The following is a 56,317-nucleotide window of genomic DNA, read 5'->3' on the forward strand; positions in this document are numbered from 1 at the left end:
TGGTCAGCGCCAGCGCGGGCGATCCGGTCATCGGCGGCTGGACCACGGCCAGCCTGCGCCAGGGCCGCCTGATCAACCCGACGCCGAAGTCCGACGCCGACGTCTCGAAGGAAGGCGGCGCCTGGGTCCAGGTATCGCGCCTGGGCATGCCGCTGGTGAACGAAGTCGTCATCGGCCTGAAGGACAAGGACCGCTTCAACCACAGCAAGCCATCGGCCGACGGCCAGTTCGCCGACTACGTCACCAATCCGACCCTGCCTGCGCTGGTCGAAATCCTGTACGGCAGCGCCGGCGCCAAGGCCCCGACCAACTTCCCGCGGGCCGACCTGGTCGCCACCTTCCTCACCGGGATCAAGGGCGTGAACCAGCCGAAGACCGTCACCGCCTCGGAAATGCTGCGCCTGAACACCTCGATCGCACCGACCGCCCCGGGCGCGCAAAAACGCCTCGGCGTAATTGAAGGCGACAACGCGGGCTTTCCGAACGGCCGCCGTCCGGGCGACGATGTGGTCGACGTGGCGCTGCGCGTCGTCATGGGCAAGCTGTGCACCATCAATATCGGCTGCGCACCTGCCGATGCACCGGCCGGCGCACTGCGCTTCACCGACGGCGCGTATCTGGACGAGAGCATGGTCAACGCCAGCTTCCCGTACCTCAAATCGCCGATTCCGGGTTCCCCACAGAAGTAATGGCCGCCGCAATCACATGAACCGGAGAGCACCATGAAAAAACTGAGCCTGATCTGTGCCTTGCTGCTGCTGACGGCGTGCGGCAGCGATACCCGCACCTCGTCCCCGCCGGAAGTGCCGACGCCACCGCCGCCGCCACCCACGGGGCCGGTCGCCGATGCCTTCTACAACTCGGTGAAGACCACCGTGGCGGCCATGCCCGACGATAGCGAGGCGACCAGCATCGACGCCATCGCCAGCACCGCGCCAGAAGACGCGGAACCGTCGGCGTTGTAAGCACCTGTAGTCAATCCGGCCGGGAGGCGTGCTTCCCGGCCGGTGCCGTACCCAAAAAAACAGAAAACCTTCTCACGCACTGAGAACACATCATGCCGAATCGATTCGCTCGCATTGCCGTGCCGGCGCTGCTGCTATACGCGCTCGCTGTACCGGCCGTCCACGCCGCGCCCTACATTCCCGCCAGCGGCAGCACCGTGGTCGAACGCCTGCCGCGCCGCGCCGACCCGGCCCAGCGCGAGCTGGCAGCCCTGCGCGCGCAACTGGCCGCCAGCCCCAGGGATCTGGCGCTGGCCACGCGCACCGCGCAGCGCTACATCACGGTGGCGCGCCAGGAAACCGATCCACGCTACTTCGGCTACGCGCAAGCTGCGCTGGCGCCGTGGTGGGCGATGGCGGCGCCCCCGCCCGAGGTGCGCCTGCTGCGCGCCATCCTGCTGCAAAGTACCCACCACTTCGCCGAAGCGCTGCGCGACCTCGATGCCATCGTCGCCGCCGACCCTAAAAATTCGCAAGCCTGGCTCACGCGCGCCATCGTGCAAACAGTGCGCGGCGACTACGAGGCCGCCACCGCAAGCTGCGCCCGCCTGTCGTCGCTGTCGACCGAACTGGTGACGATCACCTGCGTGGCCAACGTCGGCACCGTGACCGGACGCTCGGCCAAGAGCGAAGCCCTGCTCGACCTCACCCTGCGCCGCAACCAGGACGCCGACGCCGGCATGCAGGTCTGGGTCCTGACCCTGCTCGGCGAAATGGCGCAGCGCCGCGGCGACGCCAAAGTCGCCGAAGTACGCTTCAAGCGCGCGCTGGCGCTCGATGCGCGCGACAGCTACCTGCTCGGCGCCTACGCCGACTTCCTGCTCGATCAGCAGCGCGCGCCCGACGTGATCGCGCTGGTCAAGGACCACACCCGCATCGACGGCCTGCTGCTGCGCCATGCGCTGGCCCTGCGCCAAAACGGCGCGGCCGGCGATGCGCTGCGCAATGCCGACGCCGAACTCAAGGCGCGCTTCGACGCCGCCATGCGGCGCGGCGACACCGTCCACCAGCGCGAACAGGCGCGCTACGAGCTGCACATCCGCGGCGACGCCAAAACCGCGCTGGCGCTGGCGCTGCAAAACTGGGCGGTGCAGAAGGAATCGGCCGACATGCGCGTGCTGCTCGAAGCTGCCGCCAAGGCCGGCGACAAGGCCGCCGCCGCACCGGTCATCGATTGGGTGGCAGAACATGCGGTGGAAGACGTGGCCGTGGCGCGCCTGGTCAGGCAGATCAAGGCGGGCGCATGATGGGCCGCTACCTCATTGGCCTGCTGATGTTGGCGCTGGTGCTGGTGGCCGCTCCGGCGCGCGCACACAAGCCGAGCGACAGCTACCTGACCCTCAAGGTCGCCGGCCAGCAGGTCGACGGCCAGTGGGACATCGCCCTGCGCGACCTCGATTTTGCCCTGAACCTCGACCAGAACGGCGACGGCGACCTGACCTGGGATGAAATCCGCGGCCAGCACGCCGCCATCGCCAACTACGCGCTGGCGCGTCTTGCGCTCACCAGCGGCGACGCGGCCTGCCCCATCGTGGCCGGCGAGCAGCTGATCGACCAGCACACCGACGGCGCCTACACGGTGCTGCGCTTTCGCGCCACCTGCGCAACGGGTGGCGCGGCGCTCGGCGTTGGCTACCGCCTCTTCGCCGACCTCGATCCTCAGCACAAGGGGCTGGTGAAGCTGGAGCACGACGGCGTGACCTCGACCGCCATTTTCAGCCCGGAAGCGGCGCGCCAGGAGCTGCTGCTCCGCGCGCCCGGCAAGCTTGCCCAGTTCGCCGACTACGTCAGGCACGGCGTGTGGCATATCTGGATCGGCTTCGATCACATCCTGTTCCTGCTTTCGCTGCTGCTGCCGGCGGTGCTCGCGCCAATCGCCATGAAGCAGGACCAGACCCTCAGGGCGGCCTTTATCGATGTGCTCAAGGTGGTGACCGCGTTCACGCTGGCGCACTCGCTGACCCTGACCCTGGCCAGCCTGCAGGTGCTGGCGCTGCCCTCGCGCTGGGTGGAGTCGGCGATCGCGGCCTCGGTGGTGCTGGCGGCGGTGAACAATATCGTCTCGCTGTTTCGCGGACGGCGCCCGCTGGCGGCGTTCGTGTTCGGGCTGATTCACGGCTTCGGCTTTGCCGGCGTGCTGGCCGACCTGGGCCTGCCGCAAGGTGCGCTGGTGTTAAGCCTGGCCGGCTTTAACGTGGGCGTGGAACTGGGGCAGCTGGCCATTGTGGCCGTCTTCCTGCCGCTGGCTTACCTGACGCGCCGCACCTGGTTCTACCGCCAGTTGATGACCACCGGCTCGGTCGTCATCGCATTGATCGCTGCCGTATGGCTGTTCGAGCGCGCTTTCGATATGAAAGTGCTGCCCGTGTAAAGAGTAAGTGCGTGGTTTTGGGGACGGAGCCGCATTCCACCGTGCGCCCCGTCCTCCTTTTTTACACCGCGATCAGCTTGCGGTTGGCGGCGCCCGGCAGCGTCTTGAGGACCTTTCCGGCAACGACGGTGTAGCTGGTCGACTTGACCGTGCTGACGTAGCGGTACTCGGCGCGCGTTTCGGTCGGCGTCACCGACACCACCATGAAGCCGCGCGACTTCGTTTCCCCATACACCAGCGGCCCGATGATCTGTTCCAGGCCCGCCGCCACCTGCGCCGGATCTTCGTTCTTGAAGATCTCTTCAAAGCCCGGCGACGTCACCGACGGCACCCCGAACTCCACCCCGACCGCGTGTCCGTTCATATCGGCCAGGTCGCTGGCCCACGCGTTGTGCGTGTCGCCGGCCAGCACCACCAGGTTCTTGTTCAGCGCCCTGGCCGTGGCCAGCACGGTTTCGCGCGCGGCCTGGTAGCCGTCCCACGCATCGAGGTTGTACGGCACCGATGGCTGGGCCAGGATCTGTTGCTCGGCCAGCGTCAAGGTCGTTGGCGCGCTCTGCGCCTTTGCCACCAGTGCGACGTAGGCGCTGAAGCCGATCGCGCCCAAGACCAGCGGCGCCGGCAGGTTCATGCGCGCCATCAGCACCTGCTGGCCCAGCATCTGCCAGGTGGCGCTCGATTTGCTCATCTGGCCTTTGAGCCAGGTGGCCTGGTCGGCGCCCATCAGCTGGCGCGCCGGATCGCCAACGGCGGCGGCAAAGCTGGCGCCATTGAAGGCGCCGCCGGCGCCGACGTAGCTGGCATAGCCAAGCTGCTTGTCGCGGCCGATGAGGCGCGTATCGAGCATGTGCAGCGAGAGCAGGTTGCCGAAGTCGAAGGAACGGTAGATGCGGTCAGGCTTGCTGGCGTCGGGCAGGCGGATCGGCATCCATTCGTTGTATGCCTGGATCGCCATCTGGCGGCGCGCCAGGAACAGGCCTTCGGTGGCCGGGTCGTGGTTTTCCGCGCCTTCGCGCCAGGTGTTGTTGGCCAGTTCGTGGTCGTCCCACACGGTGATGAAGGGCATGCGCGCGTGGATCGCCTGCAGGTCCTTGTCGGCGCGGTACTGGGCGTAGCGGCGGCGGTAGTCGCTCAGGGTGACGATCTCGTTGGCCGGCACCGATACCCGGCCCATCGCCTCGGCGTCCTTGGCGGCGTAACCGTCCTTGGCGTATTCGTAGATGTAGTCGCCCAGGTGGATGGCGGCGTCGATGTCGTTCAGCTTTGCCGCTTCGGCGTAGACGTGGAAGTAGCCGGCCGGGTAGTTGGTGCAGCTGAACACGGCCAGCTTGACCTGCGCCAGGTTGCCCGTGCCGAGGGTCTTGGTGCGGCCGACCGGCGAAACAATTCCGTATGCGATGAAACGGTAGAAATAGGCGCGGTCGGCGGCCAGGCCGGTCGCGTCGACCTTGACGGTGTAGTCGCGCGCGGGGCCGGTGGTGGTGGTGCCGGTGGCGGCCATGACGGCGAAGCCGCTGTCCACGGCGAGTTCCCATTTGACCTCGATATCGCCGCTGGCGGCGGTGCTGATGCGGGTCCAGAGGATGACGCGGTCGCTCATCGGATCGCCGCTGGCCACGCCATGCGCGAAGCGGACATCGCTGTCGCCGCCATCGCTGCCGCCGCAGCCGGCCAGTGCGACGCCGGACGCCGCGACAGTCCCGAGCGAGAGATTGCGAAGGAACTTGCGGCGGGAATTCGGTTGGGTCATGGCAGCTCGCTATAAAGAGTTGAGAAGCCGGCAAGCTTAAATGATCGGCATGACTCGCCGATGACAATGTGCCGTAATCGGCCAGCTTTTGATGCCAGCGATGCAAGAAGGCCCGATTCGGGCTAAACTCCTGTATCCACGCCGTAAAACACGAGAAAAAGCAGCCTTCATGATTACTACTCCAGACATCGAAAACACCAACGTCACGTCGTTCGCGACCATGCCGACCCCGGAAGAGCTGCACAAGCGCCTTCCATTGACCGACAGCGCGTTTGCCACGGTCATGCAGGGCCGCGCCGCGCTGCGCGACATCATCGACCGCAAGGACAAGCGCCTGTTCGTCGTCGTCGGGCCATGCTCGATCCACGACCCGGTGGCCGGCATCGACTATGCGCGCCGCCTCAAGGCGCTGCAGGCCGACGTGGCCGACACCATGCTGCTGGTGATGCGCGTGTATTTCGAGAAGCCGCGCACCACGACCGGCTGGAAGGGGTATATCAACGACCCGCACATGGACGATTCCTTCCGCGTCGACGAAGGCATGGAAAAGGCGCGCCAGTTCCTGCTCGACGTATGCGAACTGGGCCTGCCCACCGCCACCGAGGCGCTCGATCCGATTTCGCCGCAATACCTGGGCGACCTGATCGCCTGGACCGCGATCGGCGCACGCACCACCGAATCGCAGACGCACCGCGAAATGTCGTCGGGCTTGTCGACGCCGGTCGGCTTCAAGAATGGTACCGACGGCGATATCAGCATCGCGATCAACGCCATCTTGTCGTCGGCGCATCCGCACTCCTTCCTGGGCATTAACGGCCAGGGCACGGTATCGATCGTGCGCACCAGCGGCAACGCCTACGGGCACGTGGTGCTGCGCGGCGGCGATGGGCGTCCGAATTACGATTCGGTGTCGATCGCGATTGCGGAGCAGGCGCTGGAAAAAGCCAAGCTGCCGGCCAACCTGGTGGTCGATTGCTCGCACGCGAACAGCTACAAGAAGCCGGAACTGCAGCCGCTGGTGATGTCGGACGTGGTGCAGCAGATCCGTCACGGCAACAAGTCGCTGGTCGGTGTGATGATCGAATCGAACATCGTGGGCGGGAACCAGAAAATTCCGGCGGATTTGTCGCAGTTGAAGTATGGCTGCTCGGTGACCGACGGCTGCATCGATTGGGATGCGACCGAGAAGATGCTGCGTGCCGCGCACGCGGAGCTGTTGCAGCGCCCTTAAGTACCAACACCCTCAAAACCGTCGTTCCTGCCATTGGCAGAAACGACTTCCCGCGCCAAGGCGGCACTCGGCGCGAACCCAAGTCTTTCGATCAGCCGTCAACTGCGCTACGAACTTGGGTTCCCGCCAAGGGGGCCGCCGAGGCCGGGAACGACGGTTCGACGTGTCACGACGTGGTTCGCGACGGCACACCCGGTGCTTTACAATGGCGCATTCCCTCTTATCTTCCGCACCCTCCATGATTGTTCTCGGCGTCGAATCCTCCTGCGATGAAACCGGCCTTGCGTTGTACGACACGCAACGCGGCTTGCTCTCCCACGCCCTGCATTCGCAGGTCGCCATGCATGAAGAGTACGGCGGGGTGGTACCCGAACTGGCCTCGCGCGACCATATCCGGCGCGCCATCCCCCTGCTCGAAGAAACCCTGTCCCGCGCTGGCGTGGCCATGGCCGACATCGACGCCATCGCCTACACCCAGGGCCCGGGCCTGGCCGGCGCGCTGCTGGTCGGCTCGTCGATCGCATGCAGCCTCGGACTTGCGCTCGACAAGCCGGTGCTCGGCGTGCATCACCTCGAAGGCCACCTGCTCTCGCCGCTGCTGGCGAGCGATCCGCCGCAGTTCCCGTTCATCGCGCTGCTGGTCTCGGGCGGCCACACGCAGCTGATGCGGGTCGACGGCGTCGGCCAGTACACCCTGCTCGGCGAAACCTTGGATGACGCCGCCGGCGAAGCCTTCGACAAGTCGGCCAAGCTGCTCGGCCTGGGCTACCCCGGCGGCCCGGCGATTTCGCGCCTGGCCGAATTCGGCGATCCGCTGGCCTACAAGCTGCCGCGCCCTATGCTGCACTCGAAGGACTTCAACTTCAGCTTCTCGGGCCTGAAAACGGCGGTGCTGACGGTGGTGAAGAACCACGACGAAAAAGTCATCGCCAATATCTGCGAACAGGACAAGGCCAACATCGCGCGCGGCTTCGTCGATGCCATCGTCGATGTCTTGACCGCCAAGTGCGTCAGCGCGCTGCGCCACACGGGCTTGAAGCGCCTGGTGATCGCCGGGGGCGTGGGCGCCAACGCGCAGCTGCGCGCCTCGCTCAACGCCGCCGCCGCGGCCAAGAAATTCCGCGTGTTCTATCCGGAGCTGGAATTCTGCACCGATAACGGCGCCATGATCGCCTTCGCCGGCGCCATGCGCCTGCAGATCAATCCCAACGCCGCCAAACGCGACTACAGCTTCAATGTGCGCCCGCGCTGGCCGCTCGACGAGATCAAGGTGGTCTGAAAAAACCGCCGCGCGGTGAACGTTCGGCGCGAATGACGATCCTACCGTGTACCGTATTTTCCCAAAGAATGGCAAACTCGCCCGGTTCTGTTTTTCCGGAGGTGCTGTATGCGTGTTGTTAGTTGGAATATTCACTGGGGTTGCGGCAAGGATGGCAGGATCCGCATCCATGCCATCATCGATGTGTTGCGCAAATTAAATCCCGATGTGATTTGCTTGCAGGAAGTTGCGTCAAATCATGCCGAGCTCGAAGGCAACGCCAACGCCAACCAGTTCCGCCAGCTGGCGGGGGCCTTCGGTGGCTACCAGCCGGTGATCGAACCGACCAGCGAAATCTACCAAAACAACATGCCGCGCCAGTTCGGCAATATGTTGCTCTCCAAATACCGGATCAACCAGGTGCACCGCTACCTGCTGCCGTGGCCGCCCGATCCGAACAGTCCGGCCGGCATGCCGCGCGGGCTGATCGAGGCGGTCATCGACGCGCCCGGCGGCAAAGTCCGCGTGCTGACCACGCATCTGGAATACTACTCGCCGGTGCAGCGCATGGCGCAGGTGCGGCACATCAAGTATTTGCATTGGGAAGCGTGCGAGCGGGCACGCATCTTTCAACCGGACCCGACCATGGAGCCGCCGTACCAGCTCGGATTCCGGCCGGGCTCGGCGATCTATTGCGGCGACTTCAACTTCACGCCCGATTCGCCCGACTACCAGGAACTGATTGCGCCGGACGACAGCATCGCGCTGCCGCTGGTCGACGCGTGGCGCCTGCGCCATCCGGAAATCGCGCGCGCGCCCACCGCCGGTTTGCACGGCTTCAAGTGGCCGGAGCGGGCCGATTGCTTCGACTATTTTTTCCTCACCAACGATCTGGCCTCGCGCGTGACCGAGGTGGAAGTGCAGTCGGAAACGGCGGCCTCGGATCATCAGCCGATCGTGCTCGATATCGCATGAGTCCGGCTTGGCGGCGGTGATACACCGCCGGGCGCTGCCGCGGCGATCCATCGCGCCTGCTTGTGAAGGTGCGATTGCCGCCCGGCCACTGGCAAAAATCCGGATATATTTTTCAGATCACTGCAACTTTTAGCTGGATGAGTTGCCAAATCATCTTATGAAGCGCGATGATTTTTCCCGTCCTCCCCTGCAATCACGCCCGGCTGCGCCTGCGGCCGACGGCACCGGCACGGCCGCGCAGAATCAGCTTCCGCCACGCAACACCTGGCTCGCATTTGCGATCATTCTTCTTATCAATTATCTCGTGATGAGAGCCTTTCTCCCCCCTGCGGACACACCTGTCACGATTCCTTACACGGTGTTCAAGCAGGAAGTGGCGAAAGGGAATGTGAATGCGATTTACAGCCGGGGCGAGGTGCTCGAAGGCCGTTTCGCGGCGCCTTTCACGTGGCCTCCCGCCGAGCCCAAAAAAGCGGACGGCGGCAATGCGCCGGCCGCGCCCCTCTTCACGGTGCCACCGAAGCCGGCACAGGCATTTCGCACCACCTTGCCGGCGTTCGTCGATCCCGGTCTGGAACAATTTCTGATCAACCACCGCGTCGAAATCAGTGCCGTATCCCTGCAGGCCGGCAGTGCCTGGGCTACCTTGCTCTACGGATTCGGGCCGGCCTTGCTGCTGATCGGCTTTTACTTCTGGCTGTACCGGCGCGCCGGACAGCACGGCGCTGGCCTGGGCGCCTCCATTTTCGGCATTGGCAAGAGCAAGGCCCGCCGCTACGACCAGGAAAGCGCCACGCGCGTGACCTTCAACGACGTGGCCGGGATCGACGAGGCCAGAAACGAGCTGGTGGAAGTGGTCGACTTCCTGAAAGATCCCGGCAAGTACACGCGCCTTGGCGGGGCCGCGCCCAAGGGCGTGTTGCTGGTCGGCTCGCCCGGTACCGGCAAGACGCTGCTGGCCCGGGCCGTGGCCGGTGAAGCTGGCGTGCCGTTTTTCTCGATGAGCGCCGCCGAGTTCGTTGAAATGATCGTCGGCGTCGGTGCGGCGCGCGTGCGCGATTTGTTCAAGCAAGCGCGCGAGCATGCGCCTGCCATCATCTTTATCGACGAGCTCGACTCCATCGGCCGCGCACGCGGTGCCATGGCGATTGGCGGCACCAGCGAGCAGGAGCAGACGCTGAACCAGATCCTGACCGAAATGGATGGGTTCTCCAGCCGCGAAGGCATCATCGTGCTCGCCGCCACCAACCAGCCCGATGTACTGGACAAGGCGCTGCTGCGCCCGGGACGCTTCGACCGGCGCGTGATCGTCAACCTGCCCGACAAGACCGGGCGCGAGGCAATTCTCAACGTGCATGTGCGCAAGGTGCCGCTGTCGAAAGACGTCAGCCTGGCGGACCTGGCGGCCGCCACGCCGGGCCTGTCCGGCGCGGACCTGAAGAACCTCGTCAACGAGGCGGCCCTGCTTGCCGCGCGGCGCGAGCAGTCCGACGTGCGGCAAAAGGATTTCATGGACGCGCTGGAAAAGATCGTGCTCGGTCCCGAGCGCCCGATCCTGTTAAGCGAGGCGGACCGCGAACGGATTGCGTACCACGAGAGCGGCCACGCCATCCTGGGCCTGGTCGTACCCGGCGCGGACCCGGTGCACCGGGTAACGATTGTGCCGCGCGGGCAAGCCCTGGGGGTGACGTACCAGCGTCCGCAGACGGACCGCTATAACTATCCCGAGGCGTACTTGCGGGCGCGCATCGTGGGCATGCTGGGCGGGCGCGTGGCGGAAGAGATTGTGTACGGCACCCGCACCACCGGCGCCGAAAACGATATCGAGCAGGCCACGACGCTGGCGCGCAACATGGTCACCCGCTGGGGCATGAGCGACGAACTCGGCATGGTGCAGCTGGCGCCGCGCCAGAATCCCTACCTGGGCGGCGCCATCGGCTACGGCGGCGAGAAGCCGTTCAGCGATGAAACGGCACGCCGTATCGACCTCGCGGTACTGCGCATCATCGACGACTGCCACGCCGACGCGCTACGCCTGCTGCGCCAGCACCGGTCCCAGCTCGACGCCCTGGTGCGCGCGCTGCTGGAAAAGGAAACGCTGGACGAGCACGATATCCTGGCGATCACCGGCCTGCCACCGGCGCCGGCGCTGGAGGCAAGGCCACTTCCGGCGGCAACCGGCCCGCCGGCCTGAGAGCGGTCCGCGCCGCCGCTAGTGTCAGGTGTCCGGGTGCCGCCTCGCCGCCCCGTGCCGTCAAGCCGCCTGTGGCCTTGACTGGCGGTGGTACAGGAACTCCAGCACCCGCGTGCGGTACTCGATATACAGCGCGTCATGCGCCAGCGCCACCCGGTCGCGCGGGCGCTCCAGCCGCACCTGCACGATGTCGCCGATGGTCGCCGCCGGCCCGTTGGTCATCATCACGATGCGGTCCGACAGCAGCACCGCCTCGTCCACGTCGTGGGTTACCATCACCACGGTCGATCCGGTCTGGGCCACGATGCGCAGCAATTCGTCCTGCAGGTGCGCGCGCGTGAGGGCATCGAGGGCGCCGAAGGGCTCGTCCATCAGCAGCACCTTCGGTTCCATCGACAACGCGCGCGCAATGCCCACGCGCTGCTTCATCCCGCCCGATATCTCGTTGGGGCGCTTGAGCGCCGCCGCGCTCAGGCCCACCAGCGCCAGCGCCGCACTGGTGCGGTCACGTAGCTGGCTGACCGATTCCTTGCTCGAGAACACGCGCTCGACCGCCAGGTACACATTCTCGAAGCAGCTCAGCCACGGCAACAGTGAGTGGTTCTGGAACACCACCGCGCGCTCGGGCGACGGTCCGGCAATCTCGCGGCCGGCGCAGATCAGGGTGCCATCGGTCGCCCTGCTCAATCCCGCCAGCAGGTTGAGCAGGGTCGACTTGCCGCAGCCCGAGTGGCCGATCAGGGTGACGAACTCGCCCTGCGCCACCGTCAGGCTGACGTTGCTGAGGGCGTGAAAGCGCCCCTTGCGGGTCTCGAACACCATCTCGGCGTGCTGCACTTCAATGAATTTCTTGTTCATGTCAGGTCCCCGCTTCTTCGTAGGTAAATGCCTTGGCCAGGGCCACCAGGGCAAGTTCAAGCGCCAGCCCGACCACGCCGATGACGACGATGGCGATCAGGATGTGCGGCACGTTCAGGTTGTTCCACTCATCCCACACCCAGAAGCCGATGCCGACCCCGCCCGTCAGCATTTCAGCGGCGACGATCACCAGCCAGGCGGTGCCGATGGCCAGGCGTACGCCGGTCAGCATGTAGGGCAAGACCGACGGCAGCAGGATTTTGGTGAAGATTTTCCATTCCGACAGTTGCAGCACGCGCGCGACGTTCATGTAGTCCTGCGGCACGCGCTGCACGCCAGCGGCGGTATTGACGATCATCGGCCAGATCGAGCAGATGAAGATCGACCAGATCGCCGCCGGATCGGCCGACTTGAACACCAGCAAGCCAATCGGCAGCCAGGCCAGCGGCGAGACGGGCTTGAGCAGGCTGATGATGGGATTGAACATGCCCGCCAGAAAATGGAAGCGCCCGATCATGAAGCCGAGCGGAATGCCGACCGCGGCCGCCAGACCGAAGCCGAGCGCCACACGCTTGAGCGAGGCCAGGATATTCCAGCCAATGCCCTGGTCGTTGGGGCCGTTTCGGTAGAAAGGATCGGCGAACATGCGCACCGCTTCGGCGAAGGTTACGGCGGGCGAGGGAAAGCTGGTGTTGTTGACCGATAAGATCTGCCACAGCAGCACCAGCAAGCCCAGTCCCATCAACGGCGGCAGCAGCGCCAAAACCACGCCGCGCAGGCGCGAGCTGCCATCGCTCAGCATCACGCCCTGGCTGGCGAGGCGCTCGCTGCGCGGGCGTTTTTCAGGCACCGGCGCGGCCTGCGGCACAGCGCTCGGGGTAGTCGGCATCGATTCGAGCACGGCACTCATCATGGGCTCCCGGTTAGGCTCTGATCTTGAAGGATTCGGCGTAGGCCTTGGGATTCTTGCCATCCCAGACCGTTCCGTCGAGCATTTTCACCGTGCGTAGCGGCGACTTGGGCACGCTCGCCTTGGCCATGGCGGCCGCCTCGGTGTAGAGCCCGATCTGGCTCACGCTGGTGGCGGTGGCCAGGTAATCCGGTTCGGTCTTGAGCAAGCCCCAGCGCTTGTGCTGGGTCAGGAACCACATGCCATCGGACAGGTAGGGATAGTTGACCGAGCCGTCGTTGTAGAACTTCATGTAGTTGGGGTCGTCCCAGGTCTTGCCCAGGCCGTTCTGGTAGCGCCCCAGGATGCGCTGGTTGATGACATCGACCGAGGTGTTCACGTACGACTTGTCGGCGATGGTGGCGGCCATCTTGGTTTTGTTGACGAGGCCGGCGTCGATCCACTTGCTCGCTTCCAATACGGCGGCGATCAGGGCGCGTGCACTGTTCGGGTATTTTTTGGCCCATTCGAGTGTGGTGCCGAGGGTTTTTTCCGGGTGGTCTTTCCAGATATCCTGGGTGGTGGCGGCGGTGATGCCGACGCCGTCGACGATGGCGCGGTGGTTCCACGGCTCGCCCACGCAAAAGCCATCCATGTTGCCGACCCGCATATTGGCCACCATCTGCGGGGGCGGCACGGTGATGACCTTGGCGTCCTTGAGCGGGTTGATGCCGTAGGTGGCCAGCCAGTAGTACAGCCACATTGCGTGGGTGCCGGTCGGGAAGGTCTGGGCGAAGGAGTATTCGCGCTTATCGGTCTGCATCAGTTTGGCGAGCGACGCGCCGTCCACGCCGCCCTTGTCGGCCACTTTTTTGGAGAGGGTGATGGCTTGGCCGTTGTGGTTCAGGTTCATCAGGACCGCCATGTCCTTCTTGGCGCCGCCCACGCCCATCTGGACGCCGTACAGCAGGCCGTAGAGCACGTGCGCGGCGTCGAGTTCGCCGTTGACCAGCTTGTCGCGCACGCTGGCCCAGGACGATTCCTTGCTCAGGACGATCTTGATGCCGTATTTTTTGTCGAAGCCGAGTACCGAAGCCATCACCACCGAGGCGCAGTCGGTCAGGGGGATGAAGCCGATCTTGATTTCTTCTTTTTCGGGTTTGTCGGAGCCGGCGGCGAAGACACCGCCGCCGGCAAGGCCGGTCAGCGAGGCGGCGGCGCCGGCCTTGAGCAGGGTGCGGCGGGTCAGGGTGGTGCGGTCGGTCGTCATGGTTCCCTCGTTTGGCAAGCGAGGCGCAGGCGTGCGCCGTTACCAAAGCATCAGCAAATGGCGTGCCAAGGGGAAATGAGAGTGAGAGAGGAAGAACTTAGCGGCGGAAAGCGCCGTGATGGGAGGTTTTCGGCACCGTTATTGTGCGGTGCACCAGAACGGGTGGGCTGCCCGCTGAACCGTCGTTCCTGCCATTGGCAGAAACGACTACCCGCGCAGGGACTAAGCGCTCCTGCGGGAACGACAAATTAGCGTTGAACGGTCACGCCCTTCCAGAACGCCACATGCCCGGCAATCTGCTTGGCCGCATCGAACGGCGCGCGGTAGGTCCACACCGCATCGCGGTTGGTTTCGCCATCGACCAGCAAGCTGAAATAGTTCGCCGTGCCCTTCCACGGACACTTGGTCTCGGTCGCGCTCGGCTGCAGATACTCCTGCCTGACCGCCGACATCGGGAAATACACATTGTTTTCGACGATCTGCACCTGATCTTCGGGCGCGTCGGCGATCACGGCGCCGTTCCAGCTTGCTGTAGGCATCTCAATGCTCCTGTGACGTGGATTCGGCTGCGATCTGGCGCAGCGCCTGCTCGAACACTTCCGGCGGCTGCCCGCCCGAAATCAGGTGCCGCTCGTTGATGATGATGGCCGGCACCGAACTGATGCCCTGCTGCTGATAAAACCGCTCGCGCTCGCGCACCTCGCCCGCATACGCGCCGCTGGCGAGCACCTCGGCCGCCTGCGCGGCGTCCAGGCCCACTTCGCCCGCCACCCGCGCCAGCACGGCGTGGTCGCCCGGACTCTCGCCCTTGGTGAAGTAGGTCTCGAACAGCGCCATTTTCAGTTCGCGCTGGCGCCCCTGCAGCTCGGCCCAGTGCAGCAGGCGGTGCGCGTCGAAGGTGTTGTAGATGCGGCTGCGCGCATCCATGTCGAAGCGAAAGCCCAAATCGGCGCCGCGGGCGCGGATCATGTCGCGCGTCTGCGCGCCCTGCTCCGGCGTGGCGCCGTATTTTTCAGTGAGGTGTTCACCGATGTCCTGGCCTTCGGCAACCATGTTCGGATTGAGCTCGAAGGGCTGGAAGTGCAGTTCGGCGCTCGCCACGCCGTCCAGGCGGCCCAGCGCCTGTTCCAGCGACTTGAGGCCAATCACGCACCAGGGGCAGGAGATATCGGATACAAAATCAATTTTCAGCTTGGTCACCAGGTGCTCCTGTCGGTCGGGCGTTCCATTCTAGCGCCAAGCGGCACATCGCACCCGCACACCCTATTTTTTGGCGCCCGCTGATTTGCTGCCGATCTTGCTTTCCTTGCCGGCCATCAGGTTGGCGATGTTCTGGGTATGGCGGTACAGCAGCAGCGAACTCATCGCCACCACGGCGAAAAACAGTTCATCGATGCCGAACGCCAGACCGTAGTAAATCGGTGCCAGGATCGCGGCCACCAGCGCCGCCAGCGAGGAGTAGCGCGAGACGAAGGCGACCACCAGCCAGGTCGCCAGCACCGCCAGGCCCAGCCAGACATTAATGCCGATCAGCACGCCCAGGATGGTGGCCACGCCCTTGCCGCCCACAAAACGGAAGAACACGGGCCACAGGTGCCCCAGGAACACGGCAACGGCCACCAGCGCGATGCCGGCCGTGCCCACGCCATACTCGCCCGACAGGCGCACCGCCAGCCAGACCGCGAACCAGCCCTTGGCGGCGTCGCCGATCAGGGTGGCAATCGCCGCGCCCTTGTTGCCGCTGCGCAGCACGTTGGTCGCGCCCGGGTTCTTGGAACCGTAGGTGCGCGGGTCCGACAGGCTGAACAGGCGGCTCATCACCACGGCAAATGAAATCGAGCCGATCAGATAGGCGACGATAGTGAAAATTGCTGTATTCATTGTTGTCTCTCTCGTTGGGAAGAGGCGCCATGCGCCGGGCGTGAATATACACCATAGTCGCGGCCGGCTCACCCCTGCTTACCCCTGTTCACCCTCTTGCCGGGGCCGTTCGGGACGCTCTTTCATCAACGGCGCAACATCCACCCCATCAGACCTTGGCCCGCAGCGGCACGGTCAGCCTGCGCGGAGAACATCGTGCGCTCTTCCCTGCGGCCCATGTCATTCAATCAGCATGTCCATGGCCCAAGCGAAGTCCGATCATGCAAGGCGCCGAAAAAAGGGACGCACAACGCAAAACGGCCCTTTCGGGCCGCTTTGCGTTACCAGGGGCTCACTGGCCCCCGCCTCGTTACAGTGCGCTGTCGCGCTCCTGCTTGACCAGCATCGTATTGACGCCATCGGAGAGGCTGAATTCGAACGCGCCACCGGCTGGCAGCGGGCCCAGGGACAAGACCGCGTTGCCGCTTTGCAGATCCTGCGCCAGGGTCGAGCGCTTGGCATCGGTGACCAAGGTCACCGTCAGGTAAGGATAGCGCGAATGATCCCAGTTCAGTTGCACCTTGCCGGCCTGCTCGCGCACCTGCACCACGGCTCTCCCGCCTTGGACGCTGCCTTCCGGGGTCGGGCGGGCGGTCGACTGCATCAGGTTGGCCGAACCCTTGACCACCGAAATACTGACGATCGGGCCCGGGTTCGGAATCGACAAGCTGAAGTTCTGCGACTTCATTTCCTCGGCATGGTCGACCACCAGCGTGGAGAACGGATAGTCGAGCGCGCCTTTGGCCGTCACGATACGCAAGGTGTACTCGCCCTTGTCCTGCACCCGGGCGCGGCCGACGTACGATTTCAGGGGCGACAGCGTTGCCTTGTCGCCGCTGATCTGGCCGCTGACCAGGATCAGATCCTGCGGTGCATTGTCAGCCGTCGCCTTCATGAGCGTGTCCGCCGGGGTCAGGAAGGCCTGCATCAGATTGGTGTTGTAGTCCGAGAAGGTGCTGCCGCCGCAATAACTCATGATGTCATGCGTATTCGGGTTGCGCGGATCGAAGAAGGCAGACCTGCTGAACAGATAACCCCAGGTGTAGTGGGTGCCCGTACCCAGCTGCGCGTTCGGGTAGGGATACTTCGGGTCCGGCGAGCCGGCGCCGCCGCAAGCGGCGTGGTTCAGACGGTAGTTGTGGCCCAGTTCATGGACCACGATACCGCGCAAGCCATCTTCATTCATCGATGGAATATCTGCGGCAACGCCGCTGGTGCCCGGCACATAGGCCAGGCCGGCCAGGCCGTAGGTCGCTTTCGGAATGAAGCCGAAGTAATGCTGGCGATCGTTGGCGTTTTCCAGGCGGTGCAAGTCGGCGATTTCGCCCAGGATTTTACCGAACGCATCGCGCCACTCGGTTTCATTGACGGGCAGGCGCGTCACGCGCGACGACACATACGCGGCGCGGCCGAACTGGTTCACGCCCGACACCGGAATGCGATCCTGGACGAAGTCGCGCAGGTTGCCGACGACACGGCCGACCGAACTACCGATCTGGACCGGAATGGTGACCAGCTCCATCGGAACTCCACCGCCAACGCGCGGATTGATGGTCTTGTTCTGGCCATTCGCCAGGACCACGCTCAGGCGCAGGCCAGGGCGGACCAGGTCGGCCGGCACCACCGCGATGTACGAGGTGTTCGCATCGGGCACGACCGGCACGCTGGCTGGAAGTGCACCGGCCGGCTTATTCAGGGCAATTTCACGCAGCACATTGCCATTCGCATCCTTGACCTGGACTTTGCCGTCCGGCTTGGCCACGCCTGGGGTGTTGCTCAGGGCATTGACCTTGACCATCACCGCCTTGCCCCTGATCAAAATCAGGGCGCTGTCGCCGCTGTCGAACAGCTGCGATTGCGCCAGCTGGATGCTGCCGATGCGTGGATCGCCAGCAACCGGTGGCGTGGCGTCGGCAATCGGCGCGCCGGGGATATAGCAGCTTTTCACCAGGCCGGGGGCCGGGTTGGCCATGGCGGTCGTGTTGCAATCGACACCGTCGGTCTTGGTATAGGTGTAATACTTGCCTTCCGCCCCGAACAGCACCGCACTGGTGCCGCTGAAATTGCAGCGGCCGCCTTCCGGAGCGCACAAGGTCCACGTGACGGCGGCCTTGTCGCAGCGTTTGGCGATGCCCGGCGTCGGATCGCCGAACACATTGCTGTTGCAAGCGACGCCGCCGGTCGCCGTCTTGCTCATGAAGCTGGTGCCGGAACCATAGCGCACGGTGCGCGTATCGCCGAAAGCGCACTGGCCGCCCTCGGTGCCGCACGCTTCCCAGGTGCTGGTGACTTCGCAACGCTTGGCCGCGCCCGGCGCCGGATCGCCGAAGGTGGCGTTGTTGCAGGAGGCGCCCCAGCCCAGCGTCTTGCTGACGAAGCGGTCGCCCGCGCCATAGCGCACGGTCTGGTTGCCGGTGAAAACGCAACGGCTGTTTTCGTTCGCGCAAAATGTCCATCGCGTGGTCGATGCAGCGGCGGCCACGCCCATGGCGCTGGTAATGGCGGTCGGGGCGGCGCCGGCATCGGCCACGCCGGCAGCGCTGCCCGCGTTGGCGCCGCCGCCAGTCATCACCCCGGTTCCGGCCGCATCGGCCGTGCTCACGACAGGCGGTGGGGCGGCGGCGCCGGCGGCGCGGGGGGCGCCCGAGGCGCCTGTGTTATCGCCGCATGCGGTCAGCACCCCGCTGGTTAAGGCAATCATTGCCAGGCTTTTCAACAAACGTCTCATATCTACTCCGGATCAGCGTTTCTAGGATTATTTCTATGCAACCAGGCTGCACAATATCCTGCCGAACTCGACAAAGTAAACTTTTGTTAAGAATATTAGTAAGATTTTCATAGGACATTTGTAACAAAACCACGCTTGAGGATGCGACGAAGGCATGCTAGGTGGTTTAACGGCCTCAAATACTTTCACTCATGCATTTATTCTAATTGCCAGGCAAGCGCTGGATGGCCCGGCGCCTATTCTTCCAGCGCGCAGCTCACCGCGCGCGCGCCGAGCAGATCGACCAGCACCCGCGGGGCGATACCGACCAGGTAGCCGCGCCGGCCGCCGTTGATATAGATCGTTTCCAGCGCCAGGATGCTCTCTTCCACATACACCGGCAGCGCCTTGCGCGTGCCGAACGGCGACGTGCCGCCGATCTGGAAACCGGAATGGCGCTGCGCCACCTCGGGCTTGCACGGCTCGACCGACTTGCACGGTATCGCGCGCGCCAGGTTCTTGGTCGACACCTTGCAGTCGCCATGCATCAGCACGATCAGCGGCTTGGCCGCTTCATCCTGCATCACCAGCGTCTTGACCACCGAATGCTCGGGCACGCCGAGCTCGCGCGCCGACACCGACGTGCCGCCATGCTCTTCATACGGATAGGGATGTTCGCTGAAAATCACACCGTGCTTGCGCAGGAACTGCGTCGCCGGTGTTTCGGAAATATGCTCTTTCTTGGCCATGCGTGATACGCTAAACGTTCAATGAGGAGTTTCTTATTATGCAGCAAGAAATTCGCTTTGCCACCTTCAATGTGTACAACCTCGCCCCACCGGGCGCGAAGCTGTACGACAATCTCCTGCCGTCCACGCCGGAAGAATACGAGGCCAAGCTGAACTGGACCGCGCGCCAGATCGACCTGCTCGATGCCGACGTGATCGGCTTCCAGGAGATTTTTTCGCAGGCCGCCCTGCGCGAAGCGCTGGCGCGCACCCGCCGCTACCGCGACGCCTTCCACGTCGGCTTCGATCCCGATCCGGCCGCCGAACGCCTCACGCCCAGCGTGGCGCTGGTATCACGCCTGCCGCTGGCCGCGCCCGGCGTGGCTCACCTGCAGTTCCCCGAGGGCGTGGCGCTGCCGCCCGGCAGCCGCGAGGCCGACCGCTTTTCGCGCGCCGTGATCCATGCGCCGGTGATCGTCTCGCCCGACTGCACGGTCGACGTGGTGGTGGTGCACCTCAAGTCCAAGCGTCCCGACTACCGCAACGGCGACTGCAGCGAAGACCCGCAACTGTACGCGCTGGCCTGCCTGCGCTCGCTGATCCGGCGCGGCACCGAAGCGGCGGCCCTGCGCGTGTTCCTGAGCCAGCTGGCCAAAGAACACCAGCGCCCGCGCGTGGTGCTGGGCGACTTTAACGATGTGGCCGACGCCGTGACCACCATGATCGTGCTGGGTAACGGCAATACCCTGGGCGACCGCATGTTCGACGCCTACCAGCTGCAGCAGCGCCAGGACCACCTGCGCCACGTGGGCTTTTCCATCGTGCACGACAGCCACTACACGACCATCGACCACATCCTGGTGTCGGAAGAATTCAACGCTACCCTGCCCAACGCGATCGGTGAGGTGGTCGACGTGGTGTACCTGAACGACCACGTCGTGCTGGAACTGCCCGAGGCGTCCGACCACGGCCAGGTGCTGGCGCGCATGCGCCTGTTCGACGGGCCGCGCGGCCTCAGTGAGGGCGGGGTTTGAGGTCCGGGTCGCTCGACGCCATGCTCGCGTAATACCCCTGGTAATCGTCGCAGCCGTGCTGCCGTAGAAACAGCAGCTGCTCGGCCGTCTCGACACCCTCGGCGATCACGCGCAAGTTGAGGCTGCGCGCCACCGCGATGATGGCCGGGATCAGGTCCGCCTTGGCGTTCGCGTCCGGTCCCGGGCCCGGGACCGCATTCGGGACCGCATTCGGGACCGCATTCGGGACCGCATCCGGGACCGCATCCGGGACCGCATCCGTATTCGCATCCGCAATGTCTTTCACGAACGAGCTGTCGATCTTCAGCTTGGTCAGCGGATAGCGGCGCAGGAAGCTCAGGCTCGAATACCCGGTGCCGAAGTCGTCGATGGTCAGCTGCACCCCGAGCGCGCGCAAGGTGGCGATGGTGGCCATGGTGGCATCGTCGCCGCGCATGATGACGCTTTCGGTAAACTCGAGGTCGAGAAATTCGGGCGCCAGCCCGGACAGCCGCAGCGCTTCCTCGACGCTGTGCACCAGGCCGCTGTCGATGAACTGCCCCCCCGACAGATTGACCGCCACCACCACCGGAGAGCCCTCGTCGCGCCACGCGCTCGCGCGCGCGCACGCCTGGCGCAGCACCCATTCGCCGATCGGCACCATCAGCCCGCATTCCTCGGCCACCGCAATGAACTGGTGCGGCATGAGCAGGCCGCGCTGCGGATGGCGCCAGCGCAGCAACGCCTCGACCGCGATGGTCTGGCCGCTGGCGATGTTCACTTCGGGCAGGTATTCGAGCAGGAACTCCTGGTTCGACAGCGCATGCCGCAATTCGTTCTCGATCTGCACCCGTTCGATGACGTGGGCATTCATGTCGGCATTGAAGAAGCTGAAGGCGTTGCGCCCGTTCTGCTTGGCGTGGTACATGGCCACGTCGGCGTTTTTCAGCAGGGTGTCGATGTCGGCGCCGTCGTCCGGGCTGATGGCGATGCCGATCGAGACCGACAGGCTGATCGTGTGGCCATCGCTGCGCACCGGCTGTGCCACCGCGTGCATGACGCTGGTGGCCACGTGGGCGGCCTGGTCGACCCCGCCGATGTCGGCCAGGATGACCACGAACTCGTCGCCGCCCTGGCGGCTGACGGTATCGACTCCGCGCACGCAGCCGATCAGGCGCGTGGCCACTTCCTTGAGCACGGCGTCGCCCACGTGGTGGCCGAAACTGTCGTTGATGCCCTTGAAGCGGTCCAGGTCGAGGAACATGACGCCCACCTTGGTGTGCTGGCGCCGCGCCGACACCAGCGCCTGCTGCAAGCGGTCGAGAAATAGCACGCGGTTCGGCAAATCGGTCAGGAAGTCGTGCTCGGCCAGGTAGCGGGTCTGTTCCTCGGCGCGCTTGCGCTCGGTAATGTCGGTCATGATCGCCATGTAGTTCGACACTTGCTCGGCGCTGTCGCGAATGGCCGTCACGGCTACCCATATCGGGACATCGCCATCGCCGCGCCGCACGCAGCACACCTCGCCTTCCCAGTGGTCGTGCACCGCCACGAAGTCCCAGATCTGCTGGTAGAACGAGGGTTCGTGCATGCCCGAGCGCAAGCCCGGCACGTCGCCGCCCATCACCTCGGCCGCCGCCACCCCTGTCAGCTCGGTAAACGCCTGGTTGACCGCGATGACCCGGTAAAAGCGGTCGGTGATGAGAATGGCGTCGCGCGAATTCTCGAACACGCGCGCAGCCATGGCCAGCGCATGCTCGGCCGCCTTGCGCGGGGAAATATCGCGCAGCACCGCGTAGGACCGGAATTCATGGTCCAGGGTGACCGAGGTGAGCAGCACCTCGGCCCAGATATGGGCACCGTCGGGCAGGCGGTACTCCCATTCGTAGCGGTGATTGCCGTCGATAAAGGCGCGCGCCGTCAGGGCGGCGTCGGCCACGACCGAGGTTTCGCCGGTGGCTTGCACCTCGGGCGAAAAATCGAGCAGGGTCTTGCCGACGATGTCTTGCTTGTCGGTGCAGCGGAACAGCACGATGGCGGCCGGGTTGGCATCGATGATGCGGTTGCCCTCGATCAGGACAATGGCGTCGTGCGAGCGCTCGAACAGTTGGCGGAAGTTGGTGCCCGCTTCGATCAGGGCCGTTTCGTCGACCTTGCGCTTGCTGATGTCCACTTCCATGCAGAACAGTTGCTGCGGCACGCCGTCGCGCAGTACCGGAAAGTGGGTCGAGTACAGCCAGCGCTCGGCGCCGTCCCGGCGCCGGATGTGCCAGTCGCGCGGCGGCGCCGTGCGCCCGGTCTTCCAGACCGTTTCTAGCGTGTTGCGGAAATCTTCCTCGCGGTCCAGGTGCGAGGCCAGGCTGGTCAGGGGCTGCCCGACCGCCTCGGCCGCGGTAACGCCGAACACGTCGGCGCAGGTATGGTTCCAGTAGCGCACGATGCCGTTGCGGTCGGTGCTGTGCACCGCCACCGTCGGCGCCAGTTCAAGGGCAGCGACGAAACGGTACAGGACGTCGAGCGCCTGGAGTCCCGGTCCTTCCGGTTCGACACTGCCCGTTTCGGCAGGTTTATCAGCACTCACGGTGTTCCCTTCTTCTCGTTGTGGCAGAGGCCGCCGGCAGGCTGGCCCATACTCCTTAGACCCATTTTTGACCGTGGACGTTCGGTTCCGTTTGCGCGAACGCAAAGCACTGGCCGGGAGAATTGTTTCCATTACGCAAAATTTGCGCTTTGTCGGGTTTTTTTGCAGTTCGTCGTGCACAAACGGCGGTCTGTCGCATTCGGCGTGCAGCCGGGCCGCCGGTTTTCTATAGTGACAACATGCGCCCGTGACACCATCCTGCGCCCAGGACGGTGCACCGGCGCCCCGCAAGGCGCCCCGCACCGCGCCCCAACCATCCGCCCGACCAGAAAAAGACCAAGCCACCATGAAACTCGAGACCTTGCCCAGCGCGCCGGCCCAGCCCACCCTCCGCAAGCCACGCTGGCGCGCTCCCGCGCTCGGCGTGCTGATCGTCGCCCTCGGCGCCGGCGCCTGGTTTACCGTGCAGGCGCGCAAGCCGGCCGCCGCCCCGACGGCCCAGGGCGCGGGCGCCAAAAAGGCGGCGCCGGTGTATGAACTGGCGCGCGCCGATGTGGCGGCGATCGCCGCCGGCGAGCTGAGCGTGAACATGCCCTTGTCCGGTTCGCTCGCGCCCCTGACCCAGGCCACCGTCAAGTCCAAGGTCTCCGGCCAGGTGCTGGAAACGACCGTACAGGAAGGCATGAACGTGGCGGCCGGCCAGGTGCTGGCGCGGCTCGACCAGGCCGACCAGAAGGCGCGCGTGGCGCAGCAGCAGGCCGCGCTCGACGAAGCCAATGCGCGCCTGTCGATGGCCACCAAGAACAATGCCAACAGCCAGGCGCTGCTGGCGCAAAAATACATTTCGCAAAACGCTTACGACACCACCGAAAACAGCGTGGCGCTGGCGCGCGCCAGCGTGCAGGCCGCCCAGGCCCAGCTCGACCTGGCGCGCATCGCCCTGAACGACACGGTGATCCGCGCCCCGCTGGCAGGCGTGGTCAGCAAGCGCCACGTGCAAGCCGGCGACAAGCTCTCGCCCGACATGCCGGCATTTTCCATCGTCAACCTGCAGCAATTGACGCTCGAAGCGCAAGTGCCGGCCTCGGACATCCCGCGCGTAAAGGCCGGCCAGGAAGTGCGTTTCCAGGTCGATGGCTATCCATCGCGCACCTTCCTGGGCAAGGTGGCGCGCATCAACCCGACCACCGAAACCGGTTCGCGCGGCATGCTGGTGTATATCAGTGTCGACAATGCCGACAGCGCCCTGCGCGGCGGCATGTTCGCCAAGGGCGCGATCACCACCGAAAAATCGGCGCGCCGTCCGCTGCTGCCGCTCGCCGCCCTGAGGAAGGATAAGGAGATCGACGTGGTCTACGTCGTCGAGTCCGGCAAGGTGGTGGTGCGCCCGGTCACCCTCGGCCTGCGCAACGACGATGACGGCATGGTCGAAGTGACCGCCGGCCTGGAGCACGGCGCGCGCGTGATCACGGCCCGCCTCGACGCGGTCAAGCCCGGCAGCCAGGTAAAACTCAGCGAGCCGCCGGCGAGCGCCAGCGTCACCGCCGCGCCGGCCGCCCCCGCCGCTCCGAAAGGCTGAGCCATGTGGATCACGACAACCAGTATCAAGAATCCGGTATTTGCCACGATGGTGATGGTGGCCCTGGTCGTGCTCGGCCTGTTCTCGTACCGCCGCCTGGGCGTGGAAAGCATGCCCAACGTCGCCATTCCGGTCGCCTACGTGCAGGTGAACTACCCCGGCGCCTCGCCCGAACAGGTGGAAAACGACATTACCCGCCCGCTCGAAGACGCCATCAACACCGTCAGCGGCGTGAAGAAAATACGCAGCAATTCCTGGGAAGGCCGGGCCGGGGTGCAGGTCGAATTCCACCTCTCGACCAACATGGACAAGGCCATGACCGACATGCGCGACAAGATTGGTCTCGCGCGCCCCGGTTTTCCCAAGGAAGCGAAGGAACCGTTCATCGCCCGTGAAGAAGGCGACAACAGCCGCGCCATCGTGGAACTGTCGCTCATGTCGGACAAGCGCAGCCTGCGCGAACTGTCGACCCTGACCGAGCAAGTCATCACCAAGCGCCTGCAGGGCGTGGCCGGGGTCGGCCAGGTGCGCGTGCGCGGCACGACCAACCGCCAGATCCTGGTGCATATCCGGCCCGAGGGCCTGGCCAGCCAGAACATCGGCGTCGATGAAGTGCTGCGCGCGATCCAGAGCACCAACGCCAATCTGCCGGCCGGGAACATCGCCTGGGGCGCGGCCGAACGCCTGGTGCGCATCGAAGGCAAGATCAAGGATGCGCGCGGCTTCAACAAGATCATCGTGGCGCGCCGCGCCAGCGGCCCGGTCTACCTCGAGCAGGTGGCCGACGTGATCGATGGCGAGCAGGAAGAAACCTCGATCTCGCGCATCAACGGCAAGCGCGCCATCACGCTCGAAGTGACCAAGATCCAGGACGCCAACGTGGTCGACGTGGGCACCGGCATCAAGAAAGCCGTCACCGCCATGGGCACCACCCTGCCGGCCGACATCCGCATCGATATCCTCGAAGACCAGTCCGACCGCGTGCAAAAGCAGCTCGACAACGTCAAGCGCACCATCATGGAAGGCGCGCTGCTGACCATGCTGATCGTGTTCCTGTTCCTGCACTCGTGGCGCAGCACCATCATCACCGGGCTGACGCTGCCGATTTCTGTAATGGCCAGTTTCATCGCCATGCAGTTCTTCGGTTTCACGCTCAACTTCCTGACCCTGATGGCGCTGTCGCTGTGCATTGGCCTGCTGATCGACGACGCCATCGTGGTACGCGAAAACATCGTGCGCCACCTCGGCATGGGCAAGAGCCACACCCAGGCCGCCAACGACGGCACCAATGAAATCGGGCTGGCGGTGATGGCCACCACGTTCGCCATCGTCGCCGTGTTCGTGCCGGTCGCTTTCATGGAAGGCATCATCGGGCGCTTCTTCCTGCAGTTCGGAATCACGGTGGCGGTGGCGGTGATGGTGTCGCTGTTCGTCAGCTTCACGCTCGACCCGATGCTCTCCTCGGTCTGGCGCGACCCGGTCAAGGACCGCTTCAAGTACCTGCCGTGGCTGGGCCGCGGCATGGAAAAAATCGAACACGGCATCGAGCGCCTGCACGTGTGGTACGGCAAGGTGCTGGAACTGGCGCTGCGCTGGCGCAAATCGACCCTGGCCCTGGCGCTGGCCCTGTTCGTCGGCAGCCTGGCGCTGATGCCGATGATCGGCGGCGAAATGTTCCCGGAAACGGACGACGGCTACATCCACATGGAATTCAAGGCGCCGGTCGGATCGAGCCTGGAATACACCGACCAGAAGATGCAGCAGGTCGAAGCGGCCCTGAAACCGTTCAAGGAAATTGAGGCGGCGATCACCACCGTGGGCACCGACAACGGGCGCCACTCGGCCCAGATGAACCTGAAACTGACCGACGTGCACAAGACCGGACGCCGCTCGCAGAAGGAAGTCGAACGCCTGATCCGCGAGCGCCTGCAGTCGATCGCCGGGATCACCATGTCGGTGGGCTGGAAGCCAATCTTCATCGCGATCCTGGGCCAGGACGAAGCCAAGCTGGACGCCGTGGCGCACCAGCTGATCGACAAGATGCGCGCGATCAAGGGCATCGCCGACCTGGAATACAGCCAGGAAGGCGCCAGTCCAGCCACCATCGTCAAGATCAACAACGAGCTGGCGAGCGACCTGGGATTGTCGACCCAGCAGATCGGGCTGGCGCTGCGGCCGTTCGTGGCGGGCGACCAGATCAGCCGCTGGCTGGCGCCGGACGGGCAGAACTACGACGTCAACGTGCAGTTGCCCAAATCAGGGCGCCAGAAAGTAGCCGATCTGGGCGACCTGTCGCTGGCGTCGAGCAAGCGCGATGCCGAAGGCAATCCGGTGATGGTGCCGCTGCGCCAGGTAGTCCAATTCGTTCCCTCGACCAGCCCGCAGGTGCTCAAGCGCCAGGCGCTGGAGCGCCGGGTGGCGATCTACGCCAGCGCCGAAGGGCGTCCGACGGGCGACGTGGACGGCGACGTCAAGCTGGCCATGAAGAGCATCGAACTGCCCGAGGGCGTGCGCTTCGACGTCGGCGGCGACGCCGAGCAGATGGCCGAAACGATGGGCGCGGCCGGTACCGCGCTGGGCATTGCGGTGATCTTCATCTACCTGGTGCTGGCCTCGCAGTTCGGCAGCTTCCTGCAGCCGATCGCGATCATGGTGTCGCTGCCGCTGTCGATGATCGGGGTGCTGATTGCCTTGCTGGTGACGGGCAGCACCCTGAATATCTTCTCGGTGATCGGAATCGTGATGCTGATGGGGCTGGTGACCAAGAACGCGATCTTGCTGGTGGACTTTACCAATCACGGGCAGCGCGAAGGCAAGAGCCAGCACGATGCGATCCTGGAGGCCGGCCAGGTGCGCTTGCGGCCGATTTTGATGACGACCCTGGCGATGATCTTCGGCATGCTGCCGATGGCCATCGGCATGGGCGACGGCGGCGAAACGCAGGCGCCGATGGGACGCGCGGTGATCGGCGGGGTGATTACCTCAACCTTGCTGACCCTGGTGGTGGTGCCGGTGGCGTACACCTACCTGGATAGCCTGGGCAAGCGCGTGGCGCGCTGGTTCAGGGGCAACGAGAAGGACCAGGAGCATGACGGGCAACACGAAGCGAAGCATGAGGAAGACCGGGCCGCCGTCGGCGCTTGAGCATCCGTCGCGCCATCCGTGAATCGCAACAATCGCAACGATCGCCCGGTGCAGGGGGACAGCTTGTCCGGTCCCCTGCACTGGGCGCCTGCTACTGAAGGGTACCCATGCAACGCTCTTTACTGTTTCTGTTGTTCGCCGTCGCGCCGCTGGCTGCACAGGCAGCCGATGCCACCGATAATCAGTTGATCGAACGCGCAGTGCGCGACTATATCGAGTCGCAACACAAGGCCGATCCGCAACGCATGGAACGCGGTCTCGATCCCAGGCTCGCCAAGCGTACGTACTGGCAGGCGGCCGACGGCAGCGAATTCATCATGAATACCGACTTCGACGCCATGCTCAAGGTTGCCCGGACCTACAACAAGGACGGCACGAAATTTCCGGCACAGCCGCGGGTGGACATCAAGATCCTCGATGTCGACCAGCGTGTGGCGACCGTCAAGCTGAGCGCCGACGAGTGGATCGATTATATGCACCTGTATAAGAACCAGCGCAGCGAGTGGAAGATCGTCAATGTGCTCTGGCAGTACCATGACACTGCGCGCCAGGTCAGCAAAAAGTAAGCTGGCTGTGCGCGCCCTGGTGCGGCGCGCCGACGGTCCCGGGAGGACGCTGGCGCGAATCGTGCGCGCCGGTCGCCGGGACGATGGGGAATTTATTCCGGCTTCGCTTCCTCGGCATCATCCTCATCCGGTGTCTCGTTCTCTTCACCGCCAGGCGTGGTCTTGGCTTCCAGCTTGCGCCTGGCCTTCTCGTCCGCCTTTTTCTTCTTTTCTAATTCCCTCTGCCGCTTTTCGTACTGGAAATTAGTTTTAGCCATGGATCACCTCTTGGGTTATAAAAGAAAGGGGGGTAGTAAGACAGCATTATGACCCAGTTATGCGTTCGGCATTTGAATTAACCACGTGGGTGATGCTCCGCATGCAGGCGCTTCATGCGCTCGCGCGCAACATGCGTGTAAATTTGTGTAGTCGAAATATCCGCGTGCCCCAGCAACAGTTGCACAACCCGCAAGTCGGCGCCATGATTGAGCAAATGCGTGGCAAACGCATGGCGCAGGGTATGCGGCGACAGGGGCGCCGTGATGCCGGCATTGCCCGCATGCTTTTTAATCAAAATCCAGAACATCTGGCGCGACATCGGCCCCCCCCGTCCGGTCACGAACAGCGCATCGTCCATCTGGCCGTTCAGGATGATCCCACGCGCCTCTTTCAGGTAGCGTTCGATCCACTGGCGCGCTACCTGCCCGAACGGCACCAGGCGCGTTTTGCTGCCCTTGCCGGTGATGCGCAGCACGCCGTCGTTCAGGCTCAGCTCCATCATTTTCAAGGTCACCAGCTCGGATACGCGCAAGCCGCTCGCATACATCAGTTCGAGCATGGTGCGCTCGCGCAGTCCCAGCGGCGTGCTCACGTCGGGCGCCTGCAGCAAGGCTTCCACCTGCGCCTCGGTCAGGGTATGCACGAAACGCTGCGGCTGCTTGGCCGAGGCCATCTGCAGGCAAGGATCGGCCGTCATTTCCTTGTTGCGCAGCGCCAGCTGGTAAAAGCGCTTGAGCACCGACAGGCGCCGGTTGGCCGTACTCGGCTTCGATTCCGCATGGCGGTCCGAAAAATACCCTTCCAGCTCGCCTGGCCCCACCGCATGCAGGCTGGCCAGCGCCGGCCGCGTCACTTCCAGCCAGCGCGCGAACAGGCTCAGGTCGCGCCGGTAAGCGTCGATCGAGTTTTTCGCCAGCCCCTGCTCCAGCCACAGCTGGTCGCAGAAGGCGTCGATCAGTTGAAGATTGACTGCTGTTGCCATGGTCCCTTGCCCGCCCCTTCATGCGCAAGCAGCCAGCGCTTGACGCCCAGGTGGAAACCATTTCCATCATCGTGGTGCGAAAAGCCGCCCAGTCCGCCGGCGGCGGTGACGCGGTGACAGGGTATGATGATAGGAAACCAGTTGGCGCCGCAAGCCTGGCCCACCGCGCGCGGCGCCGAGCCGATGTGCTTGGCGACCTGTCCATAGGTGCGCACGGTGCCGCGCGGGATCGAGGAGATCGCATCCCACACCTTGCGCTGGAAAACGCTGCCAGCGTCCAGCAGCGGCAAACTGAAGCGGAAATCGGGATCGATCAGGTAGTGCGCCACCTGCTGCGCGGCCAGTTCGGCGACCGGATCGAGCGCGTCTTTTTCATCAAAGTGGGGCGGCAGGTAAACCAGTTCGCGCACGCGCGCGGCTTCGGTGCGGATGCCGACCGCCCCGAAGGGCGCTGCCACGATGGCCGAAAAAATAGTCTCTGCTTGATTGTTCATGTACGCAGTGTAGCGCAGCGAGGGCGTCAAACCAATCCGCCGCACTTTCCGGCAGACGAAAAAAAACGCACCTTGCGGTGCGTTCCAAATTTTGTTCACGTTCCCGGCCGTTTGGTCATGCCAACAGCATTCTGTAAAACGCGTGTCTCCTCGATATTTTCTCCGGTATGAACTACCGTTTCTTCTATCTTCCCACTCCCCCAACCTGCAATCCGTTCGCCCCATTCGCACCAGTATGGTGCTGAATCGGTGCTCATCATAACGTATTTAATTTCGGAAAATGTGGCTTTTTTTACACGCTAGGGGAAAATATATTTCAGTTGTAAATTAAATTAGGCAGCCACAGCGAGATCTGTGGTACATACGTCACCACCATCAGGAAGCCCAGCATCGTCAGCAGCCACGGCATCACCGCCACCGTGAGTTCCGAGATGCCCATCTTGGTAATGCCCGAGGCCACGTACAGGTTCAGGCCGACCGGCGGATGGCACATGCCCACTTCCATGTTGACGATGATCAGGATGCCGAAGTGCACCGGATCGATGCCCAGTTTCATCGCCACCGGGAACAGGATCGGCGCCATGATCAGGACGATCGACGATGGCTCCATCACGTTGCCGGCCAACAGCAGCAGGATGTTCACCACCAGCAGGAAGGTCACCACGCCCAGGCCCTGATCGGTAATCCAGGCCGCCATCGCTTGCGGAATGCCTTCGCTGGTCATCAGGAAGGAGAACAGCATCGCGTTGGTGATGATGTAGAGCAGCATGGCCGACATCGACGCCGAATCGAGCAGTACCTTGGCGACCTGCTTGATCTTCAAGTCCTTGTAGACGAACACGGCGATGATGAAGGCGTACACCGCCGCCATCGCGGCCGCTTCGGTCGGGGTGAACTTGCCCGAATAAATCCCGCCCATCACGATGACGATCAGCAGCAAGCCCCAGGCGCTCTTGCGGAACGCGTTCCAGCGCTCGCCCCAGCTCGCCTTCGGCATGCGCGGGTAGTTGTGCTTGCGCGCCAGGAACCAGGTAGTCAGGCCCAGCAGGCTGGCCAGCATCAGGCCCGGCACCACGCCGGCCATGAACAGCTGCCCGACCGAGGTATTGGTGGTGACCGAATACATCACCATCACGATCGATGGCGGAATCAGGATCCCGAGCGCGCCCGAGGTGGTGATGACGCCGGCACCGAAGCCGCGCGGATAGCCCTGGCGCACCATGGCCGGCAGGATGATCGAACCGATCGCCACCACCGTGGCCGGGCTGGAACCGGACACCGCCGCAAACAGCGCGCAGGCGACCACGCCGCCCAGCGCCAGGCCGCCGTGCCAGTGGCCGACCATCGCCGTGGCGAAGTTGATCATGCGCCGCGCCACCCCGCCGTGCGTGAGGAAATTACCCGCCAAAATGAAGAACGGAATCGCCATGATCTCGAACTTCTCGATGCCGGTAAACAGCTTGAGCGCGACCGACTGGATCGGCACGTCGGTCATGGTGAACAGGAAAGTCAGGACGGTCAGGCCGAGCGAAATCGAAATCGGCATGCCCGTCAACATCAACACGATCAGCAGGGCGAAGATGATGGCGGCGTTCATGCGGCACCGCCTTTCGCCGCGGCGATCTCGTCTTCCAGGCCTTCGACATGGCCGTGGTCATGCTTGGGCAAGGCGCCGGTGCGGATGAAGTGCACGGCCACCTGGATGAAGCGGAAGCACATCAGGTAGGAACCGAGCGGCACCGCCAGATACACCAGCCACATCGGCACTTCGAGGTCGGACGAGGTCTGGTCGGTCTGCGCCATGTGCCAGACGAAATTGGCGCCCAGGGTACCGACGATGGCGGTAAACGTGGCGCCGGCCAGCAGGCCGAAGACGATGAACTTGTCGCGCCACGGGGCGCTCAGGCGGTTGATGATCACATCGATGCCGACGTGGATGCCGGTGCGCACGCCGTACGCCGCCCCGAATTTCGCCATCCAGACGAACATGTAGATGCACAGCTCCTGGGCCCAGCTGGTGTTAATTTGAATCAGCCAGTCCTGCACGACCGGAATCGGCAGGCCGGAAAAATAGCGGTGGACCACCGCAACGAACACAACGAGCGTGGCTGCGCCCATCAGGCTCGCAATGATCCACTCTTCCAGATGGTCGAGAAATTTCATGTCGAATCCTTCAATAAAAAGGAAAGGGAGATAGGTGCGGCACGCGCCGGCGCCCTGCTCCAGGCAGGGGCGCCGGGGGCCTGTGTGTTTACTTCGCTGCTGCGGCCGTTTTGTTGATCGAACCGATCAGCTCAGCGCCGATGCGGCTTTCCATCTGCTTGTGCACTGGCAGCAATACCTTGCGCCATTCGGCCTGTTCAGCCGCAGTTGGCGTGTAGATGGCGGTCTTGCCGGTTTTCCTGATCGCTTCGAGCGCCAGGTCGTTATCGCGCTGGGCGATGGCTTTCTCGAACGTGGTGGCCTCGGCCATGGCCTTGACCAGGCTGGCGCGTATATCGGCCGGCAAGCCATCCCAGAATTTCTTGTTGACGATGACGGCATAGCCCAGGTAGCCGTGGTTGGACAGGGTCACGTGCTTCTGCACTTCGTGCATCTTTTGCGTGAACATGTTCGATGGCGGATTCTCGGTGCCGTCGACCACGCCGGTCTGGAGCGCCTGGTACACCTCGGAGAAGGCCAGCACCTGCGGGTTGGCGCCGAGCGCGCGCATCTGGGCGTCGAGTACCTTGGACGACTGGATGCGCAGCTTCTGGCCGCGGAAGTCGGCCGGCACGCGCAGCTGCTTGTTGGCCGACATCACCTTGAAGCCGTTATCCCAATACGCGAGGCCGGTAATGCCCTTCGGTTCGAGTTTTTGCAGCAAGCCCTTGCCGATCGGGCCTTCGGTCACGCTGTACAGCGCCGCCTTGCTCGGGAAAATGTAAGGCAGGTCGAAGGCTTCGAATTCCTTCACGCCCAGCGGGCCGAACTTGGCCAGCGAGGGCGCCAGCATTTGCACCGCGCCCAGCTGCAAGGCTTCGAGCTCTTCCTTATCCTTGTACAGCTGGCTGTTCGGGTAGACTTCGACCTTGACCCGGTTCATGGTGGCTTTCTCGGCCAGCATCTTGAAGCGCTCGGCGGCCTGGCCTTTGGGAGTGTCGGTTGCCACAACATGGCTGAACTTGATCACGATTGGCGCTTGCGCCCATGCATTGAAACTGGCCGCGGCGGCGAGCGCGACGACGAGCGATTTAATTTGCATACTTGACTCCCTGTTAATGGTAACCAACATTTCTTGACTGCAAGGCAGTCTGCCAATCGCCATTCTGCACTGCAATTGTGGATAACCACAATAGCCAATAGACACAATTTCGGACACTTTGCGCCAATGACTTCCTCATCCAAGCCCACGCGTCCCCCTTTCGTGCTCGGCGGCCCGTGGCGCTGGCTGCTGCCGGTACTGCTGGTGCTGCTGTTTCTGGCGGTGCTGTTCTGGCTGCCGTGGCAGGCGCGTCAGATGGAAGCCAACGAACGCCAGGAGCAACTGATCGCCGACACCCTGTGGGTCGAGCAAACCATCCGCTTCGAACTGACCCGCAACGAGGAAGCGCTGGCCGCGCTCGGCGCCGAACTGGCCGAAGGCAAGCTGGCCACGCCGGTGCTGCAAGCGCGCCTGGCCCAGATGATCAAGCTCAGCCACGAGCTGGAGCAGGTGCGCTGGTACGATGCCGACGCCCGCCTGATCTTGTCGAGCGCGGCGCCCGGCGCCCCGTCCCTGCGCGAGCCCGCGCGCGACGCCGCCGAGATGGCGCGCGCGGGGCGCAGCGGGCGCTACGCCGAACCGTATCGCGGCGTCCTGCCCCACCAGCGCCTGCTCGACTATCACCTGCCGCTGTTTCGCGACGGCGCCTACGTGGGCAGCCTGGTGGCCACGGTCGACCTCAAGATCCTGCTCGACGAAACCGTGCCCTGGTGGTTCGCCCAGGATAACGCCATTTCCCTGCTCGACCGCGACGACGCGCTGCTGGCCAAGCGCGCCGCCGCCGGTCCCGGGCGCGGGGTGTACACCCACAAGCGCGCGCTCGACCTGACGGGCGCCTCGGTAATGCTGGCCACCGACAGCGTCAAGAGCGAACCGCGCCTGCTGCCCAATCTGCTGGTCGGATCGGTGGTGCTGCTGGCGCTGGGGCTGGTGGCCAGCCTGGCGGCGCTGTGGCGCCACATCGCGCGCCGGCTGGCGGCCGAAGGCGCGTTACGCCAGCAGATGGCGTTTCGCACGGCCATGGAAAATTCGCTTGTCACCGGCCTGCGCGCGCGCGACCTGGAAGGGCGCGTCACCTACGTCAACCCGGCCTTTTGCCAGATGGTCGGCCTGCCGGCCGAGGAACTGCTGGGCAAGACCCCGCCCATGCCCTACTGGGCGCCGGAAGCGATGGCGGTCTACCAGCAGCGCTTCGCCGCCGTGCTGGCCGGCGAAGCGACCCAGCAGTTCGAAACCATCTTCCAGCGCACCGACGGCGTGCGCGTGCCGGTGCTCATTTTCGAGGCCCCGCTGGTCGACAGCGACGGGCGCCAGACCGGCTGGATGAGTTCGATTCTCGACATCTCCGACCTGAAACGCGTCGAGGAACTCAACCGCCAGCAGCAGGAAAAGCTGCAGGCCAGCGCGCGCCTGGCCACCATGGGCGAGATTTCCTCGATGCTGGCGCACGAGCTGAACCAGCCGCTGGCGGCGATCGCCAGCTACACCACGGGCGCGCTGAACGTGCTGGGACGGGCCCAGGCCAGCGCCGAGGCGGTCGACGCCGGCCTGCTCAAGCCGGCGCTGGAACAGGCCAGCCTGCAAGCCCAGCGTGCCGGCCAGATCATCCGCAGCGTGCACGAGTTCGTGAAAAAGCGCGAACCGCAGCGCCAGCAGATCGGCGTCCATGCCCTGGTCGAGGGCATTTACGCGCTGATCGAACTGCAGGCGCGCAAGTTTTACGTGGTGCTCGAGACCCATATCGCGCCCGACCTGCCGTGCGTGAGCGCGGACCGCATGATGCTCGAACAGGTTTTGCTGAACCTGACGCGCAACGGCATCGAAGCGATGCAGGACATCGCCCCCGGGCGGCGGGTACTGCGCATCAGCGCCACCTGCGAGCACGGCCAGGTGTGCGTGGCCGTGACCGACCAGGGCCACGGCATTGCGCCCGAGGTGGCCGAACGCTTGTTTTCGCCGTTTTTCTCGACCAAGGCCGAAGGCATGGGCATGGGTTTGTCGGTGTGCCGCAGCGCCGTCGAATTTCACGGCGGCAGCCTGAAACACGCCGCCAATCCGGCCGGCGGCACCATCTTCAGCTTCAGCTTGCCGGCGCAAGCGGCGCCGCTGGGGTAGACTACGCGAAAAACCGGAGACTCCCATGTTGCATATCGTCGATGACGAGGACGTCCTGCGCGACTCCCTCGTCTGGCTGGCGCGCTCCCGCGGCATTGACGCCTGCGGGCACGCCAGCGCCCATCTTTTCCTGGAGCAGGCCGCGGCCCGTTTCGATGCGCAGGGCGACTGCCTGCTGCTCGACGTGCGCATGCCCGACCTGAACGGCGTGGCCGTGTTCGACCAGCTGGTCGCGCGCGGCCTGACCGCGCGCCTGCCCGTCATCTTCCTGACCGGCCACGGCGACGTGCCGATGGCGGTCGACAGCCTGAAACGCGGCGCCTTCGACTTCTTTGAAAAGCCGTTCGACGGCAACCGCCTGATGGACCGGGTCGAGGAAGCGCTGGCGATGTCGCGCCAGGCGGGCGCCAGCGCGCTGGTGCAGGCGCGCCTGGCCAGCCTGTCGGCGCGCGAACGCGAAGTGCTGGACCTGATCCTGGCCGGCAAGATGAACAAGGTTGTCGCCGACCAGCTCGGCATCAGCATGCGCACGGTGGAGGTGCACCGCGCCCATATCTTCGACAAGATGCAGGTGAAAACCGCGGTGGAACTGGCCGGCCTGCTCAAATAACCCGGGTATAGCTTTCCCCTATCGGAATCAGATACAGAATCAACTGTCTTTTCCAAATGCGAACGATTATCATTCACTAATCGCACACGCAACGGGAAGGACGGCATCATGGTCAGGGCAGCGGCAAAAACGACGAGCAGGATCGCCACCCACATGGCCATTGCCTTCGCCCTGACCTGGCTGATGACCGGTTCCATCGCCCTAGGCGGGCTGGCCGCCCTGATCGAGCCGGTGCTCAACGTGGCGCTGCTGCCGCTGCATGAAACAGCCTGGCATGCGCTGGCGGGGCTGGCGCGCACGGCGCGTGGCCGCATGCTGGCGCTGGGGCTGGAAAAGCTCAGCCAGACCGGCCTGCACATCGCCGTCGCCTTCGGCGTGATGGCCTGGGCCAGCGGCTCGCTGGCCTTCGGCGGGCTGGCGGCGCTGATCGAACCGGTGCTCAACGTCATCGCCCTGCCCTTCCACGACCGCCTGTGGGACCGCTTCGGCAAGGGTGGCCGCAAAGAAATTGAACAACATAATCAAAATGAAAATGAACGCAACGGTGCGTACCCGGGTCAAACACTGGTAGCATAATTTCGCTTCCTAATTCAATCTGGGTACTATCCGATGAGCGAGAAAACGATAGCCGACAAGATGTACCTGAAGACCGCGAAGTCGCTCGCGGTCTTCAATGGCGGGGTGCATCCGGCCATGATGGAACAGTTGCCGAAGAGCTTGATCAACGAAGACGAAGGACCGGCGGACGTGGTGCTGGTGTTCGCGCTGAGCCAGGCTGAACTGGAACGCTGGTTTCCGGCCGCGCTGGAGCGGCTGGGCGACAAGGGGTCCTTGTGGGTTGCCTACCTCAAGCCGAGCGCGCCGAAGGCGACCGACCTCACCCGCGATTCCATTTTCGCGTGGGCCAAGGAGCGCGGGGTGACCGGCGTGGCGATGATATCGATGGACAGCGACTGGTCGGCGGTGAGGTTGAAGCGGTTGTAGGGGCTGAACTGTTATATCGCGACGCCCCTGGCCGTCGTTAAACTGTTATTTCGTTACACTCCTGGCCGTCGTTCCCGCGCCAAGGCGGCACTCGTCGGGAACCCAAGTTGCTCGCTCAGCTGATGGCTACAGCACGAACTTGGGTTCCCGCCTTTGGGGGAACGACGGACTGAAGGATGAGCGGGATCGTGTTGGAGTAGCTATTGGCGCCAATAACGACTTTGGTACGGTTGCCGTTGGCGTCGTACTCGAAACGTTGGGTGGCAGTGGTGCTGGTAAAGCCGATCAGGCGATCGTGTCCATCGTAGCTGTAACGCTGGTCCAGCCTGCTTGACGTGACGTTCCCCGTATGCGTGCTCGCCACGATCCGTCCGGCGGCATCGTAACTGAGCGTGCGCGTCGCACCTCCAATTTTCAGGTGGCCGAGAGGGTAACTGACAATGCGATTTTCCAGGTCGAACTGGCGCTCGTATTTGTTCGGAGTTCCCGCGCTGTGATTGCCCCATATCCATGCGCGCACGGCGCCAAACGGTTGGTAGGTGATCTGACTTAGAATTGTGGTGCGCGCAGCATTCGGACGCGTCAGGCCTAGTGTCGACGGCTTCCCATTGCTGTCGTAGGTGATGTCGATGCGATTGCCGCTGGGGTAGGTCATCGAGGTGACGTGTCCAACGGCACTTCCTTCGCTGCCATAGGTGTACGCGGTTACGAACCGCCTTGACCCCGGGCCGCTCGCCTGTTCCTTCCTCACCAGCCTCCCCATGCCGTCGTAGGCGTACATCGTTTTTCCAGCCTCATCCGACATTGCCGTCACACGGCCGGCTGCGGGACTGCCGGCCGCCCCATATTCAAACGTGCTGGTGCCGATGGCTGTCACGCGACCCGCCGCGTCGTATCGATGGACGGTCTTGCGTCCAGTCGCATCGGTGCGTAATATCACTTTTCCAGCGCCATCGAACTGCGTGGTCGTGGTTCCGGTATCTGGGCTGATGAGCGCCGTTTGCTGCCCCAGCCCGTTGACGACGTAGCGCGTCTGCAATCGACGCGGATCGAGCACCGATGCAAGCTGATCCTGCTGCGTGTACGCGTAGTCGACCGTTGACGGCTTGCCCGTGGCATCCGCAGCAGGCAGCGTCTGTTGGATCAGACGATGAGACGTGTCGTAAGTTCCCTTGCTGACGCGCGCCATTTGATCGGTACTCGATGTCAGGTTGCCGGCCGCATCGTATTCAAAGCGCGCGCCCGGGTCTTTGGCACTGCGCTGCTCCCGCTGCAGGCGATTGAGCGCATCAAAGGCGCGCGTGGTCTGCGCCACCAGTTTACCGCTCGGGTCTTTCACATCCTGGCGTACTGCATTGCCCATGGCATCGAGCGTGAAGCTGATGCTGCTCCCGGCACGGTCCCGCATGCCGGTGAGGCGATGCGCGTCGTCATACGTGTATTCCAGCGCAGAGCCGTCGGGTGCAGTCATACGGACCAGTTGTCCGGCAACGTCGTACTCATAACGCGTTGTTTCAGCGCGTCCGCTGGCATCGCGGATCGTGCTCGACACCAGGCGCTGGCGCGGGCCATATTCGGATTCAACTACCTGGCCGCTGGGATACCGGATTTTGGTCGGCAAGCCATCCTCGCTGTATTCGAGGTAATTGGTGACCTCGCCGACGCTGTTGCGCACGCTTGCCAAGTCGCCAGGGTGGTGGCTTGCGCTGGTGTCGGCGTAGTAGACCATGCTCGACGATTCGGCCTTTCCATTGACATCAACCGGGCCGCTGCTAGTCAGCATCTGCCCGGTGCGATTGTAGGTGTAGCGCCATTCCTGGGCAGGGCCGGTTCGCGCCGCAGCAAAACCGAGGCCGCCATTGCTGTCGCTGGTCGCCTCGATGGTCCTGCGGCATACGACGGCGATTGGCTTCCCATTTGGCAGCACGGCGCCGCCAGCGCATTCCACGACCTTGCCAGCGGCATCGCGCTGGCCGTTGTAGACCGTCGTTTCCATGCGCCCAGGCGAAGTGGTAGTGGTGGCTAGAGGCCAGTCCGGATGCCAGCGCGTACTCGTCTTGCGCACAGCGGCTGAAATCGCGCTGTCGATGCTCGCGGGGCATGCGGCATCCTTGGCCAGCCCGGTCATGCTTGCCAGCTCGTTTCCACGGACGGGATCGCTGATGAAGCAGGTCTTATTTCCATTGAAATCGGTACGGCTGGTCACGTCGCCTTTGTCGCTGTAGGTGGTTGCCTTGGCACTTGCGGCGCAGCCAGAGCCAGCGGGCTGGCTTTCGCCGGTAATCCGATTCCGGCTCTTGCTGTGATCGGAGTCGTACCCAAGGTCGATGCTACGGCTACTGCCGAGCGGATCGGTTACGACTCTGCTGTTCGAGCTGGGATAGGAAAATGTGTAGCGCTGCGCGCCGCCGGCGTGCTCCGTCAGCACGGCCTGGCCGTCGCCGTTGTACGCATACGTGGCAAAGCGCTTGCCATGTTCATCGGAGATTCCGGTGAGCAGGAAGCGATCGGTGGCGTCTTCGTAGTGGTACGCGCGCGATGACGTCTCAACACCGGAGCGGTCAAGAAAATGCACCCCGATGAGGCGGGCCGTGCCTTCAATGGCCGGGTAGCCGCGTATGACAGTCCGCTCATATTCGTAGCGCACGCTGCCGGTGGCATTGGAAATCGACACGATGACATCACCCTCCCACACGATTGCCAGGCTACGGCCGCTTGTGTCGACAATCTTGGTGAGCTGGTTTTTGGCGTCGTAGGTGTAATGCGCGGCCGTGCCGGAGCGCCTATGAACGCTGCCGAGTCTGAAATCGTCGCCATTGCGGAGGTAACGTTCGACCGTGCCATCCGGCGTCGTTACAAGCCAGACAGAGTCATCGGTGCCTTGCACTTCGAGGGTCGTACTCCTGTCATAGTTAGGTTTGTATTTGCCGTCATCCTGCCGCCAGAACTCAAAATGACTGCCGTCGCTGAGCGCGCCAGTGACTCTCGACCTGGCCTTGTCCATCAATTGTTGAGGTGCGGAAAAGTCCCGCTCGAAAGAAAAGGACCAGCCCACGCCCGCTGATTGTCCGCCCGCGCTGACGCGCATACTATGGTAAGTGCGCCGAACGCGCAGTAGATCACTGGCGTCGCCACCCAGATCGTTTTCATGCTGGATTTTTGCGCCGCTGATGAACTGAACCGGGTTTCCTGCTGCCTCCCCACATTTCAAGGGCGCGGGAGGTTCCCGCCCTTCTTTGCGACAAACGCCCTGTCGGTAAGTCTCGTATCCCCGTTTACAACTCAGATTGGCCTCCCCATACCAGCGAACGCTGCCTCCGGGACTCATCCTGTAGTAGCATAGAAACATATCGCGCCGGTCTTTGTAAGGCCGCATCTCCACAAGCGGGCTTCGGAAGTGATTCATCGCTGTCGTTTCACAGGCAGTAACCGGATCGGCCGCATAAATATTCGGCCAAGGTTTCCAGGTGTAATACGACCAGCCCCACGTTCCCTCTGGTATGCCGCTTTCCGCCCGCGCACTACTGTGCACGAGGAGCAGCAGTATCAGCGCCGAACGTATGAGATGACTCAGCGACGGAAACGGGCTTGCGTTGGGCATGGTTTTCCTGTCCTCTACGGGAGAATGCTAGCGACAATTGCCAGCGGGAAAACCAAGAATATCGACTTGACTAGCTAGAACATTGCCTCATCGCACATCATTACGTGCACCTGATTATTCCAGATCATTCTTCCAAAAAAGACGTTCATGGCGCACCCGACAAGTTGCCAAGTACCCGCTCAAAAACATACGTGATTTTTGTCTTCCATATCCGGCGCCCTACGTGGTACACGCTAGACGGCATGAGCGCTGCACCGGCTCCCTATTCCTGCTTGGCGCCCGCCGCAGCCAGAGGCGCGGCTAGTTCCTGCTTGAAGTGCCGGTATTGCGCCAGCAGGTCGGTGCAGATCATCTGCATAGTCGACTTTGTGCGGATCGTCGATACGATGAATTTTCCCGGATCAGCGGCTAGGCCTCCGCGCGCACAAACGCCCGCTCGTCTAATTATGTGTGCATAAGATCGTCTGAACGTCGATCTATACGCCTGCACTTTGTTGGGTCGTTAGAGCAGACCAAGCAAATCAAGCTTCCGATCCCCTGGATCGGGGAAGAGCGCACAGACCAGACTCCACCCGCACCTCAAGCATGTCGCTTCAACGCCCACGCCACATGCTCCCGCACCATCGGCGAGGCATCGTCCGCGCGTGCCTGCAAGGCCGCCACGATCCTTGCATCGCCCTTCCTCCCCTCGGCCGCATTGCCCAGCCCCACCGCCAGATTGCGCAACCAGCGCTCGTGGCCGATGCGCCGGATAGGACTGCCCTCCAGCTTGCGCCCGAATTCCTCCTCGCTCCAGCCGAACAGACTCACCATGTCCGCACTGCCGAGTTCATTGCGCTCATCAAAATCGGGCACCACGGCGCGCTGCGCGAACTTATTCCATGGGCACGCGGTCTGACAATCATCGCAGCCGTACACGCGGTTGCCGATCAAGGGCCGCAGCTCTTCCGGGATGCTGTTTTTCAGTTCAATGGTCAGGTACGAAATGCAGCGGCGCGCATCGAGCCGCCCGGGCGCCAGAATCGCCTGGGTCGGGCACGCGGTGATGCACGCACTGCACTGGCCGCAGTGGGCACTGGCCGGCGCATCGACGGGCAGCGCCACATCCACCAGGATTTCCCCAATGAAAAACATCGACCCCGCATCGCGATTCAGAATCAGGGTGTGCTTGCCGCGCCAGCCGATGCCGGCTTTTTCGGCCAGCGGCAGCTCCATCACCGGCGCCGAGTCGGTAAACACCCGGAAGCCCAGCTGCCCGGTCTCGCGCTCGATGCGCTCGGCCAGCTGCTGCAGGCGGCTGCGCAGCACCTTATGATAGTCGCGGCCGCGCGCATAGATCGAAATGACGGCCGCGCCGGGGTCGCGCAGACGCGCCGCTTCACGCTCGCGCCAGTCGTCGGAGGTAGCCGCCGGCAGGTAATCCATGCGCGCGCTGATCACCCGCACCGTGCCCGGCACCAGCTCGGCGGGACGGGCGCGCTTCATGCCGTGGCTGGCCATGTAATCCATCTCGCCATGGCGGCCCGCGTCCAGCCAGGCCTGCAAGCCGGCTTCGGCATGCGACAGGTCGGCGTCGCTGATGCGCACGTCGGCAAAGCCCAGCTCGGTCCCCCAGCGCTTGATGGACTGCGCCAATGCGGACAAATCGGGTTCGGCGTGGGAAGAATGCATGCTGGGCGGGAGTACAATCGGGGAACTGACAAACATCACAGACCACATTCTATTCCATGCAGCACTTCAAAGCCCACCTCCACGACGAAGCCGGCACCGCCGCACTGGGCGCCGCACTGGCGCGCGCCTTGCTGCCGGGCCTGGCAATCCACCTGCACGGCGACCTCGGCGCCGGCAAGACCGCCCTCACCCGCGCCCTGCTGCACGCGGCCGGCCACGCGGGCACCGTCAAGAGTCCGACCTATACCTTGTCCGAGCCGTACAGCATCAAGCTCGACGGGCGCGCAGTGAACGTCATCCATTTCGACCTGTACCGCATGGCCAGTGCGGAAGAATTCCTGGACGCCGGTTTTCGCGAAGAATTTAACGGGGACAACATCTGCATCGTCGAATGGCCGGAAAAAGCCGATCCGGTGCTGCCGCCGCCCGACCTGAGTGTCTCCCTTCACGTTGCCGGGCTCGGCCGTGATGTAGAATTGCAAGCGTTGTCTGACCTGGGTTTGCTATGCCTCAACCGCCTTACATTCGCACCAAACCTTTGATTCCGGGACCAGTAACCCGGCGCACCATCCTCAAAGCTGGCGGCACCCTGCTGCTTTCCGTGTTTCCCGTCCTGCCCGCCGCCGCCGCGCAAATTCTCGCGGTGCGCGTCTGGCCGGCTGCCGACTACACCCGCGTCACGCTCGAAAACGATAGCGACCTGAAGGTCACCCACTTCACCGTGCCCGACCCGCAGCGCCTGGTGGTCGACATCGAAGGACTGGAACTCAATCCCACCCTGAAAAGCCTGGTGGCCAAGATCCAGTCGGGCGACCCCTACATCAAGCAGGTGCGCGTGGGCCAGAACCGGCCCAACGTGGTGCGTTTGGTGTTCGACCTGAAAGAAGAAATCAAGCCGCAGGTATTTACGCTCGAACCTGTCGGCACCTACAAGCACCGCCTCATTTTCGACCTGTATCCGGTCAAGGCGGTCGACCCGATCGCGGCGATGATCGAAAAAGGCGAGTGGTCGCGCGCCGATGCGCCGGTCGGCAGCCCGGAACTGCCGGCGCCCGCGCCCAGGCCCCCGGTGGCGGCAGCACAGGCGACGCCGCCGGCAAGCGCGCCGGTCACCGCGCCCGCCGTCACGCCGCCAAGCGTGGTGGTGACGCCGCCGGCACCCGTGCCGGCCCCAATTCTTGTGCCCCCGGCCGGTCCCGTGCTGGCCCAGCCAACCGTGCCGGTGGCGCCAGCGCTGCCGGTACCGAAAACCGACCTGCCCGAACCGGCCCCGGTGCGTCCCGACCCGCCGCGCGTGGCCGCGCAAAAGGGTGACAAGGGCGGCAAGGTGGTGCGCATGATGACCATTGCGCTCGACCCCGGCCATGGTGGCGAAGACCCGGGCGCGATCGGCTCGGCCGGCACGCGCGAAAAAGACATCGTGCTGGCCATCGCCAAGCGGCTCAAGTTCAAGCTGGAGGAGCAGCCCAACATGCGCGTCATGCTCACGCGCGACGGCGACTACTTCGTGCCGCTCGGCGTGCGCGTGGAAAAAGCGCGCAAGGTGCAGGCCGACCTGTTCGTGTCGATCCACGCCGACGCCTTCATGCTGCCGACCGCGCGCGGCTCGTCGGTGTTCGTGCTGTCCGAAAAAGGCGCCACCTCGACCGCCGCGCGCTGGCTCGCCAACAAGGAAAACCTGGCCGACGCCATCGGCGGCGTGAACATCCAGAGCCACGACAAGCAGATCGCCAGCGTGCTGCTCGACCTGTCGACGACGGCCCAGATCAACGACTCCATGAAGCTCGGCAAAGCGGTACTGGGCGAAATCAGCGGCATCGCGCGCCTGCACAAAGGCTCGGTCGAACAGGCCGGCTTCGCGGTGCTGAAAGCGCCCGACATTCCATCGATCCTGATCGAGACGGCCTTCATTTCGAACCCCGAAGAAGAAGCCAAGCTGCGCGACAACGGCTACCAGGACCAGATCGCGGCCGCCATCACCAAGGGCATCAAGCGCTATTTCGCGGCCAATCCGCCGCTGGCCAAGGGCCGCCAGACATGAGCAAACCATGAACACAATCGAGATGGTCGACTACGGCCAACTGCCGGCCGTGCGCATCCGCGGAGCCGACGGGGCCCAGGCCATCGTCACCCTGTACGGCGCGCACCTGGTGTCGTGGCAGGGCGCCGACGGCGCCGAGCGCCTGTTCTGCAGCGCCGCTTCAAAACTCGACGGCAGCCGCGCCATCCGCGGCGGCGTGCCGGTGATCTTCCCCCAGTTCGCCGAACGCGGCACCGGCTTGCGCCACGGCTTTGCGCGCGTGGCCACCTGGCGCCTGGCCGACAGCGGCGCGCACGATGGCGCCGCGTTTGCCGTTTTCATGCTGGAAGATGGCGACCTGGCGCCGGCGCTGGCGCAAGCCTGGCCGCACGGCTTCGCGCTGGCGCTGCGGGTGGAGGTCCATGGCGCCGCGCTCGCGCTGACGCTGGAGGTGCGCAATACCGGCGCCGATGCGTTTGCGTTTTCGGCCGCCCTGCACACCTACTTTTCGGTCAGCCAGCTGGGGCAGGTGCGCATCGGCGGCGTGCAGGAAGGACTGCTGCAAATCGACGACAAGTTCGACCATATCTATCGCGGCATCGATGGTGCCATGACGCTCGCCGACGCAGCCACCACCCTGCACCTTGCGCAAGACGGCTTTGGCGACGCAGTGGTGTGGAACCCGGGTGCGCTCGACGCGGCCGCGCTGAACGACATGGAGGATGCCGAATACCAGCGCTTTGTGTGCATCGAACCGGCCCTGATCGAACCGTTGACCCTGGCCGCGGGCGCCGCCTGGCGCGGCGCGCACACGATCAGGATCGGCGCATGAAGCGTTAGTTCGATTCCTTGATCATGCGTCCCGAGCTGGCCTGGATCGGCCGGGCGTTGAGCGGATACATGCGGGAAAACAGCGCCATCTGAGCCGGTGAGGCTTGCATCGGCTGCTTCATCACCAGCCACAGCACGCCTTCATTGCAGGGCGGCGTAGTGAGCGATCCCATGAACGTGAAGTAGTCGCGCCGCTGCGGCAGCACTTCGGCCACATCGAGCACCACGTTCGGATTGACGACATCGAGCTTTTCCAGCGGCAGGTTGTTCCACACGGTCTGGATCATATTGTTTTGCTTGCCGCGTTCGAGCAGCACCGCCAGCACCGCCAGCCTGCCCTCCGGATCCTTGTGATGCATGTGCACCACCATCTCGAAGCCCTTGCCGTTGACACGCTCCTCGGACGGGCGATGGAAGTGGAACTGCTGCAGCTCGTACGAGCGGTTTTGCACCGTGATGAAATTACCGCCGCCGACCGTCACCTGCACGGTGTGGCCGTTATCGACCACGCTGAACCCGGACGGCTTGTAATCGAAGGTAATCTGCTCGAGGTCGACCTTCATGCCATCGCGCAGGTCGATCGGCGACTGGCGCGTTCCGGTGCCGCACTTGGACCACGCCGAATTGATCTTGCCCCAGTTGGCCGGACCGGTCTCGCCTTCGTACGACCAATGCTCGCTGTGGAACGGGCGCGCCGGCGACGCCTGGGTGATGGCGACGATCGCCTCGCGGCGCGAGACCGACGCCTTCCTGGCTTTGGCGGCAGCGGCCAGGCGGGCGGCCTGGTTGGCGCGCATGACGGCCAGGCGGGCGGCGATCTTGGCCGACAGTTCGGCTTCGGCATCGGCCTCGCTCAAGGCTTGCGACGCGGCCTCCTTGGCCGACGGCGCAGCCGCCGGTTTGCTGGTGGCCAGCGCCGCCAGCTTGATGGTGTCGGCGGTCAACGGCTTGGCCGCCGGCTTGGCCGCCGCCTTGGCGCCGGACGAAGCGGCCGCGGGAGGATCGTTGGCGCCTGCCGTCGAGATGGCCAGACTGCAAGCAAAGAGGGCGATCAGGTTGCGCATGATGTTCCAGAAAGTAAGAAATACAGTCTGGTTATCGGCGGGTGCGCGCGGAAACTTGAGTCCACAAAGCAACATCGGCGCGAAAATGTCGCGCCGATGGGGAAGTGCTTAACGGCTGAGCATCTTGCGGCTGACTTTGTACAAGCCGCCGAGGGCGAGCGGCACGACGGCCGCGCCGACACCGAGCAGGACGATGAGGGTCAGGTTATCGCGCACGATCGGCAAGTTGCCAAAGAAATAGCCCGCCGTCACCAGACTGACTACCCACAGGAACGCGCCTGCGAAGTTATACAGCTGGAAACGCGCATGCGTCATGTCCGACACGCCGGCCACGAACGGGGCAAAAGTGCGCACCACCGGCACGAAGCGCGCCAGGATGATGGTCTTGCCGCCGTGCTTCTCGAAGAAATCGTGGGTGCGGTGCAAGGCATCCTTGTTGAGCCAGCGGTAATTATGGGTAAATACGCGTTGCCCGATGGCTTCGCCGATCCAGTAATTGAGGGTATTACCCGTGACGGCTGCGGTGATCAGCAGGCTCATCAGTATCCAGTAGTCCAGCTCCCCGGTGGCGCAAGCCGCACCCGCAATGAACAAAAGCGTATCGCCAGGAAAGAAAAACAGGACTACCAGGCCGGTCTCGCAGAACACGATGGCAAACAGGACGGCGTAAACGTAGACACCATACTTGGCCAGCAACACTCCCAGCGTCTTATCGACATGCAGAATCATGTCGAAGAATTGCATCAGATCCATAAATATCCTAAAAGGTAGCGCCGCATAATAACATCACTCGGTGCCAAAATTTGTATCTGCCGGCGGGGGAATGGCAAGAAATTCAGGCGCTTCAGAAGTTTCCTGACTGGCCATCTTGCGGATTACAATTGTCGCCAGCGGCGCAGCGGACGCCATGCCAGCAACCGACCTGGAGACAACAGATGGATGTATTACATGGAATAAACAAGGCAAGCCTGCTCGCGGCCCTCGTCGCCGGCGGCCTGGCGCTGCCGGCGCACGGGGCGCGGCCGGCCAAGGAACTGGCGAGCAAGCCGACCGTGGCCGACGTGGTCAAGGCATCGAAGCCGTCGGACTGGCGCGCACTCGATCCCGACAACACCCTCTATATGGAGGTGCCGGGCGGACGCGTGATCATCGAGCTGGCGCCCACCTTCGCGCCCAGGCATGTTGCCAATATCAAAACGCTGGCGCGCGAAAACTACTTCGACGGCCTGGCGATCATCCGCTCGCAGGACAACTGGGTGGTGCAATGGGGCGACGCGGACGAAAAGAATCCGCGTCCGATGAAAAGCGCCAAAGCCACCCTGCCCGCCGAATTCACGATACCGATGAAAAACGACGTCCACTTCACACGCCTGCCCGATCGCGACGGCTATGCGCCGCGGGTGGGGCACTCGAACGGCTTCCCGTCGGCGCGCGACCCCAAATCCGGGCAAGCCTGGCTGACCCACTGCTACGGCATGGTCGGGGTGGGGCGCGACAATGGCGCCGACAGCGGCGGCGGCTCCTCGCTGTACGTGGTGATCGGGCACGCCCCGCGCCACCTGGACCGCAACATCACGGTGGTGGGGCGGGTCATATCCGGCATGCCGCTGCTGTCGATCCTGCCGCGCGGCCCCGCGCCGATGGGGTTTTACGACAAGCCCGAGCAGCACGTCCCGATCGCCGCGTTCAAGGTAGCGGCCGACGTGCCCGAAGCCGAGCGCAGCAAATTCGAAGTGATGCACACCGACAGCGCGGCCTACAAAGCGGCGGTCGAAGCCCAGCGCAACCGCGGCGGGCCCTGGACCAAGGTCGCCGCCGGTCACATCGACCTGTGCAACGCCCCCATCCCCGTGCGCGAACAGCAATAATTTCCTAACCGGGGTCAGAGCTCCGAATCGAAATTTTTTTGTTTCCTAACCGGGGTCAGAGCTCTGACTCGAAACTTTTTTGTTGCACAACCGGGGAAAGAGCGCGGTTGTGCAGCATCCGCGCAACACTTCCCCTGCCCGCCTCGCCGATGTCGTAGCCTATGTCGTAGAACGGCGCCCTGTTCACAGTTTGCGCTGCCCGGTTTTACAATGTTTCGAGTCAGAGCTCTGACCCCGGTTGTAGGAACGTGACTCAGGTGATGAGAACTCGGGGCGCGCTGCGGCAATCGCCGGAGCAGGGGATATAATTCGCGCATGAACGCTCCAATTTCCGCGCACCGCCCGATCCAGGCCCTCCCCGACCAGCTGATTTCGCAAATTGCCGCCGGCGAGGTGGTCGAGCGACCGTCCGCCGTGGTCAAGGAGTTGCTCGAAAACGCGCTCGACGCCGGCGCCACCCAGATCACCGTGCGCCTGGAAGAAGGCGGCGTGAAACGCATCGCGATCACCGATAACGGCCGCGGCATCGCCCCCGACCAGCTGCCGCTCGCCCTGGCCCGCCATGCCACTTCCAAGATCGCGTCCCTGACCGACCTGGAAAACGTGGCCACCCTCGGCTTTCGCGGCGAGGCGCTCGCCTCCATCGCGGCCGTGGCCGCCGTCTCGCTCACCTCGCGCACCGCCGATGCGCCCCACGCCTGGGAAATCGTCGGCTCGCATCACGGCACCGTCGCGCCGTCATCCGGCGCGCACGGCACCACCATCGATGTCCAGGACCTGTACTTCAATACGCCAGCCCGGCGCAAGTTCCTCAAATCGGAACAGACCGAATACGGCCACTGCGCGGAAGTGGTGCGGCGCATCGCCCTGGCGCGCCCGGACGTGACCTTTTCGCTGTCGCATAACGGCCGCACCATCGATCACTGGAACGTGAGCGAGATGGCGCGCCGCAGCGCCCATATCCTCGGCAGCGATTTTGCCGAGGCGCGCCTGGCCATCGACGAATCGGCCGGCCCCCTGCGCGTGCACGGCTACGCCGGTCTGCCGACCGCGTCCAAGGCGCGCGCCGATGGCCAGTTCTTCTACGTGAACGGGCGCTACGTGCGCGACAAGCTGCTGGTGCACGCAGTGCGCGCCGCCTACCAGGATGTGCTGCACGGCGACCGCTTCCCTTCGTACGTACTGGCGCTCGACCTCGACCCTTCGCTGGTCGACGTCAACGTGCATCCGTCCAAGATCGAAGTACGCTTTCGCGACAGCCGCGCGGTGCACCAGTTCGTGTTCCACGCGGTCCAGCGCGCGCTGGCCAAAACCTCGGCCACGGACCACGGCAGCGTGCCCGCGCCGCAGATGGCGGCCGAGGTGGGCGGCACGTCGTCGTGGCGCCGCGAGCATGAGCAGACCAGTTTCGGCGCCCAGCTCTCGGCCACCTATTCGCCCTCGCCCTACCCGCCCGGCAGCCGCTACGACAGCCCCGGCGTGGCGCAGACCATGGACAGCTACGGCGCTCTTTTTTCCGGCGCTTCCGGCAGCGCCGACGCGGCCTCCGCGCCCGTCACGCCCTACACCGCACCGGCGCAGGGCATGGCGAACGATGAATACCCGCTCGGCTTCGCCCTGGCCCAGCTGCACGGTATTTATATACTGGCCCAGAACACCAAGGGCCTGGTGCTGGTCGACATGCACGCCGCGCACGAACGCATCTTGTACGAGCAGCTGAAAAACGCGCTCGACGCCCAGGTCGGCGGCCAGGAGATGCAGGTCCAGGCCCTGCTGATCCCGGTGACCTTCTTCGCCGACGCGGTGGAAGTGGGCACCGCCCAGGAAAACCGCGAGACCTTGCAGGCGCTCGGCTTCGACATCGCGGCGCTCTCGCCCACCACGCTGGCGGTGCGCTCGGTGCCGGCCCTGCTCAAGAACGCCGACGCCCAGACGCTGGCGCGCGACGTGCTGCGCGATGTGCGCGAATTCGGCGGCTCGCGCGTGCTGATCGAGCGCCGCAACGAGCTGCTCGGCACCCTGGCCTGCCACACGGCGGTGCGCGCCAACCGCATCCTGAACCAGCCCGAAATGAACGCCCTGCTGCGCCAGATGGAAAGCACCGAACGCGCCGACCAGTGCAACCACGGGCGCCCGACCTGGGTGCAGCTCGATATCTCATCGCTCGACAAGCTGTTCCTGCGCGGTCAATGACGATGCGCCAGACCGACACCACGGCCCCGCTGGCGCAGTACGCGCATGCGCCGATCCTCCTGCTGATCATCGGCTTCCTGATGCTGCAGCCGCTGTCCACCGATTTGTACCTGGCGTCGCTCCCGAGCCTGGCGACCGGCTTCGGCGCCCCCGCCGCCACCGTGCAACTGACGCTGTCGATGTTCGTGATCGGCTTCGGCGGCGCGCAGCTGGTCATCGGCCCGCTGTCGGACCGCTTCGGCCGCCGCCCCGTGCTGATATGGGGCTTGTCGCTGTACGTGGTGGCCAGCCTGCTGTGCGCCGCGGCGCCGAATATCGCCCTGCTGATCGTGGCGCGCTTCCTGCAGGCGCTGGGCTGCTGCTCGGCCGTGATCGTGGCGCGCGCCATCGTGCGCGACGCGTATGCGCCGGCCGACAGCGTGCGCGTGATCGCGCGCGCCAGCTCGTGGATCTCGCTCGCGCCGCTCACCGGCCCCATTCTCGGCTCCTACCTGCAGGTGGCCTTCGGCTGGCGCGCCGCGTTCGTTGCGCTGTCGATCCTGTCGGCGCTGCTGCTGGCGGCGGTCGTGCTGCGCCTGCCGGAGACCAATGCGCATAAAAACCCCAAGGCGACCGAGCTGCGTGGCCTGGCGGCGAATTACCGGCTGGTGCTCGGTTCGCGTGAATTCTGGGCCCATGCGCTGCCCGGCGCGCTGTCGTTCGGATCGATCTTCGCCTTCATCTCGGGCTCCTCGCTGGTGCTGATCGGCGTGCTCGGGGTGCCGACCGAGTGGTTCGGCTACTGCTTCGCGGTCGGCGTGTCCGGCTACCTGACCGGCACCATCGTGTGCCGCCGCCTGCTGCCGCTGTTCGGCGCGGCCGTCACGCTGCGGATCGGCAGCACCATGTCGCTGGCCGCCGGCGCGGTGTTTGTGGCCGCCGTCGGCGCGGGCCTGGCGCATTGGAGCGTGGTGGTGCTGGCCATGTTCATGACGATGGGCGCGCACGGCGTCAATTTTCCGGTGTCGCAATCGGGTTCGGTGTCGCCCTTCCCGCAGCAAGCCGGCACCGCCGCCGGTCTGATGGGCGCCTTATATATGAGCGTGGCGTTCGGCGTGGGCACCGCCGTCGGCGCGAGCTTCGACGGCACCCTGTATCCGCTGGCGCTCATGTCGTGCGCACTTGGCCTGGCCGTGTTCGCGTCGGTGCGCGTGACCGCCACCCCGGTTGCGAGGGCCACGCCATGACGATGAAGCCATTGGCCGTTGCCATCATGGGCCCGACGGCGTCGGGCAAGACCGCCGCCGCGCTGGCGATTGCAAGCGTCATCCCCGCCGAGATCATCTCGGTCGATTCGGCGCTGGTGTACCGCGAGATGGATATCGGCACCGCCAAGCCCACGCCCGAGGAACTGGCCAGCGCGCCGCACCACCTGATCGACATCATCGACCCGACCGAGTCGTATTCGGTGGCCCAGTTCCGCGACGATACGCTGCGCCTGGTGGCCGAGATCAGCGCGCGCGGCAAACTGGCGCTGCTGGTCGGCGGGACCATGATGTACTTCAAGGGCCTGGCCGACGGCCTCGATGACCTGCCGGTGGCCGATCCGGCCCTGCGCGTGCAGCTCGATGCAGAGGCGGCCATCATCGGCTGGCCCGGCATGCACGACAAGCTGCGCGCGCTCGACCCGGAAACGGCCAACCGCCTCGCACCCAACGATGCCCAGCGCATCAACCGCGCGCTTGAAATCATCGCCCTCTCGGGTAAGCCGATGTCGGAACTGCTGGCCAAACGCGAAAAAACCGCGCTGCCGTTCGACCTGCTGTCGTTCGGGCTGGAGCCGCTTGATCGCAGCGTGCTGCATGCGCGCATCGCCACCCGCTTCGACCAGATGCTGGGCGCGTGCGACGACGCCGGCATCGTGGCCGAAGTGATGGCCTTGCGCGCGCGCGGCGACCTGCATCCGGGCTTGCCATCAATGCGCTGCGTGGGCTATCGCCAGGCGTGGGATTATCTCGATGGCAAGATCGACCGTGCCGCCCTGCGCGAAACCGGCATCATCGCCACCCGCCAGCTGGCCAAGCGCCAGCTGACCTGGCTGCGCTCGATGCCGGAGCGCGTGGTGATTGATTGCCTGAGTGACAACCCTGCCGGGCAGATGATGGACATAATTGCGGGCCGGCAGCAAAAATAATCACATGGCCTTGACACGCAAAATGCGGATCTCTATAATCTTGGTCTGTCGGGTGATATAGCTCAGTTGGTTAGAGCACAGCATTCATAATGCTGGGGTCGGTGGTTCAAGTCCACCTATCACCACCAAAAACATGGCAAAGTATGACCAAGTTTGCCAAGAAACCCCTAAGAAATCAAACGCTTAGGGGTTTTTTTACGCCTATAGCGCCAAAGTTTGCCCATTGACACCTAGGTATTTTGGGGGCAGTCTTGGGGGCCAAACCGATGCCCCAAAAAGGCGATGCCCCCAAGATGCCCAAAATTGTTCTACCTCTCACTGACAAAACCCTCAAAAATGCCAAGGCGAAGGACCGCGCGTACAAGCTTGCTGACGGCGGCGGGCTCTACCTGGAGGTGATGCCAACCGGCGTGAAGCTATGGCGCATGAAGTTCAAGCAGGCCAACGGTAAAGAGAGTCGCCTGTCGTTCGGTTCCTACGACGAGGTGTCGCTCGCCGAGGCCCGTGAGAAGCGCGACGCGGCCCGCAAGCAAATGGCCGGCGGCGTGGACCCGGCCCAGGCCCGCCGCATCGAGAAGCAGCAGAAAGCAACACTAGCGAGCAACACGTTCGAGGCTGTGGCGCGCGAGTGGCACGCCAACAAGCTGGATTCCTGGCAACCCCGCACGGCGGCAAACATCATTCACCGGCTGGAAGTCGACGTATTCCCGCTGATCGGGCGGCACCCAATTGCGGAAATCAAAGCTCCGGTCATCCTGGACGTTCTACGCCAGATCGAGAAACGGGGCGCTCTCGACATGGCAAAGCGCCAGGGGCAAGTGTGCGGCCAGGTGTTCCGGTACGCCATCGCATCGGGCAAGGCCGACACAGACCCCGTGCCGAGCCTACGCGGCGCTCTCAAGCCCACCGCAGGCGGCCACCATGCCGCCATCACCGCCGACGACCTGCCGGACTTCCTGAAAGCCTTCGCCAAGATCGAGGGGCGCATGTTCGTGCCGACCAAGGTCATGTTCCGGCTGATGATGATGACCTTCGTGCGCACCAGTGAGCTGACCGAGACGCCCTGGTCAGAAATCGACCTGGTGAACGAGTCCTGGGTGATCGACTGGCACCGCATGAAGATGGGCAAAAAGAAGGTCAACCCGCGCAAGGTCAACCACCATGTGTTCCTGCCGCGCCAGGGCTGGGCGCTGCTGCGCGAGCTGCACGAAATCACAGGTGGGAACAAGTACCTGTTCCCGAATCTGCGGGATCACACGAAGTCGGCGACGAACTTCGGCATCCTGGCGGCACTCAAGCGCATGGGCTACGCCGGCAAGATGACCGGCCACGGGTTCCGCTCGCTGGCGATGGGGGTCATCAAGGAGCGTTTGGGCTACCGCCATGAGGTTGTCGATCGCCAGTTGTCGCACGCGTCCGGCGACGCCTACGGCGAGGCTTACGACCGGGCTATGTTCATGGATGAGCGCCGCGTGATGATGCAGGAATATGCGGACTACCTGGACGCCGTGGCAAGGGCTAAAAGTGAGCTTTCCTAACTGGGCACCACCAGAGATTATTGAGTACCTTACCGAGCTTAGCGACTATCGGAGACTCGGCGTGCTTAGCGAAGATGAGGCGGCAATTACTCTGCGCTTTCACGAGATGTGGACACGGCTCATTACACGGACGGAAATGGAACTTGTGTGGCGCTTCATTATTGGCTTAGACAATCAAGTCATATGTACATTGCGAACAAATGGCGGGCTGATAGCTACCGTTAATAGGGCGATGCGAAATTACGAGGAAAACCCGAAGTTCACACAAAGGGGATACAAGGAAGAAATGCAAGAGATTGCCAGGCTTGCCGATATCCTTGCGCGCAAGTTGAGCAAATTCAGCAATGCGGGTGCGTCTTACAACCCTTTTCCTCTGCACTCTTTGTTGGATAGCGAACAGATTGAACGTGCCCGCCTGATGATGCACCCTGACATACTCTCGCGCAGACGGACATTAGCGCCGTTTAGCCTGACATACTACTTGCCGGCAATTGACAAGCAATTGACGCGCCTTTCCAAGAATGCAATAGAAGAAGCAGTTCAACAGTCGAACAAACTGAGGCTACCGAGGAAAGTGAACGACAAGAACACTTTTCGAACCTATTTCACCAAAGTAATTGTAGATTTTTTCTTCATCACGTACGCGGATTACTCACCTTCCCGTATCGCTATCTTTTGCAGTGTGGCGCTCGACGACCCGGATATAACTCCGAATCTAGTGGGTAAAATTTTTCCACTTGGGAATGAAGAAAAGGAAATGCTTAAACTGAACAAGGCACAACCGGAAGATTAGCGCCGGGAAATCCGTGTAATGCTCCGCGACTCACAAAGCTTCAATCGCTAACCTTTGCATCAATCCGCTGAACTATGGCGGCAACATGCAAAGGTAGGCAACCATGGCACATTCGACCGCAGAACTTAGCAAGACCCTTCCAGTTGACGGCATGAGCCGTTGGAAGCAGATAGAACCTTTCTCCCCAGTCAGCCGTGAGAAATACCGCCAACTGGTCAATGCCGGCAAAGCGCCCCCAGCTCACCGCCTGTCGGAGCGCTGCACCGCGTATCAGAACCGTGAGCTGCACCGTTTCTTCGCGGACCCCGTGAACTACACGGCCGAAACTAAATGAGCGCCGCCAGCATGATTTGCTTGACCGAGCGCACTTTTTCGGTCTATTCTGGTCGTCACGGGTTTAGCAGCTCGAAACGACAAAGGCGGACGACCGCCACCTGGCGGTATTTTTTCGTCCGTACCATTGCGCCTTCTATGAGCGGCAGTGGGGGGAGGCTTCGGCCTGCCGGTTTCCTTTGTCACCGGTCTGCTAACCCGCCACTGTCGCTCACCCCGTTTAGCAGCGGGTTGTGCGGTTTAAAAACCGACAAGGAGGCAACCATGCCTAGCACCAACACGCCAGTACAAATCCCATCCGAAATTATCAAGCGCATTGCCGGCTATTCCAACGCCGTCACCGCCCTGTTTGAAACTTACGACTTCCTCGCAGCAGCAGACCAAACCGACATCCTCGCCGTCGCCGGCAGCATGTCTGATGAGATTGCCCGTGACCTGGCTGCTCTGGTCGGAGGTGCAGCATGAGCGCCCCTGTTGCGGTGGAACTCCCTGTGCCTCCGTACCGCTACGACGGCGGCAACCTGGCCTTCGCCAACCACGATCAAAAGCCGTGGATCTATTTCGTTGACAAGAACGGCGAGGAGTGGCTTGCCCATTCAGTCGAGTCGGTATTGCGTGTTATCGACCAGTTCCAAGAAACCGGACGCGGCGGACGTGAACAGCTTCTGTTTGCGGCTGCGATTCACTACGGCATGGACGCGTACGCGCTGATCGACGGTCGAGACTTCCAACCACGGGCGGAGGCGTAACAATGCAAGCGACCATGACCAACATCGAGGCCGAGTTCGGCGCAGCAATGGCCGTCTACGACCTGGCGCCGGCCGAGATCATCGCGGACGGCAAGCGCCGCCGCTTTGATGCCGCCGACGACAAGAAAGGGAAGAAATCCGCCTGGTACATCCTGTATGGCGACGGGGTGCCAGCTGGGGCATTCGGCAACTGGAAAACTGACCTGTCGGAGAAGTGGTGCGGCAAGTCTGACCAGAAAATGACGCCGATCGAGAATGCCGAATACCGGGCACGGGTGGACAAGGCCCGCCAGGAAGCCGAGCACACGCGCCTACAGCTCGAAGCCGACGCGGCGGCGGTGTGCGTGCGCGTCCTGGCTGGCGCCCAGGAGGCGACCGACGACAACCCGTATTGTGTACGCAAAGGGATCAAGCCTTACGGCCTGAAAGAGTTCAAGGACAAGCGCACCCTGATCGTGCCGATCCGCGATGCTGCCGGCGCGGTCACCAGCTTGCAGTTCATCTATGAGGATGGCACCAAGCGCCTCAAGTCGCACGGCAAGGTCAAGGGCTGCTACTACAGCTTCGGCGGCAAGCCAACCGATACCCTGCTGGTCTGCGAAGGGTTCGCTACCGGCGCCAGCCTCTTTGCTGTGACGGGCTACCCCGTGGCGGTCGCCTTCAACGCGGGCAATCTGGAGCCAGTAGCCAGGGCGCTTCGCGGCAAGCTCCCAGGGGTCCGCATCGTCGTGTGCGCTGATGACGACCGATTCAATGAACAA

General features: G+C 63.8%; 49 protein-coding genes and 1 tRNA gene (1 of these 50 running past the window's edge). 30 read left to right on the forward strand and 20 right to left on the reverse strand.

The window, feature by feature from the left end; genetic code table 11:
• From RBA40_RS22840 to RBA40_RS22855, 4 genes are all read left to right on the forward strand, one after another.
• Window positions 1–689, forward strand: partial view of a DUF4331 domain-containing protein gene (locus tag RBA40_RS22840; RefSeq protein WP_306650204.1) — the final stretch only. It extends 817 nt beyond the left edge of the window; the window shows 689 of its 1,506 coding nt (coding positions 818–1,506); its start codon lies off the left edge, out of view; the stop codon is at window positions 687–689.
• A gap of 33 nt (window positions 690–722) precedes the next feature.
• Window positions 723–965 carry a hypothetical protein gene (locus RBA40_RS22845; protein WP_306650205.1) on the forward strand — a complete coding sequence of 81 codons (243 nt, stop codon included), beginning with the start codon at window positions 723–725 and terminating at the stop codon, window positions 963–965.
• Window positions 966–1,057: 92 nt separating this feature from the next.
• Complete coding sequence (locus RBA40_RS22850) at window positions 1,058–2,251, forward strand: tetratricopeptide repeat protein (protein WP_306650206.1); 1,194 nt, start codon at window positions 1,058–1,060, stop codon at window positions 2,249–2,251.
• A complete protein-coding gene (locus tag RBA40_RS22855; protein WP_306650208.1) occupies window positions 2,248–3,375 on the forward strand; it encodes a HupE/UreJ family protein in 1,128 nt (375 codons plus the stop codon). Before RBA40_RS22850 ends, RBA40_RS22855 begins: the two co-directional genes overlap by 4 nt.
• Before the next feature lie 61 nt (window positions 3,376–3,436).
• Here RBA40_RS22855 and RBA40_RS22860 read toward each other — a convergent pair whose 3' ends face one another.
• Window positions 3,437–5,125: an alkaline phosphatase D family protein gene (locus tag RBA40_RS22860; RefSeq protein ID WP_306650210.1), complete on the reverse strand. Its 1,689-nt coding sequence runs from the start codon at window positions 5,123–5,125 to the stop codon at window positions 3,437–3,439.
• A gap of 172 nt (window positions 5,126–5,297) precedes the next feature.
• On the opposite strand from RBA40_RS22860, the gene RBA40_RS22865 reads away from it, so the two are divergent.
• The 4 genes from RBA40_RS22865 to ftsH all read left to right on the forward strand — a co-directional run bounded on the left by RBA40_RS22865 (window position 5,298) and on the right by ftsH (window position 10,783).
• The gene (locus RBA40_RS22865; RefSeq protein WP_099882297.1) at window positions 5,298–6,356 is read left to right on the forward strand and encodes a 3-deoxy-7-phosphoheptulonate synthase; all 1,059 of its coding nucleotides are present in this window, start codon (window positions 5,298–5,300) and stop codon (window positions 6,354–6,356) included.
• Between the two features lie 238 nt (window positions 6,357–6,594).
• Window positions 6,595–7,635 carry a tRNA (adenosine(37)-N6)-threonylcarbamoyltransferase complex transferase subunit TsaD gene (tsaD, locus tag RBA40_RS22870; protein WP_306650212.1) on the forward strand — a complete coding sequence of 347 codons (1,041 nt, stop codon included), beginning with the start codon at window positions 6,595–6,597 and terminating at the stop codon, window positions 7,633–7,635.
• A 108-nt stretch (window positions 7,636–7,743) separates the two neighbouring features.
• The gene (locus RBA40_RS22875) at window positions 7,744–8,589 is read left to right on the forward strand and encodes an endonuclease/exonuclease/phosphatase family protein (protein ID WP_306650214.1); all 846 of its coding nucleotides are present in this window, start codon (window positions 7,744–7,746) and stop codon (window positions 8,587–8,589) included.
• Between the two features lie 307 nt (window positions 8,590–8,896).
• Window positions 8,897–10,783 carry an ATP-dependent zinc metalloprotease FtsH gene (ftsH, locus tag RBA40_RS22880; protein ID WP_306650215.1) on the forward strand — a complete coding sequence of 629 codons (1,887 nt, stop codon included), beginning with the start codon at window positions 8,897–8,899 and terminating at the stop codon, window positions 10,781–10,783.
• A 60-nt stretch (window positions 10,784–10,843) separates the two neighbouring features.
• Here the strand turns inward: ftsH and RBA40_RS22885 are convergent, their stop codons facing one another.
• From RBA40_RS22885 to RBA40_RS22920, 8 genes are all read right to left on the reverse strand, one after another.
• Window positions 10,844–11,641, reverse strand: a complete 798-nt coding sequence (locus RBA40_RS22885; RefSeq protein WP_306650217.1) for an ABC transporter ATP-binding protein — start codon at window positions 11,639–11,641, stop codon at window positions 10,844–10,846.
• Between the two features lies 1 nt (window position 11,642).
• Window positions 11,643–12,443, reverse strand: coding sequence for a nitrate ABC transporter permease (ntrB, locus tag RBA40_RS22890; RefSeq protein WP_306650274.1), 801 nt, complete (start codon window positions 12,441–12,443; stop codon window positions 11,643–11,645).
• A 121-nt stretch (window positions 12,444–12,564) separates the two neighbouring features.
• A complete protein-coding gene (locus tag RBA40_RS22895) occupies window positions 12,565–13,800 on the reverse strand; it encodes a CmpA/NrtA family ABC transporter substrate-binding protein (protein WP_306650219.1) in 1,236 nt (411 codons plus the stop codon).
• A 248-nt stretch (window positions 13,801–14,048) separates the two neighbouring features.
• Window positions 14,049–14,339, reverse strand: a complete 291-nt coding sequence (locus RBA40_RS22900) for a DUF427 domain-containing protein (protein ID WP_306650220.1) — start codon at window positions 14,337–14,339, stop codon at window positions 14,049–14,051.
• Window position 14,340: 1 nt separating this feature from the next.
• Entirely contained in the window at window positions 14,341–15,003 is a 663-nt protein-coding gene (locus tag RBA40_RS22905) for a DsbA family oxidoreductase (RefSeq protein WP_306650276.1), read from the reverse strand.
• Between the two features lie 60 nt (window positions 15,004–15,063).
• Window positions 15,064–15,681: a glycerol-3-phosphate 1-O-acyltransferase PlsY gene (gene plsY, locus RBA40_RS22910; RefSeq protein WP_306650222.1), complete on the reverse strand. Its 618-nt coding sequence runs from the start codon at window positions 15,679–15,681 to the stop codon at window positions 15,064–15,066.
• Between the two features lie 349 nt (window positions 15,682–16,030).
• On the reverse strand, window positions 16,031–18,448 hold the full coding sequence (locus tag RBA40_RS22915; protein ID WP_306650224.1) for a M66 family metalloprotease: 2,418 nt from the start codon (window positions 18,446–18,448) through the stop codon (window positions 16,031–16,033).
• 236 nt (window positions 18,449–18,684) lie between these two features.
• Window positions 18,685–19,176 carry an aminoacyl-tRNA deacylase gene (locus RBA40_RS22920; RefSeq protein WP_306650226.1) on the reverse strand — a complete coding sequence of 164 codons (492 nt, stop codon included), beginning with the start codon at window positions 19,174–19,176 and terminating at the stop codon, window positions 18,685–18,687.
• A 38-nt stretch (window positions 19,177–19,214) separates the two neighbouring features.
• Between RBA40_RS22920 and RBA40_RS22925 the strand changes: the two genes are divergently transcribed.
• Window positions 19,215–20,189: an endonuclease/exonuclease/phosphatase family protein gene (locus tag RBA40_RS22925; protein WP_306650228.1), complete on the forward strand. Its 975-nt coding sequence runs from the start codon at window positions 19,215–19,217 to the stop codon at window positions 20,187–20,189.
• Here the strand turns inward: RBA40_RS22925 and RBA40_RS22930 are convergent.
• A complete protein-coding gene (locus RBA40_RS22930; RefSeq protein ID WP_306650229.1) occupies window positions 20,170–22,746 on the reverse strand; it encodes a sensor domain-containing protein in 2,577 nt (858 codons plus the stop codon). The genes RBA40_RS22925 and RBA40_RS22930 overlap by 20 nt on opposite strands.
• Window positions 22,747–23,092: 346 nt before the next feature.
• Between RBA40_RS22930 and RBA40_RS22935 the strand changes: the two genes are divergently transcribed.
• From RBA40_RS22935 to RBA40_RS22945, 3 genes are all read left to right on the forward strand, one after another.
• Window positions 23,093–24,325, forward strand: a complete 1,233-nt coding sequence (locus RBA40_RS22935; RefSeq protein WP_306650230.1) for an efflux RND transporter periplasmic adaptor subunit — start codon at window positions 23,093–23,095, stop codon at window positions 24,323–24,325.
• Between the two features lie 3 nt (window positions 24,326–24,328).
• Window positions 24,329–27,469: an efflux RND transporter permease subunit gene (locus RBA40_RS22940; protein ID WP_306650232.1), complete on the forward strand. Its 3,141-nt coding sequence runs from the start codon at window positions 24,329–24,331 to the stop codon at window positions 27,467–27,469.
• Between the two features lie 107 nt (window positions 27,470–27,576).
• Window positions 27,577–28,035, forward strand: coding sequence for a nuclear transport factor 2 family protein (locus RBA40_RS22945; protein ID WP_306650234.1), 459 nt, complete (start codon window positions 27,577–27,579; stop codon window positions 28,033–28,035).
• A 92-nt stretch (window positions 28,036–28,127) separates the two neighbouring features.
• Here the strand turns inward: RBA40_RS22945 and RBA40_RS22950 are convergent, their stop codons facing one another.
• From RBA40_RS22950 to RBA40_RS22975, 6 genes are all read right to left on the reverse strand, one after another.
• On the reverse strand, window positions 28,128–28,292 hold the full coding sequence (locus RBA40_RS22950) for a hypothetical protein (protein ID WP_167087072.1): 165 nt from the start codon (window positions 28,290–28,292) through the stop codon (window positions 28,128–28,130).
• A gap of 77 nt (window positions 28,293–28,369) precedes the next feature.
• Complete coding sequence (gene xerD, locus RBA40_RS22955) at window positions 28,370–29,275, reverse strand: site-specific tyrosine recombinase XerD (protein ID WP_306650235.1); 906 nt, start codon at window positions 29,273–29,275, stop codon at window positions 28,370–28,372.
• A complete protein-coding gene (locus RBA40_RS22960) occupies window positions 29,248–29,769 on the reverse strand; it encodes a methylated-DNA--[protein]-cysteine S-methyltransferase (RefSeq protein ID WP_306650236.1) in 522 nt (173 codons plus the stop codon). The genes xerD and RBA40_RS22960 overlap by 28 nt, the downstream gene beginning before the upstream one ends.
• A 316-nt stretch (window positions 29,770–30,085) precedes the next feature.
• Entirely contained in the window at window positions 30,086–31,366 is a 1,281-nt protein-coding gene (locus RBA40_RS22965) for a TRAP transporter large permease (RefSeq protein ID WP_306650238.1), read from the reverse strand.
• Window positions 31,363–31,932 carry a TRAP transporter small permease gene (locus RBA40_RS22970; protein ID WP_306650240.1) on the reverse strand — a complete coding sequence of 190 codons (570 nt, stop codon included), beginning with the start codon at window positions 31,930–31,932 and terminating at the stop codon, window positions 31,363–31,365. Before RBA40_RS22970 ends, RBA40_RS22965 begins: the two co-directional genes overlap by 4 nt.
• Window positions 31,933–32,020: 88 nt before the next feature.
• On the reverse strand, window positions 32,021–33,013 hold the full coding sequence (locus tag RBA40_RS22975) for a TRAP transporter substrate-binding protein (RefSeq protein ID WP_306650242.1): 993 nt from the start codon (window positions 33,011–33,013) through the stop codon (window positions 32,021–32,023).
• Window positions 33,014–33,139: 126 nt separating this feature from the next.
• Here RBA40_RS22975 and RBA40_RS22980 point away from each other — a divergent pair, with 126 nt between their 5' ends.
• The 4 genes from RBA40_RS22980 (at window position 33,140) to RBA40_RS22995 (ending at window position 36,722) form a co-directional block, all read left to right on the forward strand.
• Window positions 33,140–35,128, forward strand: coding sequence for a PAS domain S-box protein (locus RBA40_RS22980; RefSeq protein WP_306650244.1), 1,989 nt, complete (start codon window positions 33,140–33,142; stop codon window positions 35,126–35,128).
• A 25-nt stretch (window positions 35,129–35,153) separates the two neighbouring features.
• Window positions 35,154–35,738 (forward strand): response regulator transcription factor, encoded by a 585-nt coding sequence (locus RBA40_RS22985; protein ID WP_099875263.1) that lies wholly within the window; start codon window positions 35,154–35,156, stop codon window positions 35,736–35,738.
• 108 nt (window positions 35,739–35,846) lie between these two features.
• Window positions 35,847–36,314, forward strand: coding sequence for a DUF2061 domain-containing protein (locus RBA40_RS22990; protein ID WP_306650245.1), 468 nt, complete (start codon window positions 35,847–35,849; stop codon window positions 36,312–36,314).
• A gap of 33 nt (window positions 36,315–36,347) precedes the next feature.
• Entirely contained in the window at window positions 36,348–36,722 is a 375-nt protein-coding gene (locus RBA40_RS22995; protein WP_306628178.1) for a DUF3052 domain-containing protein, read from the forward strand.
• A gap of 115 nt (window positions 36,723–36,837) precedes the next feature.
• Here the strand turns inward: RBA40_RS22995 and RBA40_RS23000 are convergent, their stop codons facing one another.
• Window positions 36,838–40,323 (reverse strand): DUF6531 domain-containing protein, encoded by a 3,486-nt coding sequence (locus tag RBA40_RS23000; protein ID WP_306650246.1) that lies wholly within the window; start codon window positions 40,321–40,323, stop codon window positions 36,838–36,840.
• A 579-nt stretch (window positions 40,324–40,902) separates the two neighbouring features.
• Window positions 40,903–41,994, reverse strand: a complete 1,092-nt coding sequence (gene queG / locus RBA40_RS23005; RefSeq protein WP_306650247.1) for a tRNA epoxyqueuosine(34) reductase QueG — start codon at window positions 41,992–41,994, stop codon at window positions 40,903–40,905.
• Window positions 41,995–42,050: 56 nt separating this feature from the next.
• Here queG and tsaE point away from each other — a divergent pair, with 56 nt between their 5' ends.
• From tsaE to RBA40_RS23020, 3 genes are read left to right on the forward strand one after another with little or no spacing between them, the layout of a single operon-like run.
• Window positions 42,051–42,536 carry a tRNA (adenosine(37)-N6)-threonylcarbamoyltransferase complex ATPase subunit type 1 TsaE gene (tsaE, locus tag RBA40_RS23010; RefSeq protein WP_099875258.1) on the forward strand — a complete coding sequence of 162 codons (486 nt, stop codon included), beginning with the start codon at window positions 42,051–42,053 and terminating at the stop codon, window positions 42,534–42,536.
• Window positions 42,500–44,035: an N-acetylmuramoyl-L-alanine amidase gene (locus RBA40_RS23015; protein ID WP_306650248.1), complete on the forward strand. Its 1,536-nt coding sequence runs from the start codon at window positions 42,500–42,502 to the stop codon at window positions 44,033–44,035. Before tsaE ends, RBA40_RS23015 begins: the two co-directional genes overlap by 37 nt.
• 7 nt (window positions 44,036–44,042) lie before the next feature.
• The gene (locus RBA40_RS23020; RefSeq protein WP_306650250.1) at window positions 44,043–44,846 is read left to right on the forward strand and encodes a D-hexose-6-phosphate mutarotase; all 804 of its coding nucleotides are present in this window, start codon (window positions 44,043–44,045) and stop codon (window positions 44,844–44,846) included.
• 4 nt (window positions 44,847–44,850) lie between these two features.
• On the opposite strand, the gene RBA40_RS23025 is transcribed toward RBA40_RS23020, so the two are convergent.
• Together RBA40_RS23025 and RBA40_RS23030 are read right to left on the reverse strand one after the other, a co-directional pair.
• The gene (locus RBA40_RS23025) at window positions 44,851–45,909 is read right to left on the reverse strand and encodes a carbonic anhydrase (RefSeq protein WP_306650251.1); all 1,059 of its coding nucleotides are present in this window, start codon (window positions 45,907–45,909) and stop codon (window positions 44,851–44,853) included.
• Between the two features lie 108 nt (window positions 45,910–46,017).
• Window positions 46,018–46,662, reverse strand: coding sequence for a VTT domain-containing protein (locus RBA40_RS23030; RefSeq protein ID WP_099875254.1), 645 nt, complete (start codon window positions 46,660–46,662; stop codon window positions 46,018–46,020).
• Window positions 46,663–46,844: 182 nt separating this feature from the next.
• On the opposite strand from RBA40_RS23030, the gene RBA40_RS23035 reads away from it, so the two are divergent.
• The 11 genes from RBA40_RS23035 to RBA40_RS23085 form a co-directional block, all read left to right on the forward strand.
• On the forward strand, window positions 46,845–47,777 hold the full coding sequence (locus RBA40_RS23035; protein ID WP_306650252.1) for a peptidylprolyl isomerase: 933 nt from the start codon (window positions 46,845–46,847) through the stop codon (window positions 47,775–47,777).
• A gap of 315 nt (window positions 47,778–48,092) precedes the next feature.
• On the forward strand, window positions 48,093–49,970 hold the full coding sequence (mutL, locus tag RBA40_RS23040) for a DNA mismatch repair endonuclease MutL (protein ID WP_306650254.1): 1,878 nt from the start codon (window positions 48,093–48,095) through the stop codon (window positions 49,968–49,970).
• Entirely contained in the window at window positions 49,967–51,196 is a 1,230-nt protein-coding gene (locus RBA40_RS23045) for a multidrug effflux MFS transporter (protein ID WP_306650255.1), read from the forward strand. The genes mutL and RBA40_RS23045 overlap by 4 nt, the downstream gene beginning before the upstream one ends.
• On the forward strand, window positions 51,193–52,143 hold the full coding sequence (gene miaA, locus RBA40_RS23050; RefSeq protein WP_306650257.1) for a tRNA (adenosine(37)-N6)-dimethylallyltransferase MiaA: 951 nt from the start codon (window positions 51,193–51,195) through the stop codon (window positions 52,141–52,143). The genes RBA40_RS23045 and miaA overlap by 4 nt, the downstream gene beginning before the upstream one ends.
• Window positions 52,144–52,194: 51 nt before the next feature.
• Window positions 52,195–52,271 (forward strand) — tRNA-Met (locus RBA40_RS23055).
• 138 nt (window positions 52,272–52,409) lie between these two features.
• The gene (locus RBA40_RS23060; protein WP_306650259.1) at window positions 52,410–53,681 is read left to right on the forward strand and encodes a tyrosine-type recombinase/integrase; all 1,272 of its coding nucleotides are present in this window, start codon (window positions 52,410–52,412) and stop codon (window positions 53,679–53,681) included.
• Window positions 53,668–54,474, forward strand: coding sequence for a hypothetical protein (locus RBA40_RS23065; RefSeq protein WP_306650261.1), 807 nt, complete (start codon window positions 53,668–53,670; stop codon window positions 54,472–54,474). Before RBA40_RS23060 ends, RBA40_RS23065 begins: the two co-directional genes overlap by 14 nt.
• Window positions 54,475–54,577: 103 nt before the next feature.
• Entirely contained in the window at window positions 54,578–54,808 is a 231-nt protein-coding gene (locus RBA40_RS23070; protein ID WP_306650263.1) for a helix-turn-helix transcriptional regulator, read from the forward strand.
• Window positions 54,809–55,071: 263 nt separating this feature from the next.
• Complete coding sequence (locus tag RBA40_RS23075) at window positions 55,072–55,272, forward strand: hypothetical protein (protein WP_306650265.1); 201 nt, start codon at window positions 55,072–55,074, stop codon at window positions 55,270–55,272.
• The gene (locus RBA40_RS23080; RefSeq protein ID WP_306650267.1) at window positions 55,269–55,556 is read left to right on the forward strand and encodes a hypothetical protein; all 288 of its coding nucleotides are present in this window, start codon (window positions 55,269–55,271) and stop codon (window positions 55,554–55,556) included. Before RBA40_RS23075 ends, RBA40_RS23080 begins: the two co-directional genes overlap by 4 nt.
• Window positions 55,557–55,570: 14 nt before the next feature.
• Window positions 55,571–56,317: toprim domain-containing protein (locus RBA40_RS23085; RefSeq protein ID WP_306650269.1), on the forward strand; the 747-nt coding region annotated here is incomplete at its 3' end.

This window comes from Massilia pseudoviolaceinigra, from assembly GCF_030846505.1.
Classification (GTDB): domain Bacteria; phylum Pseudomonadota; class Gammaproteobacteria; order Burkholderiales; family Burkholderiaceae_D; genus Telluria_A; species Telluria_A violaceinigra.

What these genes read in the sequence shown, in the direction of transcription:
- RBA40_RS22845 (WP_306650205.1), top strand. Translation starts at nt 723, where the DNA reads ATGAAAAAACTGAGCCTGATCTGTGCCTTGCTGCTGCTGACGGCGTGC.
- RBA40_RS22850 (WP_306650206.1), top strand. Translation starts at nt 1,058, where the DNA reads ATGCCGAATCGATTCGCTCGCATTGCCGTGCCGGCGCTGCTGCTATAC.
- RBA40_RS22855 (WP_306650208.1), top strand. Translation starts at nt 2,248, where the DNA reads ATGATGGGCCGCTACCTCATTGGCCTGCTGATGTTGGCGCTGGTGCTG.
- RBA40_RS22860 (WP_306650210.1), bottom strand. Translation starts at nt 5,125, where the DNA reads ATGACCCAACCGAATTCCCGCCGCAAGTTCCTTCGCAATCTCTCGCTC.
- tsaD (WP_306650212.1), top strand. Translation starts at nt 6,595, where the DNA reads ATGATTGTTCTCGGCGTCGAATCCTCCTGCGATGAAACCGGCCTTGCG.
- RBA40_RS22875 (WP_306650214.1), top strand. Translation starts at nt 7,744, where the DNA reads ATGCGTGTTGTTAGTTGGAATATTCACTGGGGTTGCGGCAAGGATGGC.
- ftsH (WP_306650215.1), top strand. Translation starts at nt 8,897, where the DNA reads ATGAGAGCCTTTCTCCCCCCTGCGGACACACCTGTCACGATTCCTTAC.
- RBA40_RS22885 (WP_306650217.1), bottom strand. Translation starts at nt 11,641, where the DNA reads ATGAACAAGAAATTCATTGAAGTGCAGCACGCCGAGATGGTGTTCGAG.
- ntrB (WP_306650274.1), bottom strand. Translation starts at nt 12,443, where the DNA reads ATGCTGAGCGATGGCAGCTCGCGCCTGCGCGGCGTGGTTTTGGCGCTG.
- RBA40_RS22895 (WP_306650219.1), bottom strand. Translation starts at nt 13,800, where the DNA reads ATGACGACCGACCGCACCACCCTGACCCGCCGCACCCTGCTCAAGGCC.
- RBA40_RS22900 (WP_306650220.1), bottom strand. Translation starts at nt 14,339, where the DNA reads ATGCCTACAGCAAGCTGGAACGGCGCCGTGATCGCCGACGCGCCCGAA.
- plsY (WP_306650222.1), bottom strand. Translation starts at nt 15,681, where the DNA reads ATGAATACAGCAATTTTCACTATCGTCGCCTATCTGATCGGCTCGATT.
- RBA40_RS22915 (WP_306650224.1), bottom strand. Translation starts at nt 18,448, where the DNA reads ATGAGACGTTTGTTGAAAAGCCTGGCAATGATTGCCTTAACCAGCGGG.
- RBA40_RS22920 (WP_306650226.1), bottom strand. Translation starts at nt 19,176, where the DNA reads ATGGCCAAGAAAGAGCATATTTCCGAAACACCGGCGACGCAGTTCCTG.
- RBA40_RS22925 (WP_306650228.1), top strand. Translation starts at nt 19,215, where the DNA reads ATGCAGCAAGAAATTCGCTTTGCCACCTTCAATGTGTACAACCTCGCC.
- RBA40_RS22935 (WP_306650230.1), top strand. Translation starts at nt 23,093, where the DNA reads ATGAAACTCGAGACCTTGCCCAGCGCGCCGGCCCAGCCCACCCTCCGC.
- RBA40_RS22940 (WP_306650232.1), top strand. Translation starts at nt 24,329, where the DNA reads ATGTGGATCACGACAACCAGTATCAAGAATCCGGTATTTGCCACGATG.
- RBA40_RS22945 (WP_306650234.1), top strand. Translation starts at nt 27,577, where the DNA reads ATGCAACGCTCTTTACTGTTTCTGTTGTTCGCCGTCGCGCCGCTGGCT.
- RBA40_RS22950 (WP_167087072.1), bottom strand. Translation starts at nt 28,292, where the DNA reads ATGGCTAAAACTAATTTCCAGTACGAAAAGCGGCAGAGGGAATTAGAA.
- xerD (WP_306650235.1), bottom strand. Translation starts at nt 29,275, where the DNA reads ATGGCAACAGCAGTCAATCTTCAACTGATCGACGCCTTCTGCGACCAG.
- RBA40_RS22960 (WP_306650236.1), bottom strand. Translation starts at nt 29,769, where the DNA reads ATGAACAATCAAGCAGAGACTATTTTTTCGGCCATCGTGGCAGCGCCC.
- RBA40_RS22965 (WP_306650238.1), bottom strand. Translation starts at nt 31,366, where the DNA reads ATGAACGCCGCCATCATCTTCGCCCTGCTGATCGTGTTGATGTTGACG.
- RBA40_RS22970 (WP_306650240.1), bottom strand. Translation starts at nt 31,932, where the DNA reads ATGAAATTTCTCGACCATCTGGAAGAGTGGATCATTGCGAGCCTGATG.
- RBA40_RS22975 (WP_306650242.1), bottom strand. Translation starts at nt 33,013, where the DNA reads ATGCAAATTAAATCGCTCGTCGTCGCGCTCGCCGCCGCGGCCAGTTTC.
- RBA40_RS22980 (WP_306650244.1), top strand. Translation starts at nt 33,140, where the DNA reads ATGACTTCCTCATCCAAGCCCACGCGTCCCCCTTTCGTGCTCGGCGGC.
- RBA40_RS22985 (WP_099875263.1), top strand. Translation starts at nt 35,154, where the DNA reads ATGTTGCATATCGTCGATGACGAGGACGTCCTGCGCGACTCCCTCGTC.
- RBA40_RS22990 (WP_306650245.1), top strand. Translation starts at nt 35,847, where the DNA reads ATGGTCAGGGCAGCGGCAAAAACGACGAGCAGGATCGCCACCCACATG.
- RBA40_RS22995 (WP_306628178.1), top strand. Translation starts at nt 36,348, where the DNA reads ATGAGCGAGAAAACGATAGCCGACAAGATGTACCTGAAGACCGCGAAG.
- RBA40_RS23000 (WP_306650246.1), bottom strand. Translation starts at nt 40,323, where the DNA reads ATGCCCAACGCAAGCCCGTTTCCGTCGCTGAGTCATCTCATACGTTCG.
- queG (WP_306650247.1), bottom strand. Translation starts at nt 41,994, where the DNA reads ATGCATTCTTCCCACGCCGAACCCGATTTGTCCGCATTGGCGCAGTCC.
- tsaE (WP_099875258.1), top strand. Translation starts at nt 42,051, where the DNA reads ATGCAGCACTTCAAAGCCCACCTCCACGACGAAGCCGGCACCGCCGCA.
- RBA40_RS23015 (WP_306650248.1), top strand. Translation starts at nt 42,500, where the DNA reads ATGCCTCAACCGCCTTACATTCGCACCAAACCTTTGATTCCGGGACCA.
- RBA40_RS23020 (WP_306650250.1), top strand. Translation starts at nt 44,043, where the DNA reads ATGAACACAATCGAGATGGTCGACTACGGCCAACTGCCGGCCGTGCGC.
- RBA40_RS23025 (WP_306650251.1), bottom strand. Translation starts at nt 45,909, where the DNA reads ATGCGCAACCTGATCGCCCTCTTTGCTTGCAGTCTGGCCATCTCGACG.
- RBA40_RS23030 (WP_099875254.1), bottom strand. Translation starts at nt 46,662, where the DNA reads ATGGATCTGATGCAATTCTTCGACATGATTCTGCATGTCGATAAGACG.
- RBA40_RS23035 (WP_306650252.1), top strand. Translation starts at nt 46,845, where the DNA reads ATGGATGTATTACATGGAATAAACAAGGCAAGCCTGCTCGCGGCCCTC.
- mutL (WP_306650254.1), top strand. Translation starts at nt 48,093, where the DNA reads ATGAACGCTCCAATTTCCGCGCACCGCCCGATCCAGGCCCTCCCCGAC.
- RBA40_RS23045 (WP_306650255.1), top strand. Translation starts at nt 49,967, where the DNA reads ATGACGATGCGCCAGACCGACACCACGGCCCCGCTGGCGCAGTACGCG.
- miaA (WP_306650257.1), top strand. Translation starts at nt 51,193, where the DNA reads ATGACGATGAAGCCATTGGCCGTTGCCATCATGGGCCCGACGGCGTCG.
- RBA40_RS23060 (WP_306650259.1), top strand. Translation starts at nt 52,410, where the DNA reads ATGCCCCAAAAAGGCGATGCCCCCAAGATGCCCAAAATTGTTCTACCT.
- RBA40_RS23070 (WP_306650263.1), top strand. Translation starts at nt 54,578, where the DNA reads ATGGCACATTCGACCGCAGAACTTAGCAAGACCCTTCCAGTTGACGGC.
- RBA40_RS23075 (WP_306650265.1), top strand. Translation starts at nt 55,072, where the DNA reads ATGCCTAGCACCAACACGCCAGTACAAATCCCATCCGAAATTATCAAG.
- RBA40_RS23080 (WP_306650267.1), top strand. Translation starts at nt 55,269, where the DNA reads ATGAGCGCCCCTGTTGCGGTGGAACTCCCTGTGCCTCCGTACCGCTAC.